The 57671-nt window shown below is 71.6% G+C and carries 50 protein-coding genes and 1 pseudogene (1 of these 51 running past the window's edge); 31 read left to right on the top strand and 20 right to left on the bottom strand.

Annotated elements, in window-relative coordinates:
- From AB0B40_RS19185 to AB0B40_RS19175, 3 genes and pseudogenes are all read left to right on the top strand, one after another.
- A pseudogene (locus AB0B40_RS19185) lies at positions 1–656 on the top strand (AraC family transcriptional regulator) (its annotated part extends 196 nt beyond the left edge of the window); the annotation flags it as partial.
- Positions 657–685: 29 nt separating this feature from the next.
- On the top strand, positions 686–1441 hold the full coding sequence (locus tag AB0B40_RS19180) for an AzlC family ABC transporter permease (protein WP_345057017.1): 756 nt from the start codon (positions 686–688) through the stop codon (positions 1439–1441).
- Positions 1438–1746 (top strand): AzlD domain-containing protein, encoded by a 309-nt coding sequence (locus AB0B40_RS19175; protein ID WP_362264623.1) that lies wholly within the window; start codon positions 1438–1440, stop codon positions 1744–1746. Before AB0B40_RS19180 ends, AB0B40_RS19175 begins: the two co-directional genes overlap by 4 nt.
- 55 nt (positions 1747–1801) lie before the next feature.
- Here the strand turns inward: AB0B40_RS19175 and AB0B40_RS19170 are convergent, their stop codons facing one another.
- The gene (locus tag AB0B40_RS19170) at positions 1802–2746 is read right to left on the bottom strand and encodes a hypothetical protein (RefSeq protein WP_362264621.1); all 945 of its coding nucleotides are present in this window, start codon (positions 2744–2746) and stop codon (positions 1802–1804) included.
- Between the two features lie 79 nt (positions 2747–2825).
- On the opposite strand from AB0B40_RS19170, the gene AB0B40_RS19165 reads away from it, so the two are divergent.
- Together AB0B40_RS19165 and AB0B40_RS19160 are read left to right on the top strand one after the other, a co-directional pair.
- Entirely contained in the window at positions 2826–3020 is a 195-nt protein-coding gene (locus AB0B40_RS19165) for a DUF3046 domain-containing protein (protein WP_345057011.1), read from the top strand.
- A gap of 140 nt (positions 3021–3160) precedes the next feature.
- Positions 3161–4408 carry an AI-2E family transporter gene (locus AB0B40_RS19160; protein ID WP_362264634.1) on the top strand — a complete coding sequence of 416 codons (1248 nt, stop codon included), beginning with the start codon at positions 3161–3163 and terminating at the stop codon, positions 4406–4408.
- Between the two features lie 64 nt (positions 4409–4472).
- Here the strand turns inward: AB0B40_RS19160 and AB0B40_RS19155 are convergent, their stop codons facing one another.
- Positions 4473–5216 carry a hypothetical protein gene (locus AB0B40_RS19155; protein WP_362264620.1) on the bottom strand — a complete coding sequence of 248 codons (744 nt, stop codon included), beginning with the start codon at positions 5214–5216 and terminating at the stop codon, positions 4473–4475.
- Positions 5217–5536: 320 nt separating this feature from the next.
- Here AB0B40_RS19155 and recA point away from each other — a divergent pair, with 320 nt between their 5' ends.
- Both recA and recX read left to right on the top strand, forming a co-directional pair.
- Complete coding sequence (recA, locus tag AB0B40_RS19150) at positions 5537–6667, top strand: recombinase RecA (RefSeq protein WP_345057007.1); 1131 nt, start codon at positions 5537–5539, stop codon at positions 6665–6667.
- 3 nt (positions 6668–6670) lie between these two features.
- On the top strand, positions 6671–7450 hold the full coding sequence (gene recX, locus AB0B40_RS19145) for a recombination regulator RecX (protein ID WP_345057005.1): 780 nt from the start codon (positions 6671–6673) through the stop codon (positions 7448–7450).
- Between the two features lie 323 nt (positions 7451–7773).
- On the opposite strand, the gene AB0B40_RS19140 is transcribed toward recX, so the two are convergent.
- The 8 genes from AB0B40_RS19140 to AB0B40_RS19105 form a co-directional block, all read right to left on the bottom strand.
- Entirely contained in the window at positions 7774–8241 is a 468-nt protein-coding gene (locus AB0B40_RS19140) for a rhodanese-like domain-containing protein (RefSeq protein WP_362264618.1), read from the bottom strand.
- Positions 8238–8786 (bottom strand): cysteine dioxygenase, encoded by a 549-nt coding sequence (locus tag AB0B40_RS19135; RefSeq protein WP_362264617.1) that lies wholly within the window; start codon positions 8784–8786, stop codon positions 8238–8240. The genes AB0B40_RS19140 and AB0B40_RS19135 overlap by 4 nt, the downstream gene beginning before the upstream one ends.
- Before the next feature lie 64 nt (positions 8787–8850).
- Positions 8851–8922, bottom strand: coding sequence for a putative leader peptide (locus AB0B40_RS19130; protein WP_309544753.1), 72 nt, complete (start codon positions 8920–8922; stop codon positions 8851–8853).
- Positions 8923–9071: 149 nt separating this feature from the next.
- Positions 9072–10739: an FAD-dependent monooxygenase gene (locus AB0B40_RS19125; protein WP_362264615.1), complete on the bottom strand. Its 1668-nt coding sequence runs from the start codon at positions 10737–10739 to the stop codon at positions 9072–9074.
- A gap of 176 nt (positions 10740–10915) precedes the next feature.
- Positions 10916–11878 carry an amino acid ABC transporter permease gene (locus AB0B40_RS19120; RefSeq protein ID WP_362264613.1) on the bottom strand — a complete coding sequence of 321 codons (963 nt, stop codon included), beginning with the start codon at positions 11876–11878 and terminating at the stop codon, positions 10916–10918.
- Entirely contained in the window at positions 11875–12543 is a 669-nt protein-coding gene (locus AB0B40_RS19115; protein ID WP_345056995.1) for an amino acid ABC transporter permease, read from the bottom strand. The genes AB0B40_RS19120 and AB0B40_RS19115 overlap by 4 nt, the downstream gene beginning before the upstream one ends.
- 75 nt (positions 12544–12618) lie before the next feature.
- Positions 12619–13449: a glutamate ABC transporter substrate-binding protein gene (locus tag AB0B40_RS19110; RefSeq protein ID WP_345056993.1), complete on the bottom strand. Its 831-nt coding sequence runs from the start codon at positions 13447–13449 to the stop codon at positions 12619–12621.
- Positions 13450–13517: 68 nt separating this feature from the next.
- Positions 13518–14294: an amino acid ABC transporter ATP-binding protein gene (locus AB0B40_RS19105; RefSeq protein ID WP_161333374.1), complete on the bottom strand. Its 777-nt coding sequence runs from the start codon at positions 14292–14294 to the stop codon at positions 13518–13520.
- Positions 14295–14590: 296 nt separating this feature from the next.
- On the opposite strand from AB0B40_RS19105, the gene AB0B40_RS19100 reads away from it, so the two are divergent.
- The gene (locus tag AB0B40_RS19100; RefSeq protein ID WP_345056990.1) at positions 14591–15280 is read left to right on the top strand and encodes a response regulator transcription factor; all 690 of its coding nucleotides are present in this window, start codon (positions 14591–14593) and stop codon (positions 15278–15280) included.
- A gap of 9 nt (positions 15281–15289) precedes the next feature.
- Positions 15290–16717 carry a HAMP domain-containing sensor histidine kinase gene (locus tag AB0B40_RS19095; protein ID WP_345056988.1) on the top strand — a complete coding sequence of 476 codons (1428 nt, stop codon included), beginning with the start codon at positions 15290–15292 and terminating at the stop codon, positions 16715–16717.
- Positions 16718–16914: 197 nt separating this feature from the next.
- Here AB0B40_RS19095 and AB0B40_RS19090 read toward each other — a convergent pair whose 3' ends face one another.
- Positions 16915–17913, bottom strand: coding sequence for a TAXI family TRAP transporter solute-binding subunit (locus AB0B40_RS19090; protein WP_345056986.1), 999 nt, complete (start codon positions 17911–17913; stop codon positions 16915–16917).
- Between the two features lie 132 nt (positions 17914–18045).
- Here AB0B40_RS19090 and AB0B40_RS19085 point away from each other — a divergent pair, with 132 nt between their 5' ends.
- Entirely contained in the window at positions 18046–18453 is a 408-nt protein-coding gene (locus tag AB0B40_RS19085; RefSeq protein ID WP_345056984.1) for a MazG nucleotide pyrophosphohydrolase domain-containing protein, read from the top strand.
- A gap of 149 nt (positions 18454–18602) precedes the next feature.
- Positions 18603–19145, top strand: coding sequence for a DUF1697 domain-containing protein (locus AB0B40_RS19080; RefSeq protein ID WP_362264610.1), 543 nt, complete (start codon positions 18603–18605; stop codon positions 19143–19145).
- A gap of 144 nt (positions 19146–19289) precedes the next feature.
- Here AB0B40_RS19080 and AB0B40_RS19075 read toward each other — a convergent pair whose 3' ends face one another.
- Positions 19290–20600, bottom strand: coding sequence for a lectin (locus AB0B40_RS19075; protein ID WP_362264632.1), 1311 nt, complete (start codon positions 20598–20600; stop codon positions 19290–19292).
- A 287-nt stretch (positions 20601–20887) separates the two neighbouring features.
- Between AB0B40_RS19075 and AB0B40_RS19070 the strand changes: the two genes are divergently transcribed.
- Complete coding sequence (locus AB0B40_RS19070) at positions 20888–21706, top strand: SDR family oxidoreductase (protein ID WP_345056980.1); 819 nt, start codon at positions 20888–20890, stop codon at positions 21704–21706.
- Between the two features lie 281 nt (positions 21707–21987).
- On the opposite strand, the gene AB0B40_RS19065 is transcribed toward AB0B40_RS19070, so the two are convergent.
- Both AB0B40_RS19065 and AB0B40_RS19060 read right to left on the bottom strand, forming a co-directional pair.
- The gene (locus tag AB0B40_RS19065; protein WP_362264608.1) at positions 21988–23151 is read right to left on the bottom strand and encodes an MAB_1171c family putative transporter; all 1164 of its coding nucleotides are present in this window, start codon (positions 23149–23151) and stop codon (positions 21988–21990) included.
- The gene (locus tag AB0B40_RS19060; protein WP_362264606.1) at positions 23138–23668 is read right to left on the bottom strand and encodes a regulator component; all 531 of its coding nucleotides are present in this window, start codon (positions 23666–23668) and stop codon (positions 23138–23140) included. Before AB0B40_RS19060 ends, AB0B40_RS19065 begins: the two co-directional genes overlap by 14 nt.
- A gap of 506 nt (positions 23669–24174) precedes the next feature.
- On the opposite strand from AB0B40_RS19060, the gene miaB reads away from it, so the two are divergent.
- A complete protein-coding gene (gene miaB, locus AB0B40_RS19055) occupies positions 24175–25704 on the top strand; it encodes a tRNA (N6-isopentenyl adenosine(37)-C2)-methylthiotransferase MiaB (protein ID WP_345056974.1) in 1530 nt (509 codons plus the stop codon).
- 405 nt (positions 25705–26109) lie between these two features.
- A complete protein-coding gene (locus AB0B40_RS19050; protein WP_362264604.1) occupies positions 26110–26823 on the top strand; it encodes a class III extradiol dioxygenase subunit B-like domain-containing protein in 714 nt (237 codons plus the stop codon).
- 186 nt (positions 26824–27009) lie between these two features.
- On the opposite strand, the gene AB0B40_RS19045 is transcribed toward AB0B40_RS19050, so the two are convergent.
- Together AB0B40_RS19045 and AB0B40_RS19040 are read right to left on the bottom strand one after the other, a co-directional pair.
- The gene (locus AB0B40_RS19045; protein WP_345056970.1) at positions 27010–27288 is read right to left on the bottom strand and encodes an antitoxin; all 279 of its coding nucleotides are present in this window, start codon (positions 27286–27288) and stop codon (positions 27010–27012) included.
- A gap of 25 nt (positions 27289–27313) precedes the next feature.
- Complete coding sequence (locus tag AB0B40_RS19040) at positions 27314–27646, bottom strand: hypothetical protein (protein WP_345056968.1); 333 nt, start codon at positions 27644–27646, stop codon at positions 27314–27316.
- A 183-nt stretch (positions 27647–27829) separates the two neighbouring features.
- Between AB0B40_RS19040 and miaA the strand changes: the two genes are divergently transcribed.
- The 6 genes from miaA (at position 27830) to hflX (ending at position 36786) form a co-directional block, all read left to right on the top strand.
- Positions 27830–28768, top strand: a complete 939-nt coding sequence (gene miaA / locus AB0B40_RS19035; RefSeq protein ID WP_345056966.1) for a tRNA (adenosine(37)-N6)-dimethylallyltransferase MiaA — start codon at positions 27830–27832, stop codon at positions 28766–28768.
- A 368-nt stretch (positions 28769–29136) separates the two neighbouring features.
- Positions 29137–29601: a hypothetical protein gene (locus AB0B40_RS19030; protein WP_345057048.1), complete on the top strand. Its 465-nt coding sequence runs from the start codon at positions 29137–29139 to the stop codon at positions 29599–29601.
- A 122-nt stretch (positions 29602–29723) separates the two neighbouring features.
- On the top strand, positions 29724–30593 hold the full coding sequence (gene dapF / locus AB0B40_RS19025) for a diaminopimelate epimerase (protein ID WP_362264602.1): 870 nt from the start codon (positions 29724–29726) through the stop codon (positions 30591–30593).
- 449 nt (positions 30594–31042) lie between these two features.
- Positions 31043–33469: an HD domain-containing protein gene (locus AB0B40_RS19020; protein ID WP_362264600.1), complete on the top strand. Its 2427-nt coding sequence runs from the start codon at positions 31043–31045 to the stop codon at positions 33467–33469.
- 82 nt (positions 33470–33551) lie between these two features.
- On the top strand, positions 33552–35135 hold the full coding sequence (locus AB0B40_RS19015; RefSeq protein WP_362264598.1) for a M1 family metallopeptidase: 1584 nt from the start codon (positions 33552–33554) through the stop codon (positions 35133–35135).
- Positions 35136–35295: 160 nt separating this feature from the next.
- Entirely contained in the window at positions 35296–36786 is a 1491-nt protein-coding gene (gene hflX / locus AB0B40_RS19010; RefSeq protein ID WP_345052280.1) for a GTPase HflX, read from the top strand.
- Positions 36787–36964: 178 nt separating this feature from the next.
- On the opposite strand, the gene AB0B40_RS19005 is transcribed toward hflX, so the two are convergent.
- Positions 36965–38194 (bottom strand): hypothetical protein, encoded by a 1230-nt coding sequence (locus AB0B40_RS19005; RefSeq protein WP_345052278.1) that lies wholly within the window; start codon positions 38192–38194, stop codon positions 36965–36967.
- A 549-nt stretch (positions 38195–38743) separates the two neighbouring features.
- Between AB0B40_RS19005 and AB0B40_RS19000 the strand changes: the two genes are divergently transcribed.
- The 4 genes from AB0B40_RS19000 (at position 38744) to AB0B40_RS18985 (ending at position 46042) form a co-directional block, all read left to right on the top strand.
- The gene (locus AB0B40_RS19000) at positions 38744–40396 is read left to right on the top strand and encodes a diaminobutyrate--2-oxoglutarate transaminase family protein (protein WP_362264596.1); all 1653 of its coding nucleotides are present in this window, start codon (positions 38744–38746) and stop codon (positions 40394–40396) included.
- A gap of 220 nt (positions 40397–40616) precedes the next feature.
- On the top strand, positions 40617–42923 hold the full coding sequence (locus AB0B40_RS18995) for an IucA/IucC family protein (protein ID WP_362264594.1): 2307 nt from the start codon (positions 40617–40619) through the stop codon (positions 42921–42923).
- A 109-nt stretch (positions 42924–43032) separates the two neighbouring features.
- On the top strand, positions 43033–43803 hold the full coding sequence (locus tag AB0B40_RS18990) for a GNAT family N-acetyltransferase (RefSeq protein ID WP_345052270.1): 771 nt from the start codon (positions 43033–43035) through the stop codon (positions 43801–43803).
- A 262-nt stretch (positions 43804–44065) separates the two neighbouring features.
- Entirely contained in the window at positions 44066–46042 is a 1977-nt protein-coding gene (locus AB0B40_RS18985) for an ATP-dependent DNA helicase (protein ID WP_345052268.1), read from the top strand.
- A 176-nt stretch (positions 46043–46218) separates the two neighbouring features.
- Here the strand turns inward: AB0B40_RS18985 and lexA are convergent, their stop codons facing one another.
- Positions 46219–46998 carry a transcriptional repressor LexA gene (lexA, locus tag AB0B40_RS18980; RefSeq protein ID WP_030750750.1) on the bottom strand — a complete coding sequence of 260 codons (780 nt, stop codon included), beginning with the start codon at positions 46996–46998 and terminating at the stop codon, positions 46219–46221.
- 563 nt (positions 46999–47561) lie between these two features.
- Here lexA and nrdR point away from each other — a divergent pair.
- Both nrdR and AB0B40_RS18970 read left to right on the top strand, forming a co-directional pair.
- A complete protein-coding gene (nrdR, locus tag AB0B40_RS18975; RefSeq protein ID WP_345052264.1) occupies positions 47562–48113 on the top strand; it encodes a transcriptional regulator NrdR in 552 nt (183 codons plus the stop codon).
- Positions 48114–48279: 166 nt separating this feature from the next.
- Positions 48280–51177: a vitamin B12-dependent ribonucleotide reductase gene (locus AB0B40_RS18970; protein WP_345052262.1), complete on the top strand. Its 2898-nt coding sequence runs from the start codon at positions 48280–48282 to the stop codon at positions 51175–51177.
- A 91-nt stretch (positions 51178–51268) separates the two neighbouring features.
- Here the strand turns inward: AB0B40_RS18970 and AB0B40_RS18965 are convergent, their stop codons facing one another.
- A complete protein-coding gene (locus AB0B40_RS18965; protein ID WP_345052259.1) occupies positions 51269–51802 on the bottom strand; it encodes a TerD family protein in 534 nt (177 codons plus the stop codon).
- Positions 51803–51954: 152 nt separating this feature from the next.
- On the opposite strand from AB0B40_RS18965, the gene AB0B40_RS18960 reads away from it, so the two are divergent.
- The 5 genes from AB0B40_RS18960 to AB0B40_RS18940 all read left to right on the top strand — a co-directional run bounded on the left by AB0B40_RS18960 (position 51955) and on the right by AB0B40_RS18940 (position 56118).
- On the top strand, positions 51955–52560 hold the full coding sequence (locus AB0B40_RS18960) for a YdbC family protein (RefSeq protein WP_345052257.1): 606 nt from the start codon (positions 51955–51957) through the stop codon (positions 52558–52560).
- A gap of 148 nt (positions 52561–52708) precedes the next feature.
- Positions 52709–53368: a histidine phosphatase family protein gene (locus AB0B40_RS18955; protein ID WP_345052255.1), complete on the top strand. Its 660-nt coding sequence runs from the start codon at positions 52709–52711 to the stop codon at positions 53366–53368.
- A 12-nt stretch (positions 53369–53380) separates the two neighbouring features.
- Positions 53381–54286 carry an ADP-ribosylglycohydrolase family protein gene (locus AB0B40_RS18950; protein ID WP_362264590.1) on the top strand — a complete coding sequence of 302 codons (906 nt, stop codon included), beginning with the start codon at positions 53381–53383 and terminating at the stop codon, positions 54284–54286.
- A 435-nt stretch (positions 54287–54721) separates the two neighbouring features.
- Positions 54722–55423: a ribonuclease HII gene (locus AB0B40_RS18945; protein WP_345052299.1), complete on the top strand. Its 702-nt coding sequence runs from the start codon at positions 54722–54724 to the stop codon at positions 55421–55423.
- A gap of 68 nt (positions 55424–55491) precedes the next feature.
- On the top strand, positions 55492–56118 hold the full coding sequence (locus AB0B40_RS18940) for a hypothetical protein (protein ID WP_345052250.1): 627 nt from the start codon (positions 55492–55494) through the stop codon (positions 56116–56118).
- Between the two features lie 445 nt (positions 56119–56563).
- Here the strand turns inward: AB0B40_RS18940 and AB0B40_RS18935 are convergent, their stop codons facing one another.
- Positions 56564–57184, bottom strand: coding sequence for a hypothetical protein (locus tag AB0B40_RS18935; RefSeq protein ID WP_362264588.1), 621 nt, complete (start codon positions 57182–57184; stop codon positions 56564–56566).
- Positions 57185–57671: the final 487 nt, after the last annotated feature.

Below are 57671 nucleotides of genomic sequence, written 5' to 3'. Positions count from 1 at the left end.
CCCTGGTCAACCCCGACACCCCGCACACCGGCCGGGCCGGGGTGCCCGAGGGCTGGCGGTACGGCGCGCTCTACCCGCCGCCCGACGTGGTCGCCGCGATCGCCGCCGAGACCACCACCCTGCGGGGCACTCCGGGCTTCGTCAGCCCCGTCCTCGACGATCCATACACCGTCCGGCTGGTCCACCAGGTGCTGCGCGCCGCCGACGAGGGCAACGCACTGGCCGCCGACACGCTCCTGCGGGTCGCCGTGACCAGGCTGCTGCGGCTCAACGGCGGACCGCTGCCCGAGCGGCGGACCCGGACGGCCGGGGCGCGGACCGCGGCACGCGCGCGTGCGGTGCTGGAGGAGCGCATGGCCGACCCGCCGGCCCTGGAACGGCTCGCCGCGGACCTCGGCACCAGCCCGTTCGCCCTGCTGCGGGCGTTCCGCGACGCCTACGGCATGCCACCGCACACCTGGCTGACCGACGCCCGCGTGCGCCGGGCCCGGCTGCTGCTGGACGCGGGGACGGCTCCCGCCGAGGCGGCGGTCGCCGTCGGCTTCACCGACCAGCCCCACCTCAACCGGCACTTCACCCGGATCGTCGGCGTGCCGCCGGGCGCGTACCGGCGGGAGCGCACCAGCACCGGCGAGCGCAAGAACGTACAAGACGCGAGCTGACGGCCGCCCGTACGGTCCGGTGCGTGGCACAGCACATAGCACTCATCGATCCGACGGCCGACGGCCCGGACAAGCCGGACGCCGCCGTCGTGCGGGACGCCCTCGGGGTGGGCGTCGCCGTGGGCCTGTCCGGATTCGCCTTCGGGGTGACCTCGGCCGGCAGCGGACTCGGACTGCTCCAGACCTGCGCGCTCAGCCTCCTGGTGTTCACCGGCGCCTCCCAGTTCGCCCTGGTCGGAGCCCTCGCCGCAGGCGGGAACCCGTTCACGGCCGCGGCCGGCGCCTTCTTCCTGGGCGTGCGCAACGCCTTCTACGGACTGCGGCTGTCACAGCTGCTCGCCCTCCCGCGCGCGGTACGGCCGTTCGCCGCCCAGTGGGTGATCGACGAGACCACCGCGGTGACCCTGGCCCAGCCGAACCGGCGGGCCGCGCGGATCGGCTTCACCGTGACCGGGCTCAGCCTCTACGTGCTGTGGAACCTCACCACTCTGCTCGGCGCGCTGGGGGCCAAAGCGATCGGCGACACGCGCGCGTGGGGCCTGGACGCGGCGGGACCCGCCGTGTTCCTCGCCCTGCTCGCGCCGATGCTGAAGACGGCCACCGAACGCGCGGTCGCGGGCCTCGCCGTCCTGCTGGGCCTCGGTCTGCTGCCCGTCCTGCCGGCCGGCGCGCCGGTCCTGGTGGCCGCACTGGCGGCGCCGCTCGCGCTCGTCGCCGAGAGCCGGCGCCGGGCGCGTGGCGGGCAGGACGGACTCGACGGCGTGGAGGAGGACCGGTGAACGCCTGGATCGCGATCGGGGTGACCGTCCTCGGCTGCTACGCCGTCAAGCTCGCCGGACTCCTGGTACCGGCGCACACGGTCGAGCGGCCGTACGTGCGGCGGCTGGCCGCACTGCTGCCGGTCGCGTTGCTCGCCGCGCTCACGGCCCAGCAGACGTTCTCCGACGGGCACGCCCTGGTGCTGGACGCCCGGGCCACGGGGCTCGCCGCCGCGGCCGTGGCACTGCTGCTGCGAGCGCCCTTCCTGCTGGTCGTCGCGGCGGCCGTGGCGGTGACGGCGGGCCTACGGGCCGTCGGCTGGTGAGGCGGACCGGGCCGGCCCGCCTCAGCGACGGGCTCGGCCCGCGGACGGGACCTGATCAGCCCACGAAACGACCGTGGGCCCTGAGGGTGCGCAGCGCGTCGATCGTCACCAGGGCTCGCGCCTCCAGCGTGGGCGCCTGGGCCCACTGGCGCCACCGCACGGGCCAGCCGCCGTCCTCCCGCTGTTCGGCGGCCAGGTGGTCCAGCGAGCGCGTCATCTCGTCGTCCGTGAACCACGCGCGCGCGAGCGAGTCCGGGTACCGGGCGAAATCGTGCGGGTAGTGGTGCTCGCCGGGGGCAGAACCGGACGCGACCGGAAACGCGTCGATGCGGTCCGGGTCGAGCACGGCGAGCCGCTGCTCCCGTACCAGCCGGCCCAGCCGGTCGGCGGCGGCCTCCGCGCGCGGGCGGTCGGGAACGAAGTCCAGGAAGGCCACGGCGGCCTCCACCTCGTAGGGGTGGGACTTGTCCAGGGACTCCACCGCGTGCCAGCAGTAGTCGGTGGCCCGGAACAGCCAGGCGTGCCACACCTCGTTGCGGTGCAGCAGCCCGACCACCGGACCGGTGGCCAGCAGATCGCTGGGCGGATCGTCGACGACGGGGACGAACGGCGCCGTCGGATAGCCGCGCTGGCCGGGATGGACGGCGGGCAGCGCGCCGTCCGGGGTGGAGACGGAGGTCAGGTAGCGGCACACGCGCTCCACCCGCTGCCCGCCGCAGCGCCCGACGGCGTCCAGCACGCGCAGTGCGTGCGCGGTGTGCAGGGGCTGGCTGACCGGGCCGCGCAGATCGGGCTCCAGCGCGTGCCCGTACCCGCCGTCCTCGTTGCGGTAGGCGTCCAGTGCGGTTTCCACCGCCTCAGGGCTGCCGTGCAGGAAGTGGTACGCGAAGAGACGCTGCTCCAGCACGCGCGCGGTGAGCCACACGAACTGTTCGGCGCGGAAGAGCGGGGAGCGCGCCGGGGACGTGGAGGGGAGTGGGGAAGCTCCTAGTTCGGCCATGGGTCAGACCGTAGGACGGAAATCGGTCCCGGCGGCCCTCCCGGGCAGGGCCCACCCCCAGGGGCGGGATACTGAAGTCATGCGGTTGACGGTCTTCTGGCAGCGGATGGCGGAACACTTCGGTCGGGGGTACGCCGAGACCTTCGCGCGCGACCACGTCATGTCGGAACTGGGCGGACGCACGGTGAACCAGGCACTGGACGCCGGCTGGGAGGCCAAGGACGTGTGGCGCGTGGTCTGCGCGGTCATGGACGTGCCGGGCGAGCGACGTTGACACACGTCGGCCGAAATGTCCGATGTGCCGGTAAAGAGTGCGACAGTTCGGCACTGCTCTGTCACGAAGATCGCGGACGGTCACCTGTTGTCGGTGGCGTGGGCGAGACTGGGCGCGTGGCACCCACTGACGAGGATCCCCTGGCACCCACTGCCGAGGACGGCGAGCCGTCCGACCGGCAGGCAACACCGGCGGCTCCGGCCCCGCCCGGCCGGCCGCCGCTCTCCGACGCCGTCGCGCAGGGCGGCCGGATGCCACGCTGGCTGCCGCGTGCCATGGTGCTCGCGCTCGCGCTGATCGCCTCGTTCCAGTTGGGCAGCTGGGCCTTCCATCAGCTGACCGGACTCCTGATCAACATATTGATCGCGTTCTTCCTGGCTCTCGCGATCGAACCCGCGGTGAGCCGGATGGCGGCTCATGGCATGCGCAGGGGGCTCGCCACCTTCCTCGTCTTCCTCGGGTTGGCCGTCGTCACGGCCGGGTTCATCACCTTGCTCGGGTCCATGCTGGCCGGCCAGATCATCAAGATGATCGAGGGCTTCCCGGACTACCTTGACTCGCTCATCAACTGGATCAACGAAACCTTCCACACGCACCTCAAGCGGGTGGACGTCCAGGAGGGCCTGCTCCACTCCGACTGGCTGCGCAAGTACGTGCAGAACAGCGCGGCCGGGGTCCTCGACGTGTCGGCCCAGGTGCTCGGCGGGCTCTTCCGGCTGCTGACGGTCGGCCTGTTCTCGTTCTACTTCGCCGCCGACGGTCCCCGGCTGCGCCGCGCCCTGTGCTCCGTGCTGCCGCCCGCGCGTCAGGCCGAGGTGCTGCGCGCCTGGGAGATCGCCGTCGACAAGACGGGTGGGTACCTGTACTCGCGCGGTCTCATGGCGCTCATCTCCGGCGTCGCGCACTACATCCTGCTCGAGGCCATGGGTGTGCCGTACGCGCCCGTGCTCGGCGTCTGGGTGGGCCTGGTCTCGCAGTTCATCCCCACCATCGGGACATACCTCGCCGGTGCGCTGCCGATGCTGATCGCGTTCACCGTCAACCCCTGGTACGCGGTGTGGGTGCTGGTCTTCGTCGTGATCTACCAGCAGTTCGAGAACTACGTGCTCCAGCCCAAGCTGACCGCCAAGACCGTCGACATCCACCCGGCGGTCGCCTTCGGCTCGGTCGTCGCGGGCACCGCACTGCTGGGCGCGGTCGGCGCGCTGATCGCCATCCCGGCGGTGGCCACCCTCCAGGCGTTCCTGGGGGCGTACGTCAAGCGGTACGCCGTCACGGACGACCCCCGGGTGCACGGGCACCGCGGCAGAGGCCGGGGCGGCCCCGGGATGCTCACGCGCGTGCGGCGGTTGTGGGCCGGCGGTCCCGGCGGGCGGGAACAGCCGTAGAGCCGTGGCCGTGGAGGGGCCAGGCGCGACAGCGCCTCCTCAGTACGTCCGCGACAGCGCCTCCTCAGTACGTCACCGTCGCCCACACCGCGGCCACGGCAACGGCCGCCGTGCAGCAGCCGGCCGCGGCGGCCACGATCCGCCGGCGCGCCTTCTCGCTCCAGGGCGTACGGGACAGCGCCCAGGCCAGCAGGGGCAGCACGAGCACGGCATGCAGGCTCACGCCGTGCAGCGGCTTGAGCGGTGCCGTCGAGTGGTAAGCGGCCTCCTGGTGCCCGGTCCGCGTCAGGACGACCCCGCGCGCGATCATCGCCGCCCCGGAGGCGAGGGCCACCAGCAGGAGCGCGAAACCGCAACGCACGGCCAACGGCATGCTGGCCGGCCCCGTCGGCCGGTGCCGGAAGGACGCGACGGCGAAGACGGTGAGCAGGACGACCAGGACGGCGCCGCCCACCGCGAGCGCCATGGACACCGCCGAGTCGAAGGACGTCTCCATGTTCAGGTGCGAGGGCACCCGTCGCCACGCCTGGAGGGTGATGCCGGCCACCTCCACCACGCAGTCGGCGGCGAGGACGAGCAGCAGGGCCGAGCGCAGCCGGTCACCGGTCCGCAGGTACGACGTGACCCAGGTGAGCGCGATCAGCGTCACCCCGAACGAGAGCCCGAACGTGACGGGCTTGCGCCAGGAGACAGGGCCGTCCCACGGGCCGCCGTCGACCGCGAACACCACGAGGTGGACGAGACCCGACAGGACGAGCAGCAGACCCGTGGTGTGACAGAGGCGTTCGACGGCGCGCGGATTCTTCATGGCCCCAGGCTTGCGGGCGCGGCCGGCGTGGTCGTCGTCCGGCCGGAGACACCCGAGGTACGCCACCGGGAGCAGACCGGCCCGCTGTCAGGGCGGTCCCGGAAGGCCCGGCTCGCTCCGCGTGGTGCGCTTGACACAAAAATCGAACATCCATTCTCATGGAGGCTCAGGCGAGGCTTTCGGTTGGGGATTTCGCCCCGATTCGCGGGGGATGTCCCCCGGTTATCCACAGGCTGGGCCTGCGTCGGGGCGCATTGTCAGTGGCAGGCGTTAGCGTCTTTGACGTGAAGCGATCGACTCAAGCAAACCGGGTGGAACCCATGGCAGGAACCGACCGCGAGAAGGCGCTCGACGCCGCGCTCGCACAGATTGAACGGCAATTCGGCAAGGGTGCCGTCATGCGCCTCGGCGAGCGGCCGAACGAGCCCATCGAGGTCATCCCCACCGGGTCGACCGCCCTTGACGTCGCCCTTGGTGTCGGCGGCCTGCCGCGCGGCCGCGTCGTGGAGGTGTACGGCCCGGAGTCCTCCGGCAAGACGACCCTGACCCTGCACGCGGTGGCGAACGCGCAGAAGGCCGGCGGCCAGGTCGCCTTCGTCGACGCGGAGCACGCCCTGGACCCCGAGTACGCGAAGAAGCTCGGCGTCGACATCGACAACCTCATCCTCTCCCAGCCCGACAACGGCGAGCAGGCCCTGGAGATCGTGGACATGCTGGTCCGCTCCGGTGCCCTCGACCTGATCGTCATCGACTCCGTGGCCGCGCTCGTCCCGCGCGCGGAGATCGAGGGCGAGATGGGCGACAGCCACGTGGGTCTGCAGGCCCGTCTGATGAGCCAGGCGCTGCGGAAGATCACCAGTGCGCTCAACCAGTCCAAGACCACCGCGATCTTCATCAACCAGCTCCGCGAGAAGATCGGCGTGATGTTCGGCTCCCCGGAGACCACGACCGGTGGCCGTGCCCTGAAGTTCTACGCCTCGGTGCGCATCGACATCCGCCGCATCGAGACCCTGAAGGACGGCACGGAGGCGGTCGGCAACCGCACCCGTTGCAAGGTCGTCAAGAACAAGGTCGCGCCGCCCTTCAAGCAGGCCGAGTTCGACATCCTCTACGGCCAGGGCATCAGCCGCGAGGGCGGTCTGATCGACATGGGCGTGGAGCACGGCTTCGTGCGCAAGGCAGGCGCCTGGTACACGTACGAGGGCGACCAGCTCGGCCAGGGCAAGGAGAACGCGCGGAACTTCCTCAAGGACAACCCCGACCTGGCCAACGAGATCGAGAAGAAGATCAAGGAGAAGCTGGGCGTGGGGGTCCGGCCGGAGGAGCCCGCCACCGAGCCGGGAGCCGACGCGGCGGTCACCACCGCGGGGACCGAGGACTCCGGCAAGGCGGCGCCCGCCCCGGCAGCCGCCAAGGTCACCAAGCCCAAGGCCGCCACAGCCAAGAGCTGACCCGTGACACGACGAACCGACTGGGCCGAGTACGAGTACGCCACGCCCGGTGCCCCGTGGGGAAAGGGCACCGGGGGCCACCCGGACCCCGCCCCGGAGAGTGGCGACGGACACCGGGACGGGGAGTACGGCGAGCGTGCCGACCAGCATCACGGGCGTGACGAACCCGGCGCGCGAGGCCGGGGACGCGGGCGCGGCCGACGACGGCGCGGTTTCGGGGACGCGCCCGGCGAGGACGAAGGCGCCCCTCCCTCGGCGAGGGACGAGCGGGGGGAGTCTTCAGGGGACCCGGCTGAGCGGGCCCGGGCGATCTGCCTGCGCCTGCTCACCGGGACCCCGCGCACCCGCAAGCAGCTCGCGGACGCCCTGCGCAAGCGGGAGATCCCCGAGGACGTGGCCGAGGAGGTGCTGTCCCGGTTCGAGGAGGTCGGGCTCATCGACGACGGCGCCTTCGCGGAGGCCTGGGTGGAGTCCCGGCATCATGGGCGAGGACTGGCCCGCCGCGCCCTCGCCCGGGAACTGCGTACCAAGGGAGTCGACTCGGCGCTGATCGAGGACGCTGTCGCCCAGCTCGACTCCGAGCAGGAGGAGGCGACCGCCCGCGAACTCGTCGCCCGCAAGCTGCGTGCCACCCATGGCCTCGACCGCGACAAGCGGCTCCGCCGGCTCGCGGGCATGCTCGCCCGCAAGGGCTACCCCGAGGGCCTGGCCCTCCGCGTCGTCCGCCAGGCCCTGGAGGAAGAGGGCGAGGAAACGGACTTCCTGGGGGACGGGGACTTCTGAAGGCTCCGAGATCTGGAGGCCCCGAGAGCTGACGGCCCCGAGAGCTGGCGGCCCCGGGAGAGGCTGGAGAAACGGGACTTCTGACGGTCCTGGTCGCGGGGCCTTTGACGGGCCACCACAGTGCTCTCACCTGCCCGCACGGGCGAGTCGGTACGCGCGCCCCGGGCCCCGGCCCACACGCCGGCCGGAGGCCGGCCGCGCACACAGGACCCGCGCACACACAGGCTCCGATGTGCCCGGCACTGATCACCGCCTGGCAGGAGCCAAGCGCTGAACCCCTGCACGTGCAGGGCTTCAGCGCTTGGCTCGCTTCCGCGGGTGCCTCAGCGTGTCACCGGCTCCACCGGCTCCACCGGCTCCACCGGCTCCACCGGCAGCCCTTCCGCCCGCCATGCCTGGAAGCCGCCCACCAGGTCCGTCGCGCGGTGCAGGCCCAGCTGGTGGAGGGAGACGGCGGCGAGGCTGGAGGCGTAACCCTCGTTGCAGATCACCACGGCACGCAGGTCGTGCCCGGTCGCCTGGGGAAGGCGGTGGCTGCCCTGCGGATCGAGGCGCCACTCCAGTTCGTTGCGCTCGACCACGACGGCGCCGGGGATGAGTCCGTCCCGCTCGCGCAGGGCCGCGTACCGGATGTCGACCAGCAGCGCCTGGCCGGACAGCGCCGCCTCGTGCGCCTCCCGGGCCTCGACGCGCCGGTAGCCCGCCCGGACCCGCTCCAGCAACTCGTCGATGCCGAGCGGACGTCCGCCGGTCACGCCGGTCACCGCCGACGGCTCTCTGATGCCGCTCACTGCCAGTCCTCCGGGCGTTCGACCTGCTCCAGGCGCAGTACCTGGCCCGTGCGACTGTAGCGGCGGATCCGGGGCAACGGCGGGTAGTAGGCGTGGACGGAGATCGCGTGGCGGTCGCGGGACTCGTTGAGGACCTCGTGCACATGGTGGCGGCCGAAGGCGCGGCCCTCGCCGGCCGGCAGCCGGCGTTCGCGGTCCACGCCCTCGGTGAGTTCCAGGGTCTTCCAGCCGTCCGTGGGCAGCCGGGCGGCGAGCGAGTACTCCTTGAGTTCTCCCAAAGCGGTGAGGAAGGCGCCGACGGAGTCGGCGTGGTCGTGCCAGCCGGTGCCCGTACCGGGCGGCCAGCCGATCAGCCAGGCCTCGCTGCCGCCGGGGCCTTGCAGCCGTACCCAGGTGCGGCCCTCCGGGTCGAGCGGCAGGGCGGCGATCAGCTCGGTATCGGCCGCCGTGCGGCGGACGAAGTCGAGGAGGTCCGCCTGGGTGGGCGTCGAGCCGGCGGCGGACACGGGCGAGGACAGGGAAGGTGAGGGGACAGACACAGGCACCGTCCTGATGAGCGTTCGCGGAAACGGGCGCGCGACGGCGCCCGGTGAGGAGAGGGAGGCGAATTCAGCAGGACGGACGACACACGCAGCCCGCGTAGCGGACGAGGTCCATATGGACCCTCCGCCACAGGCGCACACAGGTGTCGGTCACGATCCGGAGTACAGCATGCCGACGTACCCCGGTCAACCGAGTGTCACCACGCGGACGGGGGCGTAGGGAGCCTTTTCAGGGTGCGCGGGAGCCCGAGCCGCGCGGTCCCGGTCCTGGACGCCTCGCGTGCTCCTTCAGCGCGCGGCGGAGCCGGCCTCGGCCGTCGTCGCCGATGCCGTAGTCGCCGTCGTCGCCGTCGTCTCCCTCCGCTCCTCCCGGTGCTGCTGTTCCCGCGCCGCACCGCCCAGTGCGGCCTCCGCCGCCGCGTACAGGTCGGCCGGGCGCACCCCGCTCAACGCGGTGACCAGGTGGCCGTCGGGACGTACGAGCAGCACGCTGTGCGCCGGGGCGCCCGGGTAGCTCTCGGCGACCAGCAGCTCGGCGGGGTGCGGCAGCGCGGTCACGGCCGCCGCGAGCCGGGGCATGACCCCGGCGGACACCCAGTGCTTGCGGTCCCAGACCCCCGTACCGGGAGCGATCAGGACGACGAGCAGCGCGCCGCGGCCGAGCCGGTCGCGCAGCTGGACGAAGGACCCGTCCTCCGCCGTGACCCGGACGTCGGTCACCGGTGCCCCGGGCTCGGTGCCGACGGGGATGACCGCCTCCAGGTGCCGGGGCGCGAGCGGCGAGTCCGCGTACGTCCCGGACGCGCCCAGCGGACCGCGGCCCAGGTGACCGTCCGCGAGCAGCGTGTCGTGGCCGCGGGTCGCGCCCGGGACGATGTTGCGCAGCCCGCCCCCGCCGCGCAGGACCGGCAGCGCCTGGTCGGCGGCGCGCAGCCGGGCGGCGACCACGGCGCGCCGCTCGGTCTGGTAGCTGTCCAGCAGGGCCTCGTACGGGCCGTGGTGCCAGGCCGTGGCGAGCTTCCAGGCGAGGTTGTCGGCGTCCCGCAGGCCCTCCTCGAGACCCTGGGTGCCGAGCGCGCCGAGCAGGTGGGCCGCGTCTCCGGCGAGGAAGACCCGGCCGGCGCGCCACCGGCGGGCCAGCCGGTGGTGCACCGTGTGGACACCGGTGTCGAGCAGCTCGTACGTCGGTGTGGCGCTGTCCGTCCAGCCCGCGAGGGTCTCGCGGATCCGGGCCACCAGGAGCTCGGGCGTGACCAGGTCCTTGCCCGGCGGCAGCAGCCAGTCCAGGCGCCAGACGCCGTCCGGGAGGGGGCGGGCGGTCACCTCCCCGGCCGAGGGCCCGGACGACCGCCACGGCGGCATCCGGTGGAGCAACGTCTGGCCCTCCCAGGGAAGTTCCGCGCGCAGAGCGGCGACCGCGTGCCGCTCCACCGCCGTACGGCCCGGGAAGCGGATGTCCTGGAGCTTGCGGACGGTCGAGCGGGGCCCGTCGCAGCCGACCAGGTAACTGCCCCGCCACCAGGTGCCCTTGGGACCACGGGTGTGCGCGGTGACGCCGAAACGCTCCTGCTCGACGGCGTCCAGGCGGCTGTCGACGGCCACCTTCACCAGCGGCTCGTCGGCGAGGGCCGCGCGCAGGGCGTTGGTGATGACGTACTGCGCGATGTGCAGCGGGGCGGCGAGGCCGGCCGCGTCGAAGGCGACCTCGCTCACCACCTGCTTGCGCCGCAAGGACCGCCATCCGGCCCAGCGCACACCGTGCTCCCCCAGGGCGACGCCGGTCAGCCGCTCCAGCAGGGCGGCCGTGTCCTCGCGCAGGACGACCGTGCGTGCCGGGCGGGGCTCGTCCTTGCCGGGGCCCTCGTCCAGGACGACGGCGGGCACGTTCTGACGGGCCAGCAGCAGGGCGAGCGTCAGTCCCACGGGCCCCGCTCCGACGATGATCACCGGGTCCATGACGCGGCGCCCCCTGCCCGTGACGATGCCCTGACGGGGACAAGTGAACAGGAAGGCGGAGCGGGGTGCACGATCACAGAACGTATGCAACCCATTGGCAGAGTTTGCGTCAAGCGAACGGAGGCAGTGGCGATCACGCCACTGCCCCCGGGTGCCTCATGTCACCTGAATGAGCGTCAGTCCTTGTGGACACCCCTCTGACCACCGCCGCCGACGAAGGGACCGCTGAGGTCCACGCCACCGCCAGTGCCCCCGGCCCCGGTCGCCGCCGTGCCGGCGATGTCCGCGACGTCCTGGGCGCCGAGCACGGCGCCGGTCGACTTCTTGCGCCGCCGCAGCCGGCCCTCGAGCCAGCCCGCGAACGAGGTGAGGGAGAAGTTGATGATCCAGTAGATCGCGGCCACCACCGTGAAGGAGGCGATGGTGTTGGCGCCGTAGTAGCCGCTCATGGTGTTCGCCGAGGCGAGCAGCTCGGGGAAGGTCAGGACGGCGCCGCCGAGCGCGGTGTCCTTCACGATGACCACCAGCTGGCTGACGATCGCCGGGAGCATCGCGGTGACGGCCTGCGGCAGCAGGATGAGCCGCATCACCTGGCCCTTGCGCAGACCGATGGCCATGGCCGCCTCGCCCTGGCCCTTGGGGAGGGAGAGGATGCCCGCGCGCACGATCTCGGCGAGCACCGACGCGTTGTACAGCGCCAGGCCGGTCACGACCGCGTAGAGCGGCCGGTCGTCCGAATTCACGTTGGTGTACTGGGCGTAGAGCGCCAACCCGAAGATCATCAGGACCAGTACGGGGATCGCGCGGAAGAACTCCACGACGACCGCCGCCGGTACTCGCACCCACACGTGGTCCGAGAGCCGGGCGATACCGAGGACGGCACCCAGCGGCAACGCGATGACCATCGCCAGGGCCGCCGCCTTGAGGGTGTTCTGCAGGCCGGGCCATATGTACGTCGAGTACGCCTCGGAGCCGCTGAAGAACGGCTTCCACAGCACCCAGTCCAGCTGGTTCTTCTCGTCGAGGGCCTTGTACACCCACCAGAGGAGGGCCGCGAGCGCGGCTATGAAGAGCGCCGTGAGGAGCAGGTTGCGCCGTTTGGCGCGCGGCCCCTGGGCGTCGTAGAGGAGCGAACTCATCGCTTCACCGCCACCTTCTTGCCCACCCAGCCGAGGATCAGGCCGGTCGGCAGGGTCAGGCAGCAGAAGCCGAAGGCGATGACCGCGGAGATCAGCAGCAGCTGAGCCTCCTTCTCGACCATGTCCTTCATCAGCAGCGCCGCCTCGGCGACGCCGATGGCGGCCGCCACCGTCGTGTTCTTCGTCAACGCGATCAGCACGTTGGTCAGGGGCAGGACGGCCGCCCGGAACGCCTGCGGCAGGACGACCAGGAACAGCACCTGGGTGAAGCTCAGGCCGATGGCCCGCGCGGCCTCCGCCTGGCCGACCGGCACGGTGTTGATGCCCGCGCGGATCGCCTCGCACACGAAGGCGGACGTGTAGACGATCAGTCCGAGCACCGCCAGCCGGAAGTTGGCCGTGTCCACGATGTCGCCGGCGCCCAGGCTGATGCCCAGCGTGTTGTAGAGGCCGAGCGAGGCGAACAGGATGATCACCGTGAGCGGGATGTTCCGCACGATGTTCACGTAGGCGGTGCCGAAACCGCGCATCAGCGGTACGGGGCTCACCCGCATGGCGGCCAGCAGGGTGCCCCAGACCAGGGAGCCCACGGCGGACAGCAGCGTCAGCTGCACTGTCGTCCAGAAGGCGCCCAGTACGTCGTAACCGTCAAGAAAGTCGAACACGATCTCCCGCGCTTTCGCGTGTAGGGATGCCCGGACGCGCCGCCCTCACGGACGGCGCGCCCGCCGGGCGTTGCCTCAGCTCTTGATGTCGCCGATCTTCGGGGCGGGCTCGTTCTTGTAGCCGGCCGGGCCGAAGTTCTTCTTCACGGCGGCGTCCCACGAACCGTCGGAGACCATCGCCTCGAGCGCCTTGTTGATCTTGGCCTTGAGGTCGCTGCCCTTCTTGACACCGATGCCGTAGTTCTCGTTGGTCATCTTCAGGCCGCCGAGCTTGAACTTGCCCTTGAACTGCGACTGGGAGGCGTAACCGGCGAGGATCGAGTCGTCCGTGGTGAGCGCGTCGATCGCCTTGTTCTGCAGGCCGGTCAGGCAGGCGGAGTACGTCGGGTACTTCTGGAGCTGCGCCTTGGGGGCGAGCTTGTCCTTGACGTTCTGCGCCGAGGTCGAGCCGGTGACCGAGCACAGCTTCGCCTTGTTGAGGTCGGCCGCCGACTTGATCGAGTTGTCGTCCGCGCGGACCAGCACGTCCTGGTGGGCCAGCAGGTACGGACCGGCGAAGTCGACCAGCTTCTGGCGCTCCGGCGTGATCGAGTAGGAGGCGGCGATGAAGTCGACGTCACCGCGCTTGAGCATGGTCTCGCGGTCGGCGCTCTTCGACTCCTTCCACTCGATCTGGTCGGCGCTGTAACCGAGCTTCTTGGCGACATAGGTGGCCACGTCGACGTCGAAGCCCGAGTAGCCCTGCGGGGTCTTCTGGCCGATGCCCGGCTGGTCGAACTTGATGCCGACGGCGATCGTCTTGCCGTTGCCGGAGCCCTTGTCGTCCTTGCTGCCGCCGCACGCGGTGGCGGTCACGGAGAGGGCGAGGAGGACGGCCGAGGCGGCGGTGACCTTGCGGAGCTTCATGCTGAACATCCTTTGGGTGGTGAGGAACGAGGTCCCTTGAGGCAGGTGACGCGAGCGGGGCCGGGCCGTCAGTGGTGCAGGATCTTGGACAGGAAGTCCTTGGCCCGGTCGCTGCGCGGGTTGCTGAAGAACTGGTCGGGCGCAGCCTGTTCGACGATCCGGCCGTCCGCCATGAAAACCACACGATTTGCAGCCGATCGTGCGAAGCCCATCTCGTGCGTGACGACGATCATCGTCATGCCCTCGCGCGCGAGCTGTTGCATGACTTCCAGGACCTCGTTGATCATCTCGGGGTCGAGGGCGGAGGTCGGCTCGTCGAAGAGCATGACCTTCGGGCCCATCGCCAGCGCCCGGGCGATCGCGACGCGTTGCTGCTGGCCGCCGGAGAGCTGGGCGGGGTACTTGTCGGCCTGGGTGCCCACCCCGACCCGGTCCAGCAGGGCCCGCGCCTTCTCCTCGGCCTGCTTCTTGTCCGCCTTGCGGACCTTGACCTGGCCCAGCATCACGTTCTCGAGCACGGTCTTGTGCGCGAAGAGGTTGAACGACTGGAACACCATCCCGACGTCCGCCCGCAGCCGGGCGAGCTCCCGGCCCTCGTGCGGCAGGGGCTTGCCGTCGATCGTGATGGCGCCCGAATCGATCGTCTCCAGCCGGTTGATGGTGCGGCACAGCGTCGACTTCCCGGACCCGGAGGGCCCGATGACCACGACGACCTCGCCGCGGGCGATCGTCAGGTCGATGTCCTGGAGCACGTGCAACGCGCCGAAGTGCTTGTTGACGCTCTTCAGGACGACCAGTTCGTCGGACGTGGCCACGTCTTCCTTGGCCACCGATACTTTGGTCATCGCTCTCGGGCTCCGTCCTCCTCGGGTTTCCGAGGACAGTAGTGAGGGGCTGTGACCTGCGTCATCACATCTGAGGGGAATCTGAGCATCACGATCCGGTAGCAGTCGGACACAAGTCGTAGTACTGGCCGCCGGTGCGCGTATCGGGCGGGTAACGGAAGTGACGGGCAACCCGAACCCTCTTGACGCCGTCCTTATCCATCGGCGTCACTGCCATGGTGCACGCGCGTGTGCACGTGATCTACACGACCGACGGAAACCGAGACCGTACGACCGCTGAACCGGAGGGGGCCGGGATGAGACTGCTGCTCGTCGAGGACGACAACCACGTCGCCGCGGCCCTGTCGGCCGTCCTCGCACGGCACGGCTTCCAGGTGACCCACGCGCGCAGCGGCGAGGAGGCGCTCCAGGCGCTCGTCCCCGAGGGCGACGGTTTCGGCGTCGTCCTGCTCGACCTCGGCCTGCCCGACCAGGACGGATACGAGGTCTGCGGAAAGATCCGCAAGCGCACCAGCACCCCGGTGATCATGGTCACCGCGCGCGCCGACGTCCGCTCCCGCATCCACGGGCTCAACCTGGGCGCCGACGACTACGTCGTCAAGCCGTACGACACCGGGGAACTGCTCGCCCGGATCCACGCCGTCAGCCGGCGCACCGTCCCCGAGGACCACCCGGCCGAAGGATCGGGCGCCGCCCTGCTCCTCGGCCCCGTCCGCATCGAACTGCCCACCCGCCAGGTCAGCGTCGCCGGCGCGGTGGTCCAGCTGACCCGCAAGGAGTTCGATCTCCTCGCCCTGCTCGCCCAGCGGCCCGGAGTGGTCTTCCGGCGGGAACAGATCATCAGTGAGGTCTGGCGCACCAGTTGGGAGGGCACCGGCCGCACCCTGGAGGTGCACGTCGCCTCCCTGCGCGCCAAACTGCGCCTGCCCGCGCTGATCGAGACCGTACGCGGCGTCGGCTACCGGCTCGTCGCCCCGGCCGCCTAGCGGGGACGGGTGCGCACACGCCTCCTGCCGCTGCTCACCGTCCTGCTGGCGGCCGTCCTGCTCGCGCTCGGCATCCCGCTCGCCGGCAGCGTGGCCGCCGCCCGGCAGCAGCAGGTCGTCGTCGACCGGATCGACGACACGGCGCGCTTCGCGGCGCTCGCCCAGTTCGTCACCGACGGGCCCAGCGGGTCGCGTCGCACCACCACGGACGAGCGCTGGGAGACCCTGCGCAGGGAACTGGACAGCTACTACGGCGTCTACGGCATCCGTGCCGGTGTCTTCTACCGCAACGGTTCGGCGATGGCCAATGCACCCGGCGACTGGTTCGTACCGCCGACGGGGGAGGTGCGCCAGGCCTTCGACGAGGCACTGCTCAGCCGGCGCAGCCATGACCCGCCGCAGGCGTGGCCCTGGCAGCGCAGCAGGCTCGTCGTCGCCTCGCCGGTGATCCGGGACGGGGACGTCGTCGCGGTCGTGGTCACCGACTCACCCACCGGGCAGCTGCGTTCCCGCATTCTGCGCGGCTGGCTGTTCATCGGTGCCGGCGAGATCGCGGCCATGCTGCTCGCCGTCGGCGCGGCGCTGCGGCTGACCGGCTGGGTGCTCAGGCCGGTCCGCGTCCTGGACGCCACCACCCATGACATCGCCACCGGGCGCCTGAAGTCCCGGGTCGCGGCCGCCGGGGGGCCGCCGGAACTCAGACGGCTGGCCCGTTCGTTCAACGAGATGGCGGACAACGTCGAGGCCGTGCTGGAGCAGCAGCGCGCCTTCGTCGCCGACGCCTCGCACCAGCTGCGCAACCCGCTCGCGGCGCTGCTGCTGCGTATCGAGCTGCTCGCCCTCGAACTCCCCGAGGGCAACGCGGAGATCGCCTCTGTCCGCACCGAGGGCAAGCGCCTCGGGCAGGTCCTGGACGACCTGCTCGACCTGGCACTGGCCGAGCACGCCGAGGCCGACCTCCAGCTCGCCGACATCGGGGCGCTGACCGAGGAGCGGGTGGCCTCCTGGGCACCGACCGCCCGGGCCAAGGGCGTCCGGCTGACCGGCGACTGCCCCCCGACCACCGCCTGGGCCGACCCGATCGCCCTGTCCAGCGCCCTGGACGCGCTCATCGACAACGCCGTGAAGTTCACCCCCGAGGACGGCACGGTCGAGGTCACCGTCTCCGCCGACGGCGACGCCAGCACGGTCGTCGTCACGGACACCGGCCCCGGCCTCACCGACGAGGAACTCGCGCGCGTGGGCGACCGTTTCTGGCGCAGCGGCCGGCACCAGAACGTGAAGGGCTCGGGCCTCGGCCTGTCCATCAGCCGCGCCCTGCTCGCGGCGGGCGGCGGCTCGATCGACTACGCCCACCACGAGCCGCGGGGCCTGCGGGTGACGGTCACGCTGCCACGGCACGGGGAGACCACCGGGGGTTCCGCGAGCCTCTCCTGAGGCGGCGCCCGTGCCCCTTTGCCGGGTCCCCTGAAGCGGCCCAGCCCCTTTCGCCGGTCCGCCGTGCGGGGTCGCCGCGCTTTTCCCGGATCTCCCTCCGGGCTTTCTCCCGACCCCTTTCGCCGCCGGGCCTCGGGTCTCTCCGGGCCGCCCCGGGCCCGGGTCCTTCGGACCTTGTCCGGGGCCCCGGGCGACACCTACGGCTTCATCGACCGGTAGTAGCGCCGGGCGCCCTCCTGCAAGGGCAGCGGGTCCGTGTAGATGGCGGTGCGCAGGTCGACCAGCTGGGCGGAGTGGACGTGTCTGCCGATGCCGTCCCGGCTGTCGATCACGGTACGGGTCACCCACTCGGTGAGCCGTGGGTCCACGTCCGTACGGGTCATCAGCACGTTGGACACGGAGATCGTCGGCACCGGCAGGCCCTGCTGCACGGCCGGGTAGGCCGACTCGGGGATGTTGGTGGCCCGGTAGTAGCGCGACTCCTCGCCCTGGTCGTGCAGCCGGGTGACGAGGTCGTCGCCGATCGGCACGAACTGGAAGGCACCCTCCTTCGCCAGTGCGACCAGCCCCCGCGTGGGCAGGCCGCCGGACCAGAAGAAGGCGTCGATCTTCCCCTGCTGAAGCTGCGCGGGCCCGGTGTCGATGCCGCCCGCGACCGCGGTGAGGTCCTTCCGCGGGTCCATGCCCGCGGCCCGCAGCACCCGTTCGGCTATCAGCCGTACTCCGGAATCAGGCAGTCCGGTCGCCACCCGCTTGTGCCGCAGGTCCGCGACGCTCCTGATGTCCGAGCCGCGGGGCACGATGAGATGTACGTAGTCGTCGTAGAGCCGGGCCACACCGCGCAGCCGGTCGGCGCCGCGCCCGTGCCGCAGCTCGTACGTCGCCACCGCGTCGGCCGCCGCGATGGTGAAGTCGGCCTGCCCGGTAGCCACCCGCTCGACGTTCTCCTGGGAGCCGGCGCTGTTGAGCAGCTTCACCTTCAGGCCCGGCATGTCCTTGCCCATCTCGGTGCGCAGGCGCTCGCCGTACTCCTGATAGACCCCGCGGGGCGTACCGGTGCTGAACACGATCGTCCCGCTCGGCGGCTTCTCGCCCAGGGGCAGCAGCCACCACAGCAGCAGCCCGAGGGCCACGACACCGACGGCCGCGCCCTGCAGCGCTCGGCGCCTGCTGAACCGGGGGAACACCTTGGACATGCGGCGATCCTGCCAGGCGAGGCGCGCCGCTGACCAGGGTCGGGGACACTCCGGGGCCGACCGCGGTCAGGGTGCCCCCATGGCGGGCCGCGCTCGGCGGGCGTTGTCAGTGGTGGCCGTTAGAGTCGCCGCATGAGCACTTCGCCCGCCCGCCTCGTCCACGAGTTCCACCGTGCCTTCGGCCTCGACGCCCGCAGCACGCCGACCGAGGTGGACCCCGAACTGGCCGCCCACCGTGGCGAACTGCTCGCCGAGGAAGCCGCGGAGGTCGCCGAGGTCGCGGTGGACGGCCCGCTGGACCGGCTCGCGCACGAACTGGCCGACGTGGTGTACGTGGCCTACGGCACGGCCCTGGTGCACGGCATCGACCTGGACGAGGTGATCGCCGAGATCCACCGCGCCAACATGAGCAAGATCGGCCCGGACGGGACCATCGCCCGCCGGGCCGACGGCAAGGTGCTCAAGGGGGAGCACTACCGGGCGCCGGAGGTGTCCGCCGTGCTGCGCCGCCAGGGCTGGATACCGGACGGCACGGCCTGACACCCGTACCGAGGGGGCTGCGCCGACGCCCGTACCGAGGGGGCTGCGCGGACGCCCCGGCGCCGTCCGCGGAGCACACGCGCGCACTGCCCGGCGGGGCCGCCCGGCGGAGAGCCCCGCGGGAATCGCGCATGAGAGGTTGAAGGGGAATGACGAAGCACATCGCGCTGCTGCGCGGGATCAATGTCGGCGGCCACGCGAAGATCGCCATGAAGGACCTGCGGGAACTCTTCTCCGACATGGGATTCGAGGCCGTCCAGACCTATCTGCAGAGTGGGAACGTGGTGTTCGGCGCCCCGGACCCGCAGACCCCCGCGGAACTCGCCGCGCGCATCGAGAAGCGGATCGCCGACGACCTCGGGGTGTCCCCCACGGTCCTGCTGCGCTCCGCCGATTCGCTGGCCCGCACCCTTGCCGCGAACCCGTACCTCGGCCGGGAGGACGACCCGGCCAAGCTGCACGTCACCTTCCTCGCCCAGGCGCCGACCGCCGAGCAGGCCGCCCGCCTGGAGGTGCCGGCCGGTGAGACCGCCGTGTTCACGCTGGCCGGCGACGAGATCCATCTGCACGTCCCGGACGGGTACGGCAGGACCAAGCTCAACAACGCCTTCATCGAGCGCCGCCTCGGCATCCCGGCCACCACCCGTAACTGGAAGACGGTGGGGGCCCTGCACACACTGGCCAACGACTGACCACGGCCCCCGCGACACCACCACCGCGCGTACCGCCGGTAGGGCCGGACGATGGCCCGGCCCTACCGGCGGTCAGCCGCATCGGCACCGCCGGGCCGCCGCCGTGGAGGAGGGCAGCGCGCAGGGGGACGCCGGTGGCCGCGGTCAGCCGGTGTAGGCGGCGAAGACGCGCGTGTAGTCCCAGTCGGACTGGCTCACGCCGGAGCAGCTGTCGGCGGGACCGCCGGTGCAGGGGCGGTCGCGGTTGGCGGACCAGAAGGTCAGCCGGGCCAGGTGGTGCTGCTGGGCATAGGCGAGGATGGTGCGGAAGTCGGCCACCGTGACGGTCTCGTTCTGGTCGGTGCTGCCGTTCATGGACGAGATGCCCATGTCCCGGTAGGCCTCGTCGTCGCTGTAGTGGTAGGCGTTCTTCAGCGCGGTCTTCAGACCCTCGGCCGCCTTCACCGTCAGATTGCCCATGTTCTGGCCGGCACCGCCGAAGTCGAACGGCATGATGGCCCAGGCATCGACGCTCAGCCCGGAGGCGGCGGCCCGGTTGATGAGGCTGGTGTCAGGACCGCTCTGCCCGGTGCCGATGGTGATGTACACCTTCAGCCCGGGGTTGTTGGCCTTGACGGTCTTCAGCGCGTCGACCGTGCGCTGCTGGACGGTCCCGTTGCTGTAGGCGTCGGCCTCCAGGTCGATGTCGATCGCCTTCAGGCCGTAGGCGTTGACGACCTTCTGGTAGGCGCCGGCGAGTTCCCCGGCGCTGGAGCAGGAGCTCTCCAGCTTGTTGCCGCTGTAGCCGCCGAAGGACGGGATGACGTCACCGCCGTTCGCCCGCACGGTGTTGACCGTCTGCTGGTCCACGCCGCCGGTCAGTGGACGGCCGCCGTCCCACTGCGGGTTGCAGTAGCCGTTGCTGAGCACGAAGGCGAGGGTGAACCACTTCACGCCGGTGGCCTGCGTGATGGTGGCCGGGTTGGGCGGGCTGCCCCAGCCGTTGTACAGGTACGGCGCCACCGCCATCGGCGCGGCGGGTGTGCCGCCGCCGGCCGCGGGCGCGTTCCACTTCTGGTTGGCGCCGCCGCCGCAGCTCCAGATCTGTATCCGGGTGCCGTTGGCGGAGTTGTTGTCGGTGACGTCCAGGCACTTGTTCGCCTGGGGGTTGACGATGTCGTGGGCGGCGGTGACGGTCCACTTCTGGTTCGCGCCGCCGGTACAGCTCCACAACTGCACCTTTGCGCCGTCGGCGGTTGAGTTGCCGCTCACGTCGAGGCACTTGCCGAGCGCCCTGATGGTGCCGTCGCTGCCGACCGTCCACTGCTGGGCGGCCGTCCCGTTGCAGTCGTAGAGCTGAACGGGCGTGCCGTCGGCCGAGTTCGCGCCGGCGATGTCGAGACACTTGCCGGCGAGACCGGTGACGGCGCCCGTCGCGGCCTGGGCGGGGGACGCCGTGAACAGGCCGGTGGACAGGGTGAGAGCGGTGACCGCGAGTGCGGTGGACGCGGAAAGGGTTCTGGTTCTGGGCACGTTGGGGGACGCCCTTTCGTGGGGGGTGAGGTCGCCCGGTGAAACTAGAGGTACAGACCACTTCCGTCAAGGTGTGAAGTAAGAAGTGAGAGAAGGTGGGAGGGAGTCGTGCCGCGCCTGGCCGGGCCCGGCGGACGCTGGCTGGATGTCGTCACCACCGCAATGGTGGGTTCTAAGCTCGGACGCGTTCGACGATCTGGATCGGTCTCGGTGAAGGAGTCTGAAAAGCAGTGGAGGACAAGCGCGTTGTCGTCGTGACCGGCGCAGGATCGGGCATCGGGCAGGCCACGGCCAGAATGCTGGCCGAGGCGGGGCACCAGGTGGTCGTCTCCGGCCGGCGGACCGAGCCCCTGGAGCTCCTCGCGCGGGAGACGGGGGCGCTGGCGCACCCGTCCGACGTCAAAGACCCCGACGCGGCCGAGGGCCTCGTCCGGGCGGCCCTGGACGCGTACGGACGGCTCGACGGAGTGGTGCTGAACGCGGGCATCGGGCGCGGCGGAGCCGTGGGCGACATGTCGTTGCGGGACTGGGACGAGGTGATGCGCACCAACCTCACCGGTCCGATGCTCCTGCTGCGCGCCGCGATCCCGGCCCTCCTGGAATCCCGAGGGGCGGTGGTCGCCGTCGCCTCGGTCTCCGCACTGCGCAACGGCACCAGCAACGCCCCGTACGCCACGTCCAAGGCGGCCCTGCTCCAGCTGTGCCGCTCCGTCGCCGTCGACTACGGACGCCAGGGGGTACGGGCCAACATCGTGTGCCCGGGCTGGGTGAGGACCGAGATGGCCGACCGGCGCATGACGCGCTTCGCCGAGGAGGCCGGGCTGCCGGGCGGCGGCATGGAGGCCGCCTACGAGGAGGCGACCAGGCTGCTGCCCCAGGGGCGTGCGGGTGAGCCGCGCGAGGTGGCGGAGGCGATCGGCTGGCTGCTGTCCCCGGCGGCGTCGTACGTCAACGGTGCGGTGCTCACCGTCGACGGCGGGACGACGGCCCTCGACCCCGGGACGCTCGCCTTCGACTACCACATCGCGCCACGCGGCGCGGAAGGCTGACGACATCCCCGCCGGGCCGCGCCGCGCGGAGGAGTGACGACCTTCCCGCCGGGCGGCGGGGTGCGGCGGGTTGACGACCTTCCCGCCGGGCGGCGCGGCGCGGAGGCCGCCGACGTTCCCGGCTGAGTGCGGCCCACCGGCACGCGGTGGCGCACCTGGTCACCCAGGCACCTGGGCACCCCCAGGCACCTGGTCACCCGGGCACCCCCAGGCACCTGGTCACCTGGGCATCTGGTCACCCGGTCACTTGGGCGCCCGGGCACCTGGTCACCCGGGGTGGTTCAGGGCTGCTGCGCCGGAGAGGTCCGGTCGCGGCAGGGGAGCGCGTCGGTCATGGCGGGCCACATCCGGGCGATCCCCAGCAGGGTCTCGGGACTGCCGTGCACCACCCCGGGCAGGGGGTGCGGATCGGACGGCGGCACGCCGCCGAGTACCGCCCGCCGCGCCTGGCCCACGACACCGGCCAGCGCGGCGGACGCGAGACGGTCGGCCCGTACCCCTGCCTGCCGCGCGTGCCGGTGCGCCTTCTCGTAGGCGTCCGGCTGGACGTACGGCTGCAGCGTGAGCAGCGCGTCGTACGTCTCGATGGTCTGCCGGTGCGCCTGCAGGGCCGGCGGACAGCGGGGCCACAGCACCTCCTGGATCCGGGTCCGCCGGGGACCGGCCAGGGCCACATGGGGCACCGCCGTCACCAGATCCCGCCACAGCGGCCACAGCCGCCAGGTGGTCCGCAGCGCGGTGACCGCCCGGGCCAGCGCGGTCGCGGTGGGGACCAGCAGGGAGGCCGCCCGCAGGAAGCCGTGCACACCCATGATCACGGACAGGTAGGGGAGCAGGCCCGGGGCGAGACCGTAGAGGTCCAGGAGGTAACCGCCCCAGAAGACGAAGGCGAGAACGCTGCCCGCCGCGAACAGCCGCAGCGACCACACGAGGTCACGCTCCGACGTGCGCAGGCTGTACCGCCAGCAGACCACGAGGGCGACGGCGTCCCCGAGGACGTGGGCGACGACCAGGATGAGCCAGTAGGCGGCCGCGGCCGAGGCGGGCCGCTGAGCGGCCACCGCCCCCGCGGGCGAGGGGGCGACTCGCAGCAGATCCAGGACGAGCAACGACACCAGGGCCGCCGTCAGCCCCAGCGCCACACAGCGGCGCAGGCGCGGGGCACGGCGCGCGTCGAGCACGAAGAGAAGGACCAGTCCCGCGCTCAGGACACCGATCAGGTTGCGGGCGAGGGACACCATGTGGACGTCGATGCCGAGGGACGTGAGCCCGCTGACGATCCAGGGCTGGAAGAGGGTGATGGCGGTGGTCGCCGCCAGTACCGTCACCCACAGCCCGCGCAGCCGGGGCTGGCGCAGCGCGGGCCGCGCACGCCAGACGAGGGCGAACCACAGAGCGAACACGCTGGCGAGTCCGACGCGGGCGGCCAGCTCACTCACCGGCATCGGCCGTCACTCCCAGAAACGCGCCGAGGCGCCCCAAGGGGCCGGTCACCGGGCCCGTCTTCCCGGCGCTCTGGATCAGGCTGGCGATCATCTCGGCTTCTTGTTCCTCGGTGGTCGTGTAACTGGTCCTGGCCATCAGCCGGCTGACGAGATGCGGCTGTGGACCGTCCAGGAGCCGGCCGGCCGACCGGCCATCACCGTCCGCGATGTCCCGGATGCTCCGATGGTGGTCGCACAGCACATGACCGATCTCGTGCAGGATGATGTGTTCGCGGTGCAGCGGCGCGGTACGGGCCTCGTAGAAGACGTAGTCGGCGTCGTCGGTGCCCAGCCAGAGGCCGCACGCTCCGGTGACCGCCACCTGCTCGGGCAGCTCCCGCAACACCAGCGGGCGCCCTCTGAGCTCCTCCACCCGCGCACGGAGCGCGTCCAGGGAAAGCGACCGCTGCACCCCGACATCACGCAGGATCGCGGTGCACCGTCGCCGCAGCGCGGCGTACTCGCTCGTTCTCCTCACCTGTGGTGTCACCCCTGTTCGCTGTTCTCACCGGCCGCAACGGCTGGGGCGTCCGTCCCTCTCCGCTCCGTCGGACAGGGCGTTCACGACGGCGCGCTCCCTCTGGTGTCCCACTCGCCCGGAGATCTCCTCGTCGTGAAACGGTGAATCGGTGAATCGGTGAATCGGTGAATCGGTGAATCGGTGGATCGGGGAAGTCGTCCGGCCGCGAAGTGGTCTGCCGGTACGCGGAGATGGCCGAGTACGGCGTGCCCCACCTAAGCAGGTCGTCCGCCCTCTTGCACACGCCCGCCGGGCCTTTCGGTCGCCGTTTGGCGAAAACCTTCTCCTGCCCGGCGCAGCCCGCAACGCGGTGGGCACCCGGCGAGTGGATCGGCATCCCCTGTGACCGGCGTCACCGGGCGCGGTCGGCGGTCCGGTATCGCCCCTGCCCGGCGCCGCGGGCGGCCGGCCGGCGGACCAAGCGCCGCACCACGGGTCTCCGCGGACCGCCTACCCTTGAACGCATGACCAGCAGCAGCGACCGGAGCCCGGCAGTGGACGTTCCCGCCCCCAAGAGTTACGAGATCCGCACCTACGGGTGCCAGATGAACGTCCACGACTCCGAGCGATTGGCCGGGTTGCTCGAAGAGGCCGGATATGTGCGGGCCCCCGAGGGGTCGGACGGGGACGCGGACGTCGTCGTCTTCAACACCTGCGCGGTCCGGGAGAACGCCGACAACCGGCTGTACGGCAACCTCGGCCGGCTCGCGCCGAGGAAGGCGTCGCGCCCCGGTATGCAGATCGCGGTCGGCGGCTGTCTGGCGCAGAAGGACCGGGACACCATCGTGAAGAAGGCGCCCTGGGTGGACGTCGTCTTCGGCACGCACAACATCGGCAAGCTGCCGGTCCTGCTGGAGCGTGCCCGCGTCCAGGAGGAGGCTCAGGTCGAGATCGCCGAGTCCCTGGAGGCGTTCCCCTCCACGCTGCCGACCCGACGCGAGAGCGCGTACGCGGCCTGGGTGTCGATCTCCGTCGGCTGCAACAACACCTGCACCTTCTGCATCGTCCCGGCCCTGCGCGGCAAGGAGAAGGACCGCCGCCCCGGTGACATCCTCGCCGAGATCGAGGCCCTGGTCGGCGAGGGCGTCTCGGAGATCACGCTGCTCGGCCAGAACGTCAACGCCTACGGCTCCGACATCGGCGACCGCGAGGCCTTCAGCAAGCTGCTGCGCGCCTGCGGGAACATCGAGGGCCTGGAGCGTGTCCGCTTCACCTCCCCGCACCCGCGTGACTTCACCGACGACGTGATCGAGGCCATGGCCGAGACGCCGAACGTGATGCCGCAGCTGCACATGCCGCTCCAGTCCGGCTCGGACACGGTGCTGAAGGCGATGCGCCGCTCGTACCGTCAGGAGCGGTACCTGGGGATCATCGAGAAGGTGCGGGCCGCCATCCCGCACGCCGCGATCACCACCGACATCATCGTGGGCTTCCCCGGCGAGACCGAGGAGGACTTCGAGCAGACGCTGCACGCCGTCCGCGAGGCCCGGTTCGCCCAGGCCTTCACCTTCCAGTACTCCAAGCGCCCCGGCACCCCCGCCGCGACCATGGAGAACCAGATCCCCAAGCAGGTCGTCCAGGAGCGCTACGAGCGGCTCGTCGCCCTCCAGGAGGAGATCTCCTGGGAGGAGAACAAGAAGCAGGTCGGCCGCACGCTGGAGCTGATGGTCGCGGAGGGCGAGGGCCGTAAGGACGGCGCCACCCACCGCCTCTCCGGCCGCGCCCCCGACAACCGCCTCGTCCACTTCACCAAGCCGGACGAGGAGGTCCGCCCCGGCGACGTCGTCACCGTGGAGATCACCTACGCCGCCCCGCACCACCTCCTCGCCGAGGGCCCCGTCCTCGCCGTGCGCCGCACGCGCGCGGGGGACGCGTGGGAGAAGCGGACCGCCGCCGAGGCCGCCAAGCCCGCGGGCGTCATGCTCGGCCTGCCGAAGATCGGAGTGCCGGAGCCGCTGCCGGTCGCCGCGGGGAGCGGCTGCGGCTGCGACTGAGATTCCGTTCCGGCCGCTCCGCGGCGGGCCCCGCCATCGGGAGGGACCCCTCGGCCTGACGGTGAGTGGCCCGACGGTGACCGGTCCGACGGTGGCCGGTCCGACGGTGGCCGGTCCGACGGTGGTCGGCTGACGCGATCGGCGTGACGGTGGTCGGCCGCACGGTGCTGGGGTTGCGGTGACGGGCGGCTGGGGTTGCGGTGACGGGCCGGCGACCGGCCGTACGGCGCTCGGTCCGGCGCGGGGCTGTACGGCCGTACCGTGCTCGGTTCGGCGGTGATCGGTCGTACGGCGCTCGGCCGCACGGTGACCGGTCGTACGGTGCTCGGTTCGGCGGTGACGGGTCGGTGGACCTGCTGATGGAGGTGTGACGCGCCGCCCGCTCGCCGCGTTACGCTGCCGATCGTGCTTGTCGCCGCCGCAGTCTCCCCCTGCCCGCCGCTGCTCGTGCCCGAGATCGCCGCAGGCGCCGCACCCGAGCTGGACGCCGCGCGCGCGGCCTGCTCGGACGCGCTCGGCGTGCTCGCCGCCGCCCGCCCCGACCTGCTGGTCGTCGTCGGCACCGCCGGCCAGGGCGGGCTCGGCCGCTTCCCGCAGGGGGCCCCGGGCACCTTCCGCGGCTTCGGGGTCCACCTGGACGTCCACCTGGGGCCCGTCGGCCATACCGTCCCGGAGCGCGCGCTGCCGACCTCGCTCGCCGTCGGCGCCTGGCTGCTGGAGCGGACCGGCTGGGCCGACGCCCCGATCGAGGGGCTCGGCGTCGCGGAGTCGCTGGAGCCGGAGCGGTGCGCCGAGACCGGGCGGGAACTCGCCGGCCGTGCCGGCCGGGTGGCGCTGCTGGTGATGGGAGACGCCAGCTCCTGCCGCACGCTCAAGGCGCCGGGGTACCTGGACGAGCGGGCGGCACCCTTCGACGCCGAGGCGGCCAGGGCGCTCGGCGCGGCGGATCTGGCGGCCCTGAGGGCGCTGGACCCCGGGCTGGCCCAGGAGTTGAAGGCCGCCGGCCGTGCTCCATGGCAGATCCTGGCCGGGGCGGCGGAGAGCGCGAACCTCACGGGGAGCCTGCTGTACGAGGACGCACCGTACGGCGTGGGCTACCTGGTCGCGACCTGGTCCTAACCCCTCTGCCCGCCCTGGCTCCGCGAAGCCGTCCCCCGCCTGCGAAGCCGCTCACGCCCCTTCCGCCGCTGTACGTGCCGCGCCGGGCTCCCCGGACACCGCCGCCGGGGCGCTCCGCGAACCGCGACCGTCGCCCCGGGGGCTCCTCGGACACCGCCGCAGGAGCCCCCCGCCGACGGCGCCGGCTCATGAGGCCGGGGGCGGTCCCTCCGGGCGGGTAGGGGTCATCGGGTCGGGGGGCGCCGCCTCCGGGCCGTCCTTGTGCGCGAGGCGGTCCATCGCCTCCTTGGCCTTGCCCGTGCCTGCCTGGATCTTGTCGCTGTACTTGTGCTTGGTCCGGTCGTCGACGGCCTTCGCGGCCTTGTCGATCCCGTGCTGGACCTTGTCCCCGTGCTGCCGCGCGAGGTCCGACACCTTGTCCTTGGCCGGTCCCAGCTTGGCCTTCATGTTGTCCATCAGACCCATGGGTCCACCTTCCCTCGCGGGGCAGTTACCTGCGGGCGCCCTCGCCGGCCTCGCTGTCGGCGGCCGCCCCGGCGGACTGCTGCCGGGGGATCCCGGTGCCCTCGGCGGCGTCGTCCGGGCCGGCGTCCGACCGTACGGCCACGTCCTCGCGTCCGTCCCCGGCCGCCTCCGTGACCTTCGCCGCCCCGGCTCCCCTCGGTTCCGCCGACTCCGTCCGGTCCGCCTGCTCCGCCGCCTCGGCCACGTCCGGCTCCGTGCCGGCAGGTGCCGCCGCCGGCTCGGTGTCGGCGCCTGCTGCCGCGTCCGAGGCTTCCGGAGCCGCCTTCGACCTGCCGAGAAGCCGTGCAAACACGCCCATATCCACTCCATACGGTACTCGTGCGGGCGAATTCCCGCGTCACCCGGTGCGTACGGTTGCGCCGCCCGGGCCACCGCCTCCCGCGCGCGGGCAGGCGGCACCTCGCCACGGGCAACGACGTGGGACCCGCACTGTCACGTAACTCGTACGAGACCTCGTCCGAAGGTTTGCGAGACTGGTGCGGTGAGCAGCGCACCCCTCGCCCCCCGCGTCATCGCCGTCGTCGGACCCACCGCGGCCGGTAAGTCCGATCTCGGCGTCTTCCTGGCCCAGCAGCTCGACGGCGAGGTCGTCAACGCCGACTCCATGCAGCTGTACCGAGGGATGGACATCGGTACCGCCAAGCTGACGCACGAAGAGCGCGGCGGCATCCCGCACCACCTGCTGGACATCTGGGACGTGACGGTCACCGCCTCGGTCGCCGAGTACCAGAGACTGGCCCGCGCGCGGATCGACGCACTGCTCGCCGAGGGCCGCTGGCCGATCCTGGTCGGGGGCTCCGGCCTGTACGTCCGCGGGGCCGTCGACAACCTTGAGTTCCCCGGCACGGACCCGGAGGTCCGGGCCCGGCTGGAGGAGGAACTCGCGCTGCGCGGCTCGGGCGCGCTGCACGCCCGGCTGGCGGCCTCCGACCCGGAGGCCGCCCGTGCGATTCTGCCGAGCAACGGCCGCCGCATCGTCCGTGCGCTGGAAGTGATCGAGATCACCGGCCAGCCCTTCACGGCCAATCTGCCCGGTCACGACTCCGTCTACGACACCGTCCAGATCGGGGTCGACGTGGCCCGTCCGGAACTGGACGACCGCATCGCACGGCGCGTCGACCGCATGTGGGAGTCGGGTCTCGTGGACGAGGTACGCGCGCTGGAGGCGCAGGGTCTGCGCGAGGGGCGCACGGCGTCGCGCGCGCTCGGCTACCAGCAGGTCCTCGCGGCGTTCGCCGGGGAGTGCACCGAAGCGGAAGCACGGGCCGAGACCGTGCGTGCCACCAAGCGCTTCGCGCGCCGCCAGGATTCATGGTTCAGGCGCGACCCCCGGGTGCACTGGTTGAGCGGGGCCGCCACGGACCGCGGGGAACTTCCGCACCAGGCCCTGGCGTTGGTCGAAGGACCGGTCACAGCCTGATCACGTCATGGCATCGGGATGCGCCGCCGGTCATCGAGGCCTTCGGTGCCGTGCCATCATCGAGCTTCGATCGACCAAGTGGAGCCTAGTTGGGAGGGCGCGTGGCGATGGAGGCCGGCCCTCGCGACACCGCACGAAGTGCCGAGCAGCTCACCACTGAGGGTGACGACCCGGGCACGAGTGAAGACTGCCCGGGTGAGAACCGTCCCCCGGTGAACGACCTGCACGGCGATCCGCACGGGGATGTGTACGGCGGACTGCAAGACGATCTGCGTGATGGTCAGCAGGAGAACGGCGTGCGGGCCGACAGCGTGCGAACCCATGGCCCCCGGACGAGTGGCCTGCACGATCGCCTTTCCGACGACAGTCTGGCCGAGGACAGTCTCACCGAGGAAAGTCTCACCGAGGACAGTCTGGCCGACGACGGCCCCGACGACACCGCCGTCGGCGTCACCGCCGACGGACCGGCACCCGAGGAGATGTACCCGGGCGGACCGGAGGTCGAGGTCGAGCTGCGCCCCCAGCGCCGGCTGCGCATCTGGCAGCTCGCGCCCATCGTGGGCCTCGCCGCCGTCGGCTCCCTGATGTTCGCCTTCCCGCTCGCCTTCGACTTCGGCGACAGCGGCGCGGTGATCGCCATGCTCGGCCTGCTGATCTGCTCCTGCGCGGCCGGCTGGGGCATGATGGCAGCCCGCAGGGTGGGCTACACCTGGCCGGGCCTGCCGGCCCGCGGTTCGGGCCGCCGCCCCGACTGGCGCGTCGTGCTCGGATACGTCGTCCTGGTGGCCGTGGTGGCCATCCTCGCCGTCTGGCGAGTGGCAAGGCTCCGCTGAAGCACCCCGGCGGGGGCGCCGGGAACCGTGCTCAGCCACCGCCGGCCGGTACCGGCTCGGTGCCCACACCAGGCGCTCCCTCCCTACGGTCTGCTGTCGGAGCCACCCCGTACGATCGAGGAATGAGCACACCGATCGCCTTCCTCAAGGGGCACGGCACCGAGAACGACTTCGTGATCGTCCCGGACCCCGAGAACGCCCTCGACCTCTCCCCGGCCGCCGTGGCCGCCCTGTGCGACCGCCGGGCGGGCATCGGCGGCGACGGTGTGCTGCACGTCGTGCGGTCGGCGGCACACCCCGAGGCCCGGGCGATGGCCGGCGAGGCCGAGTGGTTCATGGACTACCGCAACGGCGACGGCTCCGTCGCCGAGATGTGCGGCAACGGCGTGCGTGTGTTCGCGCGCTACCTCCAGCACGCCGGACATGTGGCGGAAGGTGACCTCGTCATCGCCACGCGCGGGGGCGTGAAGAAGGTCCACCTCGCGAAGAACGGTGACGTCACCGTCGGCATGGGCCGCGCCCGCCTTCCCGAAGGGGAGGTCGCGGTGACCGTCGGCGAGCGGACCTGGCCCGCGCGCAACGTGAACATGGGCAATCCGCACGCCGTCGCCTTCGTGGCCGACCTGGCGCACGCCGGGAACCTCCACGCCGCACCTCCGGTCAGCCCGCCGGCCGCCTACCCGGACGGTGTGAACGTCGAGTTCGTCGTCGACCGCGGCCCCCGCCACGTGGCCATGCGCGTGCACGAACGCGGCTCCGGCGAGACCCGCTCGTGCGGCACGGGCGCGTGTGCCGTCGCCGTGGCCGCCGCCCGCCGGGACGGCACCGACCCCGCCGTCACCGGCACCCCGGCCACCTACACCGTCGACGTGCCCGGCGGGCGCCTGGTCATCACCGAGCGGCCCGACGGCGAGATCGAGATGACCGGACCCGCCGTGATCGTCGCCGAGGGTGCCATCGACGCCGACTGGCTGGCCCGGACGCTCGCCTGACGCGGCGGAGCGTGGCCACGCCACCCTCGGCCGGGGCGGCCCGCCGTCCTGCGCCGGGACCGGCGGCGCCTGTCCCGGCCCCCCGGCCGCCCGGCCCCCCGGCCGCCCGGCCCCCCTGGCCGCCCGGCCGCCCGGCCGCCCGGTCCGGTGGTCACCGCGACAATTCACCGTGACAGGTCACCGCGACAGGGAAGGCCACATCGGTTCGGATGTGGCCCCGCAGGCCGGAACGGTTCGAAACCTCGGGCGAGTGCGGGGCACGTGACGCACACTCTAAACCTCGTTTTCATCGCTCGAATGGGTGATCCGTTTCACGCTCGGCGAGAGGCGGTCGGTCGCACGTGGTGGGCTCGGTAGCATCAAGCACCGGCACGGACGGGGGAACGTCGCCATCCCTGAGCCACGTGTGCCCTGGGCTCCGTCCGCCGGTCCACGAGCCGGAGGTGCCCATGAGTGCGGAGGCCACGAACCCTGCGACGGCTGGCCCGGTAGCGCCCGCAGCGCCACAAGCGCTCACAGCCTCCGCGGCGTCCGCGGCGCCACGTAGGAAGTCCCGGCCCCGGATCGACCTGCGCCGGCTCGGCCGCGCCGCGCTGCTCGGCCCCGCCGCCCGCGGCAAGCTGCCCGACGCCATCAGCCACGTCGTGGAGGCGCACCGCGCCCACCACCCCGACGCCGACCTCGAACCCCTGCGCCGCGCCTACGTCCTGGCGGAGTCCTCGCACCGCGGCCAGATGCGCAAGAGCGGCGAGCCGTACATCACGCACCCGCTCGCCGTGACCCTGATCCTCGCCGAACTGGGCGCCGAGACGACGACGTTGACGGCCTCGTTGCTGCACGACACCGTCGAGGACACCGAGGTGACCCTGGATCAGGTGCGGGAACAGTTCGGCGAGGAGGTCCGTTATCTGGTCGACGGCGTCACGAAACTGGAGAAGGTCGACTACGGAGCCGCCGCCGAGCCGGAGACCTTCCGCAAGATGCTCGTCGCCACCGGCAACGACGTGCGCGTGATGTCTATCAAACTCGCCGACCGCCTGCACAACATGCGCACCCTCGGCGTGATGCGCCCCGAGAAACAGGCGCGGATCGCCAAGGTCACCCGTGACGTCCTCATCCCGCTCGCCGAACGCCTCGGCGTGCAGGCCCTCAAGACCGAGCTGGAGGACCTGGTCTTCGCCATCCTCCACCCCGAGGAGTACGAGCACACCCGCGAGCTGATCGCGGAGAACGCCGCCCGCTCCGGCGATCCGCTCGCCGAGGTCGCCGACGAGATGCGCGGAGTGCTGCGCGAGGCCGACATCCCCGCCGAAGTCCTCATCCGGCCCCGGCACTTCGTCTCCGTCCACCGTGTGGCCCGCAAGCGCGGCCGGCTGCGTGGCACCGACTTCGGCCGGCTGCTGGTGCTGGTGAACGAGGACGCGGACTGTTACGCCGTCCTCGGTGAACTGCACACGTGTATGACCCCGGTGGTCTCGGAGTTCAAGGACTTCATCGCCGTACCGAAGTTCAACCTCTACCAGTCCCTGCACACCGCCGTCGCCCGCCCCGACGGCCAGGTCGTCGAAGTCCTGATCCGCACCCACCAGATGCACAAGGTCGCCGAAGCCGGTGTCGTGGCCCTCGGCAACCCGTACGCGCCCGCGCCCGACACCCCTGGCTCCGGCGCCTCCACGTCCGGGGACACCACGACCGGCGTCGGCACATCCGGCCCCGACACCGCCGGCGCCCTCGGCGACGGTGAGCGCTCCACCGGTGAGCGCGTGGACGGTGAGCGCGCCGACCCCACCCGCCCCGGCTGGCTCTCCCGCCTCCTCGACTGGCAGCAGGCCGCCCCCGACCCCGACACCTTCTGGTCCACCCTGCGCGAGGACCTCGCCCAGGACCGTGAGATCACCGTCTTCCGGCCCGACGGCGGTGCCCTCGGCCTGCCCGAGGGCGCCTCGTGCGTGGACGCCGCCTACGCCCAGTACGGCGAGGACGCGCACGCCTGTATCGGCGCCCGCGTCAACGGCCGCCTGGCCACCCTCAGCACGCTCCTGCGCGACGGCGACACCGTCCAGCTCCTGATGGGCCAGGACCCGGCCTCCGAGCCGTCCCGCGAATGGCTGGAGCACGCCCACACCCCGGCCGCCCGCATCGCCATCCAGCGCTGGCTGGCGACGCACCCCGGCGGCGGCACCGGCACGGGCGGCGCTGCCGGGCCGGCCGACCACGGCGGCACCCGGACCGCACCCGCCCGGGCCGGTGCCGAGCCCCGCACGGCCTCGGCCCCGGCCGGGGGGAGAGCCGCCGCGTCCCCGGGCCACCCCGCAGCCGCGTCCGCGAACCTCCCGGCAGCCGTGTCCGCCGCCTGCCCCGGCGCCGTGGCGGACGCCACCTCCGCGCGCCCCGCGGACGGTGCCCCCGCCCCGCGCCCCCGGCGCGCCGACGTCCTCGCGGACCGGCCGGGCGCCGCCGTACGGCTCGCCGGGTGCTGCACGCCCGTACCGCCGGACGAGATCACCGGGTTCGCGGTGCGCGGGGGAGTGGTGACCGTGCACCGCGTGGAGTGCGCCACCGTGGCGCACATGACGAGCAGAGGGCGCGCGCAGATCGACGTGCGCTGGGGGGACACCACCGAATGCCGGGTCACCCTGGTCGCTGAATCGTTCGGCCGCCCCCATCTGCTCGCCGACCTCACCGAGGCGATCGCCCAGGAGGGCGCCGAGATCGTCTCCGCCACCGTCGAACCCCCAACCCAGCAGCGGGTGCGCCACACCTACACCCTCCAGCTCCCCGACGCGGCCCGCCTCCCGGACCTGATGCGCGCCATGAGGGACGTACCGGGGGTGTACGACGTGAGCAGGGCACAGCACCAGGCACCGGCCTCCTGACGACGGTGTCCGGCTTACCCGTTCGAGTGGGCCGGGCGCGCGTCGCCGCCGTGGGACGGGCAGGCCCTGGTAGCGGTGATCCATGCCGCTCACCCCCCGCCCTCGCCCCCGCTCCCAGCCCGACCCCTCCCCGCACCGGCTCCCGCACCAGCCCTCCCCGCACCGCCCCGGGTCCTCCCGGCGCCGGCTCCGTTCCAGGATTTCCCGGCACCGGAAGGCGGCCCTGCTCGCCTCCGCCGTCTCCGTCTGCCTCGTCGCCGCCACGGCCCCGGCCGAACCGCTCGGCGTCGGCGACCGGCTCTTCCCGTACCTGGGCAACCCGGGGTACGACGTCGCCTCGTACGACCTGTCCCTCACCTACCCCGGCAGCAATGACAAGCCGCTTGACGCCGTCACCACCATCGACGCCTGGACCACCGCCGACCTGGAACACCTCAACCTGGACTTCGCGCACGGCACCGTACGCTCGGTCGAGGTCGACGGACGTCCCGCGGGCTTCGTGGGCGCCGGCGAGGACCTGGTCGTCACCCCGGAGCACCCCCTGGCCAAGGGCGGCTGGACCCGGATCACCGTGCGGCACACCAGCGACCCCGTCTCCGGCAAGGACCAGGAGGGCGGCTGGGTGCGCACCTCCGACGGCCTCGCCATGGCGAACCAGGCCGACGCCGCCCACCTGGTGTTCCCGTGCAACGACCACCCGTCCGACAAGGCGATGTTCACCTTCCGGATCAACGTGCCGAACGGCTACACCGCCGTCGCCAACGGCCTGCCCGCCGGAGCCGACCGGATCGGCGGCACCACCACCTGGACCTACCGCACCCAGCACCCCATGGCCACCGAACTCGCCCAGGTATCCATCGGCCGCTCCGCCGTGGTGCGCCGCGACGGACCGCACGGGCTGCCCCTGCGCGACGTCGTGCCCGCCGCCGACCGCAAGGCCCTCGAACCGTGGCTCGCGAAGACGCCCGACCAGGTCGCCTGGATGGAGAGCAAGGTCGGCCGGTACCCCTTCGAGACCTATGGCGTGCTCATGGCGCAGGCGTCCACCGGCTTCGAACTGGAGACACAGACCCTTTCGCTCTTCGAGAAGCAGCTGTTCACCGAGCCCGGCTACCCCAAGTGGTACATCGAGTCGATCATGGTGCACGAGCTGTCCCACCAGTGGTTCGGCGACAGCGTCACCCCGCGCAGCTGGTCCGACGTCTGGCTGAACGAGGGGCATGCCACCTGGTACGAGGCCCTGTACGCCGAGGAGACCGCGCAGCGGCCCATGGAAGAGCGGATGAAGGCCGCCTACGGAGCCTCCGACCGCTGGCGCGAGGCCGGCGGCCCGCCCGCCCGGCCCAAGGCACCGGTCCCCGGCCAGAAGATCAGCATCTTCCGCCCGAACATCTACGACGGCGCCGCCCTCGCCCTCTACGCCCTGCGGCAGGAGATCGGCCGGCCCGCCTTCGAGCGGCTGGAGAGGATCTGGATCCGGGAACACCGCGACGCCACCGCCACCACCGCCGACTTCGTCCGCCTGGCCTCGACCGTCGCCGGCCGTGACCTCAGCGGCTTCCTCGAGCCCTGGCTGTACGGCGAGAAGACCCCGCCGATGCCCGGTCACCCGGACTGGAAGCCCACGGCATCGGCCAAGGCGGCCGAGCCCCACACCCGGCGATAACCCGGTGACGAGACGGGCCGTACCGTGCGAACATCTACGGGTCGGCGCGGGCACGGGACGCGGGAATCTCCCGGGGTACTCGTGCGTTGAACAAGGCGAGCGGTCCTGGTGACCGCCGCACCGACGCCGTAAACGGCACTCTCATCGACGTAAGGATCCAATGACCTCCTCTTCTTCCCCTTCCCAGGACACCAAGCGCCTCGCGCACGCCTACCCCGAAGGTCTTCGGGCCGATGCCCTGATGGAAGAGGACGTCGCCTGGAGCCACGAGATCGACGGCGAGCGTGACGGCGACCAGTTCGACCGCAGCGAGCGCGCGGCCCTGCGTCGCGTGGTCGGTCTGTCCACCGAGCTGGAGGACGTCACCGAGGTCGAGTACCGCCAGCTCCGCCTGGAGCGGGTCGTGCTCGTCGGAGTGTGGACCACCGGCACCGCGCAGGACGCCGACAACTCGCTCGCCGAGCTGGCCGCCCTCGCGGAGACCGCGGGAGCCGTCGTGCTCGACGGCGTCATCCAGCGCCGCGACAAGCCCGACGCGGCCACCTACATCGGCTCCGGCAAGGCGCTGGAGCTGCGGGACATCGTCCTCGAAACGGGCGCCGACACCGTCATCTGCGACGGTGAGCTCAGCCCGGGCCAGCTGATTCAGCTGGAGGACGTCGTCAAGGTCAAGGTCATCGACCGTACGGCCCTGATCCTGGACATCTTCGCCCAGCACGCCAAGTCCCGAGAGGGCAAGGCGCAGGTCGCGCTCGCGCAGATGCAGTACATGCTGCCGAGGCTGCGAGGCTGGGGCCAGTCGCTGTCCCGGCAGATGGGTGGCGGTCGCGGTGGCCTCGCCACGCGCGGCCCCGGTGAGACCAAGATCGAGACGGACCGGCGCCGGATCCGCGAGAAGATGGCCAAGATGCGCCGGGAGATCGCGGACATGAAGACCGGCCGCGAGATCAAGCGCCAGGAGCGCCGGCGCAACAAGGTGCCGTCCGTCGCCATCGCCGGCTACACCAACGCCGGCAAGTCCTCCCTGCTCAACCGGCTCACGGGTGCCGGCGTCCTGGTCGAGAACGCGCTGTTCGCGACCCTGGACCCGACCGTCCGCCGGGCCGAGACCCCGAGCGGCCGGCTGTACACGCTGGCGGACACCGTCGGCTTCGTGCGGCACCTGCCGCACCACTTGGTCGAGGCGTTCCGCTCCACCATGGAGGAGGTCGGCGACTCCGACCTCATCCTGCACGTGGTGGACGGCTCGCACCCCGTCCCGGAGGAGCAGCTCGCCGCCGTACGCGAGGTGATCAGGGACGTCGGCGCCACCGACGTGCCCGAGATCGTCGTGATCAACAAGGCGGACGCGGCCGATCCGCTGGTCCTCCAGCGGCTGCTCCGGGTCGAGAAGCGCTCGATCGCCGTCTCGGCCCGCACCGGCCTGGGCATCGAGGAACTGCTCGCCCTGATCGACGACGAGCTGCCCCGCCCCTCGGTCGAGATCGAGGCGCTCGTGCCCTACACGCACGGCAAGCTGGTCGCACGCGCCCACACCGAGGGCGAGGTGATCTCCGAGGAGCACACCGCGGAGGGCACCCTGCTCAAGGTCCGGGTGCACGAGGAGCTGGCGGCGGACCTGGCGCCCTACGTGCCGGTCTCCGCGGCCTGACCCACGGCAGCACGAAGGCCCGCCACCCCGGCTCGGGTGACGGGCCTTCGTCATGCCCACTCATGCCTGGCACGTCAGGCCTGGCACGTCATGCCTGGCACGTCAGGCCGACGGTGTCAGACCCACGGCGTCAGGCCGACGGTGTGGGGCCGACGGCGTCAGCCCCACGCCGTCAGGCTCACCGGCCGGCGAACTGCTTGCTCACCGACTCGTACACGCCCTTGGCGACGTCCCCCAGCCGGGGACCGGCCAGCCAGCCCGCGCTCACCGGGCCGATGGACGTGTTGGACACGAGTACGGGCTTGCCGTCCGCGCCCTTCTCCACCCAGCCGCCGCCGGAGGAGCCGCCCGTCATCGTGCAGCCGATCCGGTACATCGTCGGGTCGGACTTCTCGATGGAGAGCCGGCCCGGCTTGTCCTGGCACTGGTACAGCAGCTGGCCGTCGTACGGCGCCGCCGCCGGATAGCCGGACGCGGTGATGCTCTGCACCTTCGGCACGGCCGGCGCGTCGAAGTTCACCGGCAGCGCCCCGCCGACCGTCTCCTCCAGCGACTTGCCGCCGCTGCCCTGCTCCGGCGTCACATGGACGACGGCGAAGTCGTACGAGGCACCGTCACCGCCCGTCTCACCGCCCTTGCTGATCCACTGCTGCGAGGTCTTCGCCGCGTCGGCCCACCACACGCCGTAGGGAGCGATCTCGGACCGGCTGGCGTTCTCCAGCTCGGCCGCCGACCTGCCCTGGTCGTTGTACGACGGCACGAAGGCGAGGTTGCGGTACCAGCCGCCCTTCTTCCCCGCGTGCACGCAGTGACCGGCCGTCCAGACGAGGTTGGACTTGCCCGGGTGCGCCGGGTCCTGCACGACCGTGGCCGAGCAGACCATGGTGCCGCCGGGGGCGTCGAAGAGCAGCTTGCCCGAGGTGGCCGCACTGCTGTGGTACGGCGGCGTGGCCGCCTGCGCCTTCACCGGCTGCGGCGTCGGGTCCGTGACGCCCTGGTCACCGGAGATGTCGTTGGCGTCGACGCCCCGGTCCGGGTCGTCGGCGCCGCGCATCCGGTCCGGGTTCCACAGGCCCTTGATGATCGGGTTGACGAAGTCGTTGGCCTCGCGAAGCCAGTCGTGCCGGTTCCAGTCCTTCCAGGCGCCGTTCTTCCACTTGTCGATGTCGATCCCGTGCTCCTTGAGCCTCCGCTTGAGGTCGTCCGGGATCCTGAGCTTGCCGTCGCCGGTGCCCGACGCGGTGGCGGTGGCGGTGGGGTCGCCGTTGGCGTTGTCGTCACCGCTGCCGTTGCAGCCGGTGGCGGTGAACGCCAGCGCCGAGACGAGGGCGACCGCCGTCAGCGAGGTCGAGGTGCGGCGAACGCCCCTTCCTCGCCGCACGGTGAACGACGGCCGTATGGATCGCATGTTCTTGACTCCCCTTGCTGTGACAGGAACTCGGCGCTTCGGCCCCGACACCGGCCGCGAACTCATGGAGGGTTCATGCCGGTCCCACGACCTTCTGGGAACGGCATCACACACTATGCGGTCGCCGGGGGGGAGTTCTGACGGGACGGCAACGGTTCCGTCACAGGCTGTCCGAACAGGGCGTGATCTCCCATGGGCTGCCGTGGCGTCAGCCGGTCCGGTCCGGTCCGGTCCGGTCCGGGCCGGGCCGCCCGCCCGGACGACGCGCGGGTCCGCGATGGGCACCGTCACACCCGGGAGCCGGTCCACGGAACCAGCCGCCCGCCAGCACGCCCCGCGCCCCATGACGGACACCGCCGCACCCGCCGCTCGCCAGGACGAGGTGCGGCGTCACCCACGTCGTCCCGCCATGGATCTCAGGGCGACCCGTAACCGCCCGAACGGTCCGCGGTTGTAGCCGGTGGGGCCTGCTGCCTGTGTCCGGTCCCCGAGGATCAACTCGCCTTTGAGCAGCGGGGAGGACAGCACGCCGTGGCCGCTACGGAGTCGATGGCTGAAGGCACACCCGGGGAAGTGCCGGCCGTGCACGAGGGGATCCTGAGGCGCCAGTCGGCGCGTGAGTCCTCGGCGCGCACGTACGCCCGCGCACTGCCCATCGTTCCGGTGCGGGCGCGGGGGCTCACCATCGAGGGCGCCGACGGCCGCCGTTACCTGGACTGTCTCTCCGGCGCCGGCACCCTCGCCCTCGGCCACAACCACCCGGTCGTGCTGGAAGCCATCCGCGGGGTCCTCGACTCCGGCGCCCCCCTCTCCGTCCTGGACCTCGCGACCCCTGTCAAGGACGCCTTCACCACGGAGCTGTTCCGCACCCTCCCGCCCGGCCTCGCCGACCGTGCCCGCGTCCAGTTCTGCGGACCGGCCGGCACCGACGCCGTCGAGGCCGCCCTCAAACTGGTCCGGGCCGCCACCGGCCGCACCGGCATCCTCGCCTTCACCGGCGCCTACCACGGCATGACCGCCGGCGCCCTCGCCGCCTCCGGCGGCGCCCACGACGTCCAGGTCACCCGCCTGCCCTATCCGCAGGACTACCGCTGCCCCTTCGGTATCGGCGGGCCGTCCGGCGCCGAACTCGCCGCCCGCTGGACCGAGTCCCTGCTGGACGATCCCAAGTCCGGCGTACCACTGCCGGCCGGCATGATCCTCGAACCCGTCCAGGGCGAGGGCGGGGTGATCCCCGCACCGGACGACTGGCTGCGCCGCATGCGACGGCTCACGGCGGACCGCTCCATCCCGCTGATCGCCGACGAGGTCCAGACCGGAGTCGGCCGCACGGGCGCCTTCTGGGCCGTCGACCACAGTGGCATCACCCCCGATGTCATGGTGCTGTCCAAGGCCATCGGCGGCAGCCTCCCGCTGGCCGTGATCGTCTACCGCGACGACCTCGACACCTGGCAACCCGGCGCCCACGCCGGCACCTTCCGCGGCAACCAGCTCGCCATGGCCGCGGGCACCGCCACCCTCGCCTACGTCCGCGAGAACGCCCTCGCCGAGCGAGCCGGCGCCCTCGGCTCCCGCATGCTGGCCCAACTCGCGGAACTGGCCCGCGGGTACGACTGCGTGGGAGACGTGCGAGGACGCGGGCTGATGATCGGGATCGAACTGGTGGACCCGGAACCCGTCCAAGCCACCGCCGACGCTCGCGCCGTTACCGACGGCCCCACGCACGTCGACGCCTTCGTCGCCCCTGATGGCCTCGGCGGCAGCGGTGGCCCCGGCGGCCTCGGCGCCTGCGGTGACCCCGGTGGCCCCGGCGTTGCACGTGGACTTGGAGGCTCCGGCAGTCCCGGTGGGTCCGGCAGTCCCGGTGGGGCCACCGCATCCAGTGCGCTCGGGGGTCCCGGCAGTCCCGGTGACCATGGTGCCGCGCCGACCTGGCCGGAGACCGGCCGCACACCGCTCCCGGCCGCGCCCCGACTCGCCGCCGCGGTACAGCAGGAGTGTCTCCGGCGCGGGCTGATCGTCGAACTGGGCGGCCGACACGCGTCCGTGATCCGGCTGCTGCCGCCCTTGACGATCAGCGACGAGCAGGCGACGGCGGTCCTCGACCGCCTGGCCGACGCGATCGACGCGGCGGCCCGCCACCACAAGTCCCATGGCCCACACCCACAACGCCACCCCGACCCCGCCCAACGCGCGGGCTGAACACCCCGCGTGCCTCATCCGGCCTCCCACCAGGGCGTACGCCTTCATACCGTCACCCCGTTCCCACCTCACAGACATCCCGTGCACACCCCTTCCGCACCCCGCTTCCGGCCGACCCGGCCGTGCCGCCGCCCCGGCAGCCACGGCCCCGGGCAAGGGCGGCCGAGCGGGCGACGGAAACGAGCCCGCGCCACCTCACTCCAGCCCCAGAGGAGCCGTCATGAACGCCACGCCCACCCCCGACGGCCGTTCCGGCGCCCCCGACGACCAAGGAGACTCCGGCACCCCGCCCTCTGCTGTACCGCTCACCGACTCGGTCCCGCAGCAGAAGAAGCGGGAGGTGGGTCCCATCCCACGGACAGCACATGAGGCCGACCCACTGGAGGCCCCGGATCCGCGTGCCGCGGCCCAGGCCGCCGCTGTCGAGAACCTCCTGCGGTGCTGGGCCCGCGAGACCGGCCTCACCGCTCCTACGGCCGCGAGCCTCCGTATCCCCCTGCCGGCCAGCGGGACCGCCCTGCTCGCGCCGGTCCGGTACTGGTCACCGACGGGCTGGCACCGCTTCGGCCCGCCGCGCCTCGCCTACGCACCCGACACCGCGCCGCCCGTCGATGCCGTCACCCTCGCGGCACTGTTCGTCAGGGAGTCGCCCGGCGGGCCGTCCAGTACCCCACATGTTCCGGCCCCCACCACCTCCGCCCCCGACGACGGCACCGTCCCCAGCCCAGGCGGCCGTACCGACCACAACTCCGGCCACAACTCCGGCTTCAGCCACAATTCCGGCTCCGCCTCCGCCTCCGGAGCTGACCCTGCCCCCGGCACTGGCACCGGTCCCGACCGCAGTCCCGACCGCAAGACCGGTTCACGTCCTGACAACGGCGCCGACCCCGGTCCCGACGACACCGTCCCCGGTCCCGCCGGCTGCACCGGCTCCGGCCCCGCCTCCGCGGACGGCACCGGCACCGACCCCGGCCTCGCCGACGACAACGGCTCCGGCTCCGGCTCCAGCTCCGGCACCAGCCCCGGCAGCGGCACCGGCCCCGGCCTCGGCGACCGCGGTGATCTCGTCGCCAGGGTGGCCGACTCCGTCCGCCGCACCGCGGACTTCATCCGCGACCGGCGCCAACACCCTGCCGACACCCCCGACCTCTTCCTCAGCGCCGAACAGGCGCTCCTCCTCGGGCACCCGCTGCACCCGACCCCGAAGAGCCGGGAAGGCCTGACCGAGACCGAAGCCGCCAGGTACTCACCTGAGTCGCGCGGCTCCTTCCCCCTGCACTGGCTCGCTGTCGCCCCCTCTCTTCTCGCGACCGACTCGGCCTGGACCGAACGCGGCCGACCTGTACCCGCCGCCGACCTCGTCCGACGTCTCGCCGGAACCGACCTGCCACTGCCCGACGGCTACACCGCCCTCCCACTGCACCCCTGGCAGGCACGCGAGGTACGGCACCGGGCATCCGTCGCCGCACTGCTCGACTCCGGGCTCCTGCGCGACCTCGGCCCCCTCGGCACCCCCTGGCATCCCACCTCCTCCGTACGAACCGTCCACCGGTCCGGTGCCCCGGCGATGCTCAAGCTCTCGCTGGCCCTGTGCATCACCAACTCCCGCCGGGAGAACCTGCGCAAGGAACTCCACCGCGGAGTCGAGGTGCACCGACTGCTGCGCACCGGTCTCGCCAAGCAGTGGCAGGCGGTACACCCCGGCTTCGACGCCATCCGCGACCCGGCCTGGCTCGCCGTCGACGGCCCGGACGGCCGGCCGGTGCCGGGACTCGACGTGATGATCCGGCACAATCCGTTCACCCCGGCCGACGACGTCGGCTGCGTCGCCGGACTGGTCTCACCCCGCCCCCGACCCCGCGCCGTACCGTCGGTTGGCGTTCCATCACGGCATGGCACCTGGCCGATGCGGTCGCGTCTGGCACAGCTCCTGGCGCGCCTGGCCGCACGCACCGGCCGGCCCGTCGGCGCCGTCGCGGCGGAGTGGTTCCTGCGCTACCTGGAGCATGTCGTCCGGCCCGTGCTCTGGCTGGACAGTGAGGCCGGCATCGCCCTCGAAGCCCACCAGCAGAACACGCTGCTCCTGCTGGACGGCGACGGCTGGCCCGCAGGCGGCCGCTACCGTGACAACCAGGGCTACTACTTCCGCGAGTCCCGGCGGGCCGAACTGGCCGCCCGGCTGCCCGGCATCGGCGAGCGCAGCGGCACCTTCGTCCGGGACGAGGTCACCGACGAACGCTTCGCCTACTACCTCGCCGTCAACAACGTCTTCGGCCTGATCGGCGCCTTCGGCTCCCAGCGTCTCGGCGACGAGCGACTGCTCCTCGCGGCCTTCCGCCGTTTCCTGACCACCATGGCCTCAGGCCCCGCCCCACTGCGCACCCCCCTGCCCGGCCAGCTGCTCGACTCGCCGGTGCTGCGCTGCAAGGCCAACCTGCTCACCCGGCTGCACGGCCTCGACGAACTCGTCGGCCCGGTCGACACCCAGTCCGTCTACGTCACCATCGCCAACCCCCTCCACTCCTGAGCCCCATACCTCCGCGCACCACCTGCGCGGCCTTCGCCTTGCGCGAGCCGCACCGTCTTCCCGCACATCGAGGAACACGACCCACCTCGTTTCCCGAGAGGAGCGCACCGTGCCTCCCACCGACGCGACCGCCGGAACCGGTCCCGCCTCCGCCCGCCAGGACAGCACCGGCCCCCGAGCGGACAACGCGGATGCCCGGCACTCTCCGTTCGGCCGGTTCACCGCCGAGGACGACGACCCGGACAGCGAGGACACGCTGGACCTGCAACTGCCGGCCGGGTTCCTCGCCCTCCGCGCCGGGGCGACGGCCGGCCAGCTCGGCCGACTCGCCTCATGGGGTCCGGTCGCCACCCCCGTCGGCTCCTTCGAGCTGGTACCTGTGCGCATCGATCAGGATCTGCCGCTCGTCCACCGCTGGATGAACGACCCCGCCGTCGCGGACTTCTGGGAACTGGCCGGATCCCGGAAGCGGACGGAGGAGCATCTGCGGGCCCAGTTCCACGGCGACGGGCGCTGCGCGCCGTGTGTGGGCGTACTCGACGGCACTCCGATGAGCTACTGGGAGATCTACCGCGCGGACCTGGATCCGCTGGCCCGCCACTACCCGGCCCGGCCGCACGACACCGGTATCCATCTCCTCGTCGGTGAGTCCACCGACCGCGGGCGGGGGACGGGATCCACCCTGCTCCGCGCCGTGGCCGACCTGATCCTTGACCGGCGTCCCGCCTGCGCACGTGTAGTGGCGGAACCCGATCTCCGTAACACCCCCTCCATCGCCGCCTTCCTGAGCGCCGGCTTCCGGTTCGCGGCCGAGATCGACCTGCCCGGCAAGCGGGCGGCCCTCATGATCCGGGACCGAGTCCTGCGCGATGTCCTGTAGCGCCGTGTGTTCGGGCGCTCACCATGAGATACGAATGGCGGGTCGGCGGTGTTCCCGGCCCGGAGAAGAAAGTTCGCCGCCAGGCCCCAGCGGGTGTGCCCAACCCATCACTCCCACCAGCCCGACCCCTCACACTCCCACCAGGCCAACCGCCACCCCCAGCAGCCCAACCCATCACCCCCAGGAGCCCGGCCGTGATCCCGCCCCCCGCCCCGGCTGTGAGGCCCCGTTTGTCAGTGCAGGGCCGTAGGGTGGTCAGGCTATGACGAAGCCCTCCCTCTCCGAACTCCTGCATGCCGCCGTCTCCGCCGTCGGCGGCACGGAGCGCCCCGGCCAGGTGACCATGGCCGAAGCGGTCGCCGAGGCGATCGACGACGGATCCCACCTGCTGGTCCAGGCCGGCACCGGCACCGGTAAGTCGCTGGGCTATCTCGTGCCCGCGCTCGCGCAGGGAGAAAGGGTGGTCGTCGCGACGGCCACACTGGCACTGCAGCGCCAGCTCGTGGAGCGGGACCTGCCGCGCACGGTCGACGCACTGCATCCGCTGCTGCGCCGCCGCCCGGAGTTCGCGATGCTCAAGGGCCGGTCGAACTATCTGTGCCTGCACCGCCTGCACGAGGGAATGCCGCAGGACGAGGAGGACGGGCTCTTCGATCAGTTCGAGGCAGCCGCGCCCACCAGCAAACTGGGCCAGGACCTGCTGAGGCTGCGGGACTGGTCGGAGGAGACCGAGGACGGCGACCGGGACGATCTCACTCCCGGCGTCTCGGACCGCGCCTGGGCCCAGGTGTCGGTGTCGTCGCGGGAGTGCCTGGGCGCGTCGAAGTGTGCGTACGGAGCCGACTGCTTCGCGGAGATGGCCCGTGAGCGTGCCAAGCTCGCTGAGGTGGTGGTCACCAATCACGCCCTGCTGGCCATCGACGCCATCGACGGCGCCCCCGTGCTGCCGCAGCACGAGGTGCTGATCGTCGACGAGGCGCACGAGCTCGTCTCCCGTGTGACCGGTGTCGCCACCGGCGAACTCACGCCCGGCCAGGTCAACCGCGCCGTGCGCCGTGCCGCCAAGCTCGTCAACGAGAAGGCCGCCGACCAGCTCCAGACCGCCGCCGAGGGCTTCGAGCGGCTCATGGAACTCGCGCTGCCCGGCCGCCTGGAGGAGATCCCGGAGGATCTCGGCTACGCCCTGATGGCGCTGCGGGACGCCGCCCGCACGGTGATCTCCGCGATCGGCGCGACGCGCGACAAGTCGGTTCAGGACGAGGACGCGGTGCGCAAGCAGGCGCTGGCCTCGGTGGAGACCGTGCACGACGTGGCGGAGCGGGTGCTGAACGGCTCCGAGTGGGACGTCGTCTGGTACGAGCGGCACGAGCGCTTCGGCGCGTCCCTCCGGGTCGCCCCCATGTCGGTCTCCGGCCTGCTCAGGGAGAAGCTCTTCGCCGACCGGTCCGTCGTCCTCACCTCGGCCACGCTCAAGCTGGGCGGTGACTTCAACGGCGTCGGAGCCTCCCTGGGGCTCGGTCCGGAAGGCGCGGAGGGCGAGGACCTGCCGAACTGGAAGGGCGTCGACGTGGGCTCGCCCTTCGACTATCCCAAGCAGGGCATCCTTTACGTCGCCAAGCATCTGGCGCGCCCCGCGCGGGACGGTGACCGGGCCGACATGCTGGACGAGCTGACCGAGCTGATCCAGGCGGCCGGCGGTCGCACTCTCGGCCTCTTCTCGTCCATGCGGGCCGCCCAGCTCGCGGCGGAGGAGCTGCGCTCCCGCATCCCCGAGTTCCCGATCCTGCTCCAGGGCGAGGAGACACTCGGCGAACTGATCAAGAACTTCGCGGCCGACCCGAAGACGTGTCTCTTCGGCACCCTGTCGCTGTGGCAGGGCGTCGACGTCCCGGGCCCCAGCTGTCAGCTGGTCGTGATGGACAAGATCCCGTTCCCGCGTCCCGACGACCCGCTGATGAGCGCACGCCAGAAGGCGGTGGAGGATGCAGGCGGCAACGGCTTCATGGCGGTGGCCGCCACCCACGCGGCCCTGCTGATGGCACAGGGCGCCGGCCGTCTCGTCCGGGCGTCCGGTGACCGGGGCGTCGTGGCCGTACTGGATCAGCGGCTGGCCACAGCGCGCTACGGCAGCTACCTCAAAGCGTCACTGCCGGACTTCTGGTACACCACGGACCGTAACCAGGTCCGTAAGTCGCTGGCGGCCATCGACGCGGCGGCGCAGCAGGCGGAGACGGAGTGAAACGGGGTCCTGACCGGAGCACCGGTCAGGACCCCCGAGGGCCGCTGCCCTCACGGCGCCTCCGGACAGGCCGCTGCCCTCACGGCGCCTCCGGACATGCGCAGGGCCCCGGAACCGGCGCAGGGGTTCCGGGGCCCGGTCAGGGAGCGAGTCCGCCGACTCGCCCGCCGCAGCCGTCACACGCGCCGCAGCACGGCGACGACCTTGCCGAGGATGGTTGCGTCGTCGCCGGGGATCGGCTCGTAGGCCGCGTTGTGCGGGAGGAGCCACACATGGCCGTCCTCGCGCTTGAAGCGCTTGACGGTGGCTTCGCCGTCGAGCATGGCGGCCACGATGTCGCCGTTCTCGGCGACCGGCTGCCGGCGCACGGTGACCCAGTCGCCGTCGCAGATCGCCGCCTCGATCATGGAGTCGCCGACGACCTTGAGGACGAACAGTTCGCCGTCACCGACGAGCTGGCGGGGGAGGGGAAAGACGTCCTCGACGGACTCCTCCGCGAGGATCGGGCCACCGGCGGCGATACGGCCGACCAGCGGCACGTAGGACGCGGCGGGCTTGCCGGCGGTGTCCGTGGGCTGCACGGTGACGGCCTGGTCCGATCCGCGCACCTCGTACGCGCGCGGGCGGTGCGGGTCGCGGCGCAGGAAGCCCTTGCGCTCCAGCGCCATCAGCTGGTGGGCGACGGAGGACGTGCTGGACAGGCCGACGGCCTGGCCGATCTCCCGCATCGACGGCGGGTAACCGCGCCGCTGTACCGAGTCCCTGATGACCTCGATCACCCGGCGCTGCCGGTCGGTGAGCCCCGAGCTGTCGGCCCGGATGCCTGGAGGTCGGCCCGGTAGGGAACGCTTGTGTCCCTCGGGATTCGTGGCTTCGTTCATCGCGTGCACCGGCTCGACTCGGCCCTGGGAGCGGTCCTGGGCGGTGATGGTGGCACTGTCTGCGGTGGTGGTCACGGCGGCCCCTCTCGATGGTCTCCCTGCTGCACAACGGTAGTTGCTTTCGAAAGGTTGCGCCAAACACACGTTCGAGTGAAAAAGTGCGTTTCGCGTGACGTGATCACGTGTCTGGGTGTATGGCTCACGCGACACTCGGCGGACAAAAGTGGCCATTGTTGTACTCTTCACCGCTGTGGTTGCACGCCTCGTGAGCTGTGTCCCCAGTCTGCCATCCGGAACCCTGCACTCCGGGGTCCGGGGGCGTCTCCGTGCGGTAGCGCCACGCATCCGGCGCGTGGCGACCACCGTATCCCCGCGAGTGCCGCAGCGGCACAGCTCCGCCCCCGCGAGTCCGCCCTGGTGGCCGCGGGGATCCACGGCCGCCGCCGCGTCGCGACACGCGTGTCCGCCACTATGTATGACCCAATCCCCACATGTAGTGGTTGGATGGCTACAGCGGCCCACAAGTTGTGGTCCCCCCGGTCGGAGTCGGCTTCTCGATCGCCTATGCTTAGGGCTGCTTCGCGAGGCCCATGGGTCCGGCGAGGCCGACGAGTCTGCTGTGAGGAGGGTTGGAGAACATGCACTGCCCCTTCTGCAGGCACCCCGACAGCCGCGTGGTCGACAGTCGTACGACCGACGACGGCACGTCCATCCGCAGGCGCCGCCAGTGCCCTGACTGCTCCCGTCGTTTCACGACCGTGGAGACGTGCTCGCTCATGGTGGTGAAGCGGTCCGGAGTCACGGAGCCGTTCAGTCGCACCAAGGTCATCAACGGTGTGCGCAAGGCATGCCAGGGACGGCCTGTCACCGAGGACGCGCTCGCCCAGCTCGGCCAGCGGGTCGAGGAGGCGGTGCGCGCCACCGGAAGCGCCGAGCTGACCACCCACGACGTGGGCCTGGCCATACTCGGCCCGCTGCAGGAGCTCGACCTCGTCGCCTATCTGCGGTTCGCCTCCGTCTACCGGGCGTTCGACTCGCTCGATGACTTCGAGGCCGCCATCGCGGAGCTGAGGGAGGCCACACGGGACCCCGCCCTGGACCAGGAAGGCGCGGGAGCGGGGAGCCAGGAAGACGACCGCGGGTCCGGCGGGACCGTTCAGGTTCCCGAACCCGCCCACGCCGCCGACTGACCGGCGGGCCGGAAACCGGGAGGAGACCCGGCTTCCGGCCGGAAGGCGGCGAACAAAGACCTGTTGCGGGCGGCGGCTGAGGATGCCCGCAACGCACGACACAAACACGTACCCAAGGGAACAAACCGGGTACTTCGGGGCGTTTTTGCCCGTACAGGGAGGCGGCATGACAGAGACGGCGAGCGGTCCGGCACGAGGTTCCCGAGCCAAGGGCGGCAAGACGGGAAACAAGGGGCTGCACATCGAGCGCGTCCACACCACCCCCGGCGTACACCCGTACGACGAGGTGAGCTGGGAGCGCCGTGACGTCGTCATGACCAACTGGCGCGACGGCTCGGTCAACTTCGAGCAGCGTGGCGTCGAGTTCCCCGACTTCTGGTCGGTGAACGCGGTCAACATCGTCACCAGCAAGTACTTCCGGGGTGCCGTGGGCACTCCGCAGCGCGAGGTCAGCCTCAGGCAGCTGATCGACCGCATCGTGAAGACGTACCGGAAGGCCGGTGAGGACCACAGGTACTTCGCCTCGCCCGCCGACGCCGAGATCTTCGAGCACGAGCTGGCGTATGCCCTCCTGCACCAGATCTTCAGCTTCAACAGCCCCGTCTGGTTCAACGTCGGCACCAAGCAGCCCCAGCAGGTCTCCGCCTGCTTCATCCTGTCCGTCGACGACTCCATGGAGTCGATCCTCGACTGGTACAAGGAAGAGGGCATGATCTTCAAGGGCGGCTCCGGTGCCGGCCTGAACCTCTCCCGCATCCGCTCCGCCAAGGAGCTGCTCTCCTCGGGCGGCAACGCCTCCGGTCCGGTCTCCTTCATGCGCGGCGCCGACGCCTCCGCCGGCACCATCAAGTCCGGCGGTGCCACCCGCCGTGCCGCCAAGATGGTCGTGCTCGACGTCGATCACCCCGACATCGAGGACTTCATCGAGACCAAGGTGAAGGAAGAGGAGAAGATCCGCGCGCTGCGCGACGCGGGCTTCGACATGGATCTGGGCGGCGACGACATCACGTCCGTCCAGTACCAGAACGCCAACAACTCGGTCCGCGTGAACGACGAGTTCATGAACGCGGTCGAGCAGGGTGGCAACTTCGGTCTGCGGGCCCGTATGACCGGCGAGGTCATCGAGGAGGTCGACGCCAAGGCGCTCTTCCGCAAGATGGCCGAGGCCGCCTGGGCCTGCGCCGACCCGGGCATCCAGTACGACGACACCATCAACAACTGGCACACCTGCCCCGAGTCCGGCCGGATCACCGCGTCGAACCCGTGCAGCGAGTACATGCACCTGGACAACACGTCCTGCAACCTGGCCTCGCTGAACCTGATGAAGTTCCTGAAGGACGACGGCAAGGGCAACCAGTCCTTCGAGGCCGATCGCTTCCAGAAGGTCGTCGAGCTGGTCATCACCGCGATGGACATCTCGATCTGCTTCGCGGACTTCCCGACCGAGAAGATCGGCGAGAACACGCGCGCGTTCCGCCAGCTCGGCATCGGCTACGCCAACCTCGGCGCCCTGCTGATGGCCACCGGCCACGCCTACGACTCCGACGGCGGCCGTTCCCTGGCCGGCGCCATCACCTCCCTGATGACGGGCACGGCCTACCGCCGGTCCGCCGAACTGGCCGCCGTCGTCGGCACCTACGACGGCTACGCCCGTAACGCCGACGCCCACAAGCGCGTCATGAAGCAGCACTCCGACGCCAACGGCACGGCCGTCCGCATGGACGACCTGGACACCCCGGTGTGGGCCGCGGCCACGGAGGCCTGGCAGGACGTCCTGCGTCTCGGCGAGAAGAACGGTTTCCGTAACTCCCAGGCGTCCGTCCTCGCGCCGACCGGCACCATCGGCCTCGCGATGTCCTGCGACACCACCGGTGTCGAGCCCGACCTCGCGCTGGTGAAGTTCAAGAAGCTGGTCGGCGGCGGCTCGATGCAGATCGTGAACGGCACCGTCCCGCAGGCCCTGCGCCGCCTGGGCTACCAGGAGGAGCAGATCGAGGCGATCGTCGCCCACATCGCCGAGCACGGCAACGTGATCGACGCCCCCGGCCTGAAGCCCGAGCACTACGAGGTGTTCGACTGCGCCATGGGCGAGCGCGCCATCTCCCCGATGGGCCACGTCCGCATGATGGCCGCGATCCAGCCGTGGATCTCCGGAGCCATCTCCAAGACGGTCAACATGCCGGAGACGGCGACCGTCGAGGAGGTCGAGGAGATCTACTTCGAGGCCTGGAAGCTGGGCGTCAAGGCGCTCGCGATCTACCGCGACAACTGCAAGGTCGGCCAGCCCCTCTCCGCGAAGACCAAGGAGAAGGAGAAGACCGAGGTCACCGAGAAGGCCGAGGCGACCATCCGCGAGACGGTCGAGAAGGTCATCGAGTACCGCCCGGTCCGCAAGCGCCTGCCCAAGGGACGTCCCGGCATCACCACCTCCTTCACCGTCGGCGGTGCCGAGGGCTACATGACCGCCAACTCCTACCCGGACGACGGTCTCGGCGAGGTCTTCCTGAAGATGTCCAAGCAGGGCTCGACCCTCGCGGGCATGATGGACGCCTTCTCCATCGCCGTCTCCGTCGGTCTGCAGTACGGCGTTCCGCTGGAGACGTACGTCTCGAAGTTCACCAACATGCGCTTCGAGCCGGCCGGCATGACGGACGACCCGGACGTGCGGATGGCGCAGTCGATCGTCGACTACATCTTCCGCCGCCTGGCGCTGGACTTCCTGCCCTTCGAGACCCGCTCCGCGCTCGGCATCCACTCCGCCGAGGAGCGCCAGCGCCACCTGGAGACCGGCTCCTACGAGTCGGCCGAGGACGAGGTCGACGTCGAGGGCCTGGCCCAGTCGGCCCCGCGCGCCCAGGAGCTGAAGGCCGTGGCCACGCCGAAGTCCGACGCCGGGGCTGCCAAGGCCGCTCCGCAGCAGGCCCACACCAGTGCCGAGCTGGTGGAGATGCAGTTGGGCATCCAGGCCGACGCCCCGCTGTGCTTCTCCTGCGGTACGAAGATGCAGCGGGCCGGTTCCTGCTACATCTGCGAGGGCTGCGGCTCGACCAGCGGCTGCAGCTGACGACACGCTGTTCCTGAAGTGAGCTGAAGTAAGGGGCGCCGGCCATGGCCGGCGCCCCTTACGCGTGCGGTACGGCTGTGGAGCGATGACGTCAGGGCCGGTGCCGCCTGCCCATGACCCGGGTGAAGGCCGCCGGGTCCTCGTCGAAGCCGTGTACGCCGGGACGGAACGTCCACTCGCCGGAGTCGTCCCGGACGAACTCGGCGATCGTGGCGGCCGACGCCCCGAGGACCGCACCGAAGTCGTCCTCCGCGAGCACGGTGTAGCCCTCACGGATGCGCATGGCGGGATTGAGCACGTTGACGAACGTCTTGTGCTCGGACCGTTGCTGGATGACGACGCCCACCACCACGCGCGCGTAGCGACCGTCGAGGCGTTCCAGTTCGAGCGTCATGACCTCGTCCCAGCCGAAGCCCCTGCCGTCCGTGCTGTCGCGGTCGAGGAGGATCGTGCCGTCCGGCGAACGGCTGTCGAAGTGCACCAGATAGGCCGGAGCCCCGTACGCGTCACCCGCCACGAAGGTCGCGGCGACGATGTCGAGGTCGGTCGGCGGCCGGCCTCCCGGACTGGGGTCCCACTTGAGCGAGACCTCGACCTTGCGGATTCCCTTGTTGAAGCCGGTCACCGGGCTTCCCCTTCCCCCTGCGGCTCGCTCGACCCCAACTCCCCTTCGGCCGGGGTTCCTTGTCCATCGTGCCATGTGCGTGGGAGCGCACGCGCGGGCGATCTCCGCCGGAGAGTGACCGACGCCACGCCCGGTGGCCGTACGATGGCGCGGTGCTGGTCAAGTGGATTCGCTGCACCGTGGTGGACCGCCGGGGCTTCGAGCGGGGGCAGCGAAAATGGGCGGGGCTTCCGGGGGAGCCGGGTTTTCGGGGGCAGGGCGGAGGCTGGAGCCGGCAGCGGCCGGGGGTGGCGCACGTCTTCACCTTCTGGGAGAGCCGTGCCTTCTACGACTCCTTCATGGCCCGCTCCCACGACCGCCTGGCCGCCGCCCAGTCCGGCACTTTCAAGGACGCCCAGGTCAAGCTGTTCGAGTACCGCTTCGACGTGAAGACGGGGTTCGAGCCGCGCTTCACCGACACCGATCTGATCCGCGTGGCCCTGTGCCGGATCCACGAGGAGCGCGTCGAGCACTTCACGCTGATGCAGGAGAAGGTCTGGAACCCCGCGATGGCCGGCTCGCCCGGCATGATCCGCGGCATGTTCGCCGAGGCGCCCGAGCAGGAGTTCATGATCCTGTCGATGTGGCGATCCGCGGCCGAGCACGGCAAGTACCGCACCGAGCGCGTGGAGCGCTTGGCCCTGCGTGCCCAGATCGAGGCGGACGTCGCGGCGCTCTCCGGCGACATCGTGGACCTTGAGCCGTCCTGGACCGTCTGAGAGCACTGGGTTGGACAAGCAAACGCACTGTCCTATGTCGCCGTACCGGCCGGCCGGAAGCGGTTCCGGACGCCGGAACTGTGTGACATACGCCGTATGGAGCCCGTACGGGTGCTCGACCCGCCCTCATTCCCTCTAGGGTTTTGGCATGGTACGACCACGGCGCATCGTCCTTGTCCGGCACGGCGAGTCAACGGGCAACGTCGACGACTCCGTGTACGAGCGCGAGCCCGACCACGCCCTCGCCCTGACCGAGCGCGGATGGCGGCAGGCCGAGGAGACGGGCAAGCGGCTCCGGGAGATCTTCGGCCGGGAACAGGTGAGCGTGTACGTCTCCCCCTACCGCCGTACCCTCGAGACGCTCCGCGCCTTCCACCTCGATCCCGACCTGATACGTGTCCGGGAGGAGCCCCGGCTGCGCGAGCAGGACTGGGGCAACTGGCAGGACCGCGACGATGTGCGCCTCCAGAAGACCTACCGCGACGCCTACGGCCACTTCTTCTTCCGGTTCCCGCAGGGAGAGTCCGGTGCCGACGTGTACGACCGGGTCGGCGGCTTCCTGGAGAGCCTCTTCCGCAGCTTCGAGGCCCCCGACCACCCGCCGAACGTTCTCCTGGTGACCCACGGGCTCGCGATGCGGCTCTTCTGTATGCGCTGGTTCCACTGGACGGTCGCCGAATTCGAGTCCCTGTCCAATCCCGGGAACGCCGAGATGCGGATGCTCCTTCTGGGGGAGGACGGCAAGTACAGGCTCGACCGGCCTTTCGAGCGCTGGCGGGAGCCGGTTCCCTACTGGGTGACCGGCTAGAGTGGCAGAGCGATGACCGCTGACTCCTCTTCCCTCGGGCGCCTCGAGCGCGCCCTGGCGAGCCTGCGCGGACTGGCCGTGGGGGACGCGCTGGGCTCCCAGTTCTTCGTTCCCGTGAACTATCCCCTGCTCAAGCGCCGCGATCTGCCGGAAGGCCCGTGGCAGTGGACGGACGACACGGAGATGGCCTGCTCCGTGGTCGCCGTCCTCGCCGCCCACCACCGGGTCGACCAGGACGCGCTCGCCCACTCCTTCGCCGAGCACCACGACTTCGACCGGGGCTACGGCCCCGCCGTGAACCGGCTGCTGCGACTGGTCCGGGAGGGCGAGGACTGGCGCCGGCTGGCCGCCGCGCTCTTCAACGGCCAGGGTTCCTGGGGCAACGGCGCGGCGATGCGGATCGCACCCCTGGGCGCTTGGTACGCGGATGATCCCGAGCAGGCGACCCACCAGGCGGAGATCTCGGCCTATCCCACGCACCAGCACCGGGAAGCCGTGGTCGGGGCCATGGCCGTGGCCGCGGCGGCGGCACTGGCCGGCTCGCCGGACGGGCCGCCCGCGCCCGAGGCCCTCCTCGACGGCGTCATCGCCCTCGTACCGAAGAGCGCCGTCGGCCAGGGCCTGCGCAGAGCCCGCGACATGCTCGACTACGGCGACGCGGCCACCGTCGCGGCCGTCCTCGGCTGCGGACGCCGTACGACCGCCCATGACACGGTGCCCTTCGCCCTGTGGTCCGCCGCGCGTGCCCTCGGCGACTACAGGACGGCGTTCTGGACCACGGCCCAGGTCGGCGGGGACGTCGACACGACCTGCGCGATCGTGGGCGGCGTGCTCGCCGCGGACAAGGCGGGGGCACCGCCCGCCGAGTGGGAGCGGCGCACCGAGGCGCTGCCGGACTGGGTGCCTACGGGACTATGACGTTCCGCTCTTCTCGCCACATGTCGGCAGGCGCGGCAGGTCATGCACGCGTGGCCCGGTGTCGCGTTGTGCGCAGTCATTCACGAATGTGATCCCGTGCTGATGGAATGCCCCGATCGGTGATCGTCGGAAGTGTGGTGAAGTCGACTGCCGAGCCGCTTTGCGGGATCAACATCCTTGCGAGCGGAGCGGGCAGAGGTTCGTTTCGGCCCGCCCCATAGGTATGTATTCGCCGCCGTCCCGGCCATGACGAGATACCGATCGGGAATGTGCACAAGCGAATGAAGTGATCAGGCTGCCGCAGGCGTGATCGACCGGCTGATAGCCCCGCTGCCGCGGTCCCGCCAGGCCTGTCCCCCCGCGCCGACGCTCCCGCCGCCCAGGGGGAGCCCGGGGTGTCGCGCGGCGATTCCCGCGGCGTACGCTAAGGGCGCCATGCCGTACGAACCACCTACTCACACCGTCGAGCGCTCCCTGCGCGCCACGACCGGAGCGAAGGTCATTGCCGGTGTCGACGAGGTGGGGCGCGGCGCCTGGGCCGGCCCCGTCACGGTCTGCGCGGCGATCACCGGACTGCGCCGCCCGCCCGAGGGCCTGACCGACTCCAAACTGCTGACGGTCAGGCGCCGTACGGAACTCGCCGAGACGCTGCGGTCATGGGTGACGGCCTATGCGCTGGGGCATGCTTCCCCCGAGGAGATCGACCACCTCGGGATGACGGCCGCGCTGCGGCTTGCCGCGGTCCGCGCCCTGGAAGTCCTGCCCGTCCGCCCGGACGCCGTGATCCTCGATGGAAAGCACGATTACCTCGGCACTCCGTGGAAGGTGCGCACGGTGATCAAGGGCGATCGCTCGTGTGTGGCTGTCGCGGCGGCGTCGGTGATCGCCAAGGTTCAGCGCGACAAAATGATGGCCGAACTGGGTATCGACCATGCAGACTTCGGATTTGCGGACAACGCCGGGTATCCGTCGCCCGTGCACAAGGCCGCACTGGAGGAGCGGGGGCCCACCCCGCACCACCGCATGTCGTGGGCGTATCTTGATGCGTTGCCCCAGTGGCGGCACCTCAAGAAGGTCCGCAGCTGGGTGGACGGAAGCGTTCCGGAAATCGAGGGTCAGCTCGGCTTCGATTTCTGACGGTTCCGCTCGCACTGATGTGCCCCCCGGTCATCCGCGCCGCACCAACGTTTGATAAATAACAGCTCATGCCTCTCATTCCCGAGGAGCCTCAGATTCACGAGAGTGCCCAGGGTCCCCGCGTCACGCCGGCCAGCGGCCGTACCGCGCCGACCCCTCGTCCCGTACCCGGCCCCCGCCCCGCGGCTCCGTCCCGCCCCGGTCGTCCCGGCCCACTGCGGCCCACACCACCGGTGCAGCGAACCCCGCGTGACGCGAGTCCGGCCAAGCCCGGCCCCTCCGGCCCGGGCGCTGCCGCCACAGCGGCCCCGCAGATCCAGCTGATCCCGGCTTCGGCCGAGGGTGCGCTCGACGCCGCCGAAGAGGCGGTGGACCTGCTCCTGGATTCCGGCCGCGCCCCCGGCGACGTGCTCGTGATCACCACTGGTGCCCAGCACCCGTGGGCCGAGCACGAGCTGTCCTTCGGTGAAGCGTCCTACTGGGCGCAGCACGACGCCGGTGATGACGTCTTCTACACGGACGCCGCCATCGCCTCCCGCGCCGCGTCCCGCCCGGTGGTCGTCGTGGCCGTCAACGGAGGCCCCGCCTCCGTCGCGGCCACGGCCCTCCCGCTGGCTCACGCCCGTGCCGCTGCGCTGCTGATCGTCTGTGGTGACCCGCAGCAGATCAACTCGGTGCTGGGCGCCGGAGTCTGAGCGGCGACCGGCACCTCGGGCCCACCGAGGTGCCGAAGAGCCGCTCGGGCGGACGAAGAGCCGCTCGGCGGAATCGGCACGGTGCGGCTTTCGGCGTGCCCGGACGACGGGTTGCGGCCGTGTCGTCGGCCGGGGCCGCTCGGCCGCAGACGCCGGGGAGTCGGGGCGCCTATGCCTCGCGGGCCCGTTCCCGGTCGCCGCGCCGGACCGCGCGCGGGCTGGACAGCGTGCCCTCTCGGCGTAGCCGTGGACACACGGGTGGTCGTCCCGGAGCGCACCCGAGGCGGATCCGCAGTTCCGCCGGATCCAGGACGTGAGCCCGCCTGTGCTCCTCACTGGTGCTCGCGGCGCCCGCCGGTGTGCCGGGCACCGGGCACGGGCAGGTCGCACGGGTCATGCTGCGCGGTCGGTGGTACGGACCGTCGCATCGTCCGAGCCGAGTGGCTCAGCGAGCGGCCGCCCGGCGCAGGACCTCCGAGACCGGGCCTCCCGTGCGTGGCACGAGCGGTGAGGCCTCCGACATCGCGAAGGGCTCCGGCGCCGAATGCGCGTTGGGCCGGCGTCCGCCGCGGCCCTCGCCGAGCACCTGCCAGCCCTCGTGGGTCAGCGTGATGTACGCCCCGCAGCGCAGCCCGTGCAGCGTGCAGGCATCGCGCAGCCCCCACATCCAGGCGCCGTCCTCTTCGGTCCAACGCCCCTCGCCCTCACGGCAGTAGAGCAGGACGGCCGTCCGTACGGGGGTACGGCGACGCAGGTCATGGGGAATCACCCGGCGCAGCTGGGCCAGCAGCGCGTTGCGGAACATCCAGCCGTCGGCCGGCACCGGACGGCGTGTGAACGAGGCGCTGGCCCGCAGCCGCTCGTCCGGGTCGAGCACCGCCACGATCGCCGTGAGCGGCTTCGGGTGATGCCGGGCATGCAGCCCGCTGACGACCTCACGGGGGTTGCGCAGCAACGGGATTCCGGCGGCAGCCCACTCCGCCGGCTCAAGCAGGCGACTGGCGGAAGCGGCGGACGTGGACGTCGACAACGAGGCCGCCGAGGACGATGCGAATCCGAAGGTCACGTTCCTCCCTTCGGCTACGCGCCCATACTGCGGGCGAGGTCGGATTCGGGGGAGCGCGCACCGCAGCGGAGCCCAACCGGATCACGGACGAGTCGTGCGGGGAGCGGACCTCAATTCTTCCTGTCGAACTTGGATGCGGCAACGAGCAATTGGGGCCACCGACTGTTATCTGGTGGTGCGTGGCTTATATCCCTACCCAAAGGTTCGGCCGATGACGCCCGAGCCGAGCCGACACCGTCCGAGGGACCGCCACGAGCCGCCGGCCGGCCACTCCCGGACGACGAGGACCAGCGACAACGCGTCGCTCACCCCTGGTGTCGGCGGCCAGCGGCAACACGTCGCTCACCTCTGGTGGTCGGCGGCCAGCGGCAACACGCCGCTCACCCCCGTGGGACGAGGGGCAGCGGCAACGCGTCGCTCACCCCTGGTGTCGGCGGCCAGCGGCAACACGCCGCTCACCCCCGTGGGACGAGGGGCAGCGGCAACG

This window comes from Streptomyces sp. NPDC042638 (assembly GCF_040647235.1).
Lineage (GTDB): Bacteria > Actinomycetota > Actinomycetes > Streptomycetales > Streptomycetaceae > Streptomyces > Streptomyces rameus.
The sequence above is the reverse complement of the archived record's forward strand: the minus strand, read 5'-3'. Positions and strand labels throughout refer to the sequence as shown.

Excerpts from the sequence above, each read along its gene's own strand:
- AB0B40_RS19170 (WP_362264621.1), bottom strand. The coding sequence starts at position 2,746 with ATGGCCGAACTAGGAGCTTCCCCACTCCCCTCCACGTCCCCGGCGCGC.
- AB0B40_RS19165 (WP_345057011.1), top strand. The coding sequence starts at position 2,826 with ATGCGGTTGACGGTCTTCTGGCAGCGGATGGCGGAACACTTCGGTCGG.
- AB0B40_RS19155 (WP_362264620.1), bottom strand. The coding sequence starts at position 5,216 with ATGAAGAATCCGCGCGCCGTCGAACGCCTCTGTCACACCACGGGTCTG.
- recA (WP_345057007.1), top strand. The coding sequence starts at position 5,537 with ATGGCAGGAACCGACCGCGAGAAGGCGCTCGACGCCGCGCTCGCACAG.
- AB0B40_RS19125 (WP_362264615.1), bottom strand. The coding sequence starts at position 10,739 with ATGGACCCGGTGATCATCGTCGGAGCGGGGCCCGTGGGACTGACGCTC.
- AB0B40_RS19120 (WP_362264613.1), bottom strand. The coding sequence starts at position 11,878 with ATGAGTTCGCTCCTCTACGACGCCCAGGGGCCGCGCGCCAAACGGCGC.
- AB0B40_RS19110 (WP_345056993.1), bottom strand. The coding sequence starts at position 13,449 with ATGAAGCTCCGCAAGGTCACCGCCGCCTCGGCCGTCCTCCTCGCCCTC.
- AB0B40_RS19105 (WP_161333374.1), bottom strand. The coding sequence starts at position 14,294 with ATGACCAAAGTATCGGTGGCCAAGGAAGACGTGGCCACGTCCGACGAA.
- AB0B40_RS19100 (WP_345056990.1), top strand. The coding sequence starts at position 14,591 with ATGAGACTGCTGCTCGTCGAGGACGACAACCACGTCGCCGCGGCCCTG.
- AB0B40_RS19090 (WP_345056986.1), bottom strand. The coding sequence starts at position 17,913 with ATGTCCAAGGTGTTCCCCCGGTTCAGCAGGCGCCGAGCGCTGCAGGGC.
- AB0B40_RS19085 (WP_345056984.1), top strand. The coding sequence starts at position 18,046 with ATGAGCACTTCGCCCGCCCGCCTCGTCCACGAGTTCCACCGTGCCTTC.
- AB0B40_RS19080 (WP_362264610.1), top strand. The coding sequence starts at position 18,603 with ATGACGAAGCACATCGCGCTGCTGCGCGGGATCAATGTCGGCGGCCAC.
- AB0B40_RS19065 (WP_362264608.1), bottom strand. The coding sequence starts at position 23,151 with ATGCCGGTGAGTGAGCTGGCCGCCCGCGTCGGACTCGCCAGCGTGTTC.
- miaB (WP_345056974.1), top strand. The coding sequence starts at position 24,175 with ATGACCAGCAGCAGCGACCGGAGCCCGGCAGTGGACGTTCCCGCCCCC.
- AB0B40_RS19045 (WP_345056970.1), bottom strand. The coding sequence starts at position 27,288 with ATGGGTCTGATGGACAACATGAAGGCCAAGCTGGGACCGGCCAAGGAC.
- AB0B40_RS19040 (WP_345056968.1), bottom strand. The coding sequence starts at position 27,646 with ATGGGCGTGTTTGCACGGCTTCTCGGCAGGTCGAAGGCGGCTCCGGAA.
- dapF (WP_362264602.1), top strand. The coding sequence starts at position 29,724 with ATGAGCACACCGATCGCCTTCCTCAAGGGGCACGGCACCGAGAACGAC.
- AB0B40_RS19020 (WP_362264600.1), top strand. The coding sequence starts at position 31,043 with ATGAGTGCGGAGGCCACGAACCCTGCGACGGCTGGCCCGGTAGCGCCC.
- AB0B40_RS19015 (WP_362264598.1), top strand. The coding sequence starts at position 33,552 with ATGCCGCTCACCCCCCGCCCTCGCCCCCGCTCCCAGCCCGACCCCTCC.
- hflX (WP_345052280.1), top strand. The coding sequence starts at position 35,296 with ATGACCTCCTCTTCTTCCCCTTCCCAGGACACCAAGCGCCTCGCGCAC.
- AB0B40_RS19005 (WP_345052278.1), bottom strand. The coding sequence starts at position 38,194 with ATGCGATCCATACGGCCGTCGTTCACCGTGCGGCGAGGAAGGGGCGTT.
- AB0B40_RS19000 (WP_362264596.1), top strand. The coding sequence starts at position 38,744 with ATGGCTGAAGGCACACCCGGGGAAGTGCCGGCCGTGCACGAGGGGATC.
- AB0B40_RS18995 (WP_362264594.1), top strand. The coding sequence starts at position 40,617 with ATGAACGCCACGCCCACCCCCGACGGCCGTTCCGGCGCCCCCGACGAC.
- AB0B40_RS18985 (WP_345052268.1), top strand. The coding sequence starts at position 44,066 with ATGACGAAGCCCTCCCTCTCCGAACTCCTGCATGCCGCCGTCTCCGCC.
- nrdR (WP_345052264.1), top strand. The coding sequence starts at position 47,562 with ATGCACTGCCCCTTCTGCAGGCACCCCGACAGCCGCGTGGTCGACAGT.
- AB0B40_RS18970 (WP_345052262.1), top strand. The coding sequence starts at position 48,280 with ATGACAGAGACGGCGAGCGGTCCGGCACGAGGTTCCCGAGCCAAGGGC.
- AB0B40_RS18955 (WP_345052255.1), top strand. The coding sequence starts at position 52,709 with ATGGTACGACCACGGCGCATCGTCCTTGTCCGGCACGGCGAGTCAACG.
- AB0B40_RS18950 (WP_362264590.1), top strand. The coding sequence starts at position 53,381 with ATGACCGCTGACTCCTCTTCCCTCGGGCGCCTCGAGCGCGCCCTGGCG.
- AB0B40_RS18945 (WP_345052299.1), top strand. The coding sequence starts at position 54,722 with ATGCCGTACGAACCACCTACTCACACCGTCGAGCGCTCCCTGCGCGCC.
- AB0B40_RS18940 (WP_345052250.1), top strand. The coding sequence starts at position 55,492 with ATGCCTCTCATTCCCGAGGAGCCTCAGATTCACGAGAGTGCCCAGGGT.